This is a genomic window from Streptomyces thermocarboxydovorans, assembly GCF_039524635.1.
Lineage (GTDB): Bacteria > Actinomycetota > Actinomycetes > Streptomycetales > Streptomycetaceae > Streptomyces > Streptomyces thermocarboxydovorans.
In genome coordinates, this window is record NZ_BAAAGU010000015.1 from 1 (window position 1) to 57671 (window position 57671).

Annotated in this window: 44 protein-coding genes and 2 pseudogenes; 25 read left to right on the plus strand and 21 right to left on the minus strand. The window is 70.1% G+C overall.

The window, feature by feature from the left end:
• Both ABD198_RS09145 and ABD198_RS09150 read right to left on the minus strand, forming a co-directional pair.
• Positions 1-1212 (minus strand): DUF262 domain-containing protein (locus ABD198_RS09145; RefSeq protein WP_343999295.1); only part of this gene is annotated, 1212 nt, incomplete at its 3' end.
• A 42-nt stretch (positions 1213-1254) separates the two neighbouring features.
• The gene (locus ABD198_RS09150; protein ID WP_343999297.1) at positions 1255-2094 is read right to left on the minus strand and encodes a hypothetical protein; all 840 of its coding nucleotides are present in this window, start codon (positions 2092-2094) and stop codon (positions 1255-1257) included.
• Positions 2095-2448: 354 nt separating this feature from the next.
• Between ABD198_RS09150 and ABD198_RS09155 the strand changes: the two genes are divergently transcribed.
• Positions 2449-8376, plus strand: coding sequence for an AAA domain-containing protein (locus tag ABD198_RS09155; protein WP_343999299.1), 5928 nt, complete (start codon positions 2449-2451; stop codon positions 8374-8376).
• A 63-nt stretch (positions 8377-8439) separates the two neighbouring features.
• Here ABD198_RS09155 and ABD198_RS09160 read toward each other — a convergent pair whose 3' ends face one another.
• Complete coding sequence (locus ABD198_RS09160) at positions 8440-10611, minus strand: UvrD-helicase domain-containing protein (RefSeq protein ID WP_343999301.1); 2172 nt, start codon at positions 10609-10611, stop codon at positions 8440-8442.
• Positions 10612-10790: 179 nt separating this feature from the next.
• On the opposite strand from ABD198_RS09160, the gene drmA reads away from it, so the two are divergent.
• Genes drmA through drmC form a run of 3 tightly spaced genes read left to right on the plus strand, consistent with a single transcriptional unit; the run spans position 10791 to position 17301 of the window.
• Complete coding sequence (gene drmA, locus ABD198_RS09165) at positions 10791-14621, plus strand: DISARM system helicase DrmA (RefSeq protein WP_343999303.1); 3831 nt, start codon at positions 10791-10793, stop codon at positions 14619-14621.
• Positions 14618-16513: a DrmB family protein gene (gene drmB, locus ABD198_RS09170; protein ID WP_343999304.1), complete on the plus strand. Its 1896-nt coding sequence runs from the start codon at positions 14618-14620 to the stop codon at positions 16511-16513. The genes drmA and drmB overlap by 4 nt, the downstream gene beginning before the upstream one ends.
• Complete coding sequence (gene drmC / locus ABD198_RS09175; RefSeq protein ID WP_343999306.1) at positions 16510-17301, plus strand: DISARM system phospholipase D-like protein DrmC; 792 nt, start codon at positions 16510-16512, stop codon at positions 17299-17301. Before drmB ends, drmC begins: the two co-directional genes overlap by 4 nt.
• Before the next feature lie 91 nt (positions 17302-17392).
• Here drmC and ABD198_RS09180 read toward each other — a convergent pair whose 3' ends face one another.
• Positions 17393-19156 (minus strand): PucR family transcriptional regulator, encoded by a 1764-nt coding sequence (locus ABD198_RS09180; RefSeq protein WP_343999307.1) that lies wholly within the window; start codon positions 19154-19156, stop codon positions 17393-17395.
• A 451-nt stretch (positions 19157-19607) separates the two neighbouring features.
• Between ABD198_RS09180 and dnaK the strand changes: the two genes are divergently transcribed.
• From dnaK to ABD198_RS09240, 12 genes are all read left to right on the plus strand, one after another.
• The gene (gene dnaK / locus ABD198_RS09185; RefSeq protein WP_343999310.1) at positions 19608-21509 is read left to right on the plus strand and encodes a molecular chaperone DnaK; all 1902 of its coding nucleotides are present in this window, start codon (positions 19608-19610) and stop codon (positions 21507-21509) included.
• Between the two features lie 10 nt (positions 21510-21519).
• Positions 21520-22104: a nucleotide exchange factor GrpE gene (locus tag ABD198_RS09190; protein WP_343999312.1), complete on the plus strand. Its 585-nt coding sequence runs from the start codon at positions 21520-21522 to the stop codon at positions 22102-22104.
• Positions 22105-22110: 6 nt separating this feature from the next.
• Positions 22111-23046 (plus strand): DnaJ C-terminal domain-containing protein, encoded by a 936-nt coding sequence (locus tag ABD198_RS09195; protein ID WP_343999314.1) that lies wholly within the window; start codon positions 22111-22113, stop codon positions 23044-23046.
• Complete coding sequence (locus tag ABD198_RS09200) at positions 23043-23411, plus strand: chaperone modulator CbpM (protein WP_343999315.1); 369 nt, start codon at positions 23043-23045, stop codon at positions 23409-23411. The genes ABD198_RS09195 and ABD198_RS09200 overlap by 4 nt, the downstream gene beginning before the upstream one ends.
• The gene (gene clpB / locus ABD198_RS09205) at positions 23402-26041 is read left to right on the plus strand and encodes an ATP-dependent chaperone ClpB (RefSeq protein WP_343999316.1); all 2640 of its coding nucleotides are present in this window, start codon (positions 23402-23404) and stop codon (positions 26039-26041) included. Before ABD198_RS09200 ends, clpB begins: the two co-directional genes overlap by 10 nt.
• Positions 26038-26496, plus strand: coding sequence for a thioredoxin (gene trxA, locus ABD198_RS09210; RefSeq protein WP_343999317.1), 459 nt, complete (start codon positions 26038-26040; stop codon positions 26494-26496). The genes clpB and trxA overlap by 4 nt, the downstream gene beginning before the upstream one ends.
• A gap of 6 nt (positions 26497-26502) precedes the next feature.
• Positions 26503-26634: a hypothetical protein gene (locus tag ABD198_RS09215; RefSeq protein WP_343999318.1), complete on the plus strand. Its 132-nt coding sequence runs from the start codon at positions 26503-26505 to the stop codon at positions 26632-26634.
• Positions 26634-28415, plus strand: a complete 1782-nt coding sequence (locus ABD198_RS09220) for an FAD-dependent oxidoreductase (RefSeq protein WP_343999319.1) — start codon at positions 26634-26636, stop codon at positions 28413-28415. The genes ABD198_RS09215 and ABD198_RS09220 overlap by 1 nt, the downstream gene beginning before the upstream one ends.
• Positions 28416-28458: 43 nt before the next feature.
• Positions 28459-28956, plus strand: coding sequence for an Hsp20/alpha crystallin family protein (locus ABD198_RS09225; RefSeq protein WP_343999320.1), 498 nt, complete (start codon positions 28459-28461; stop codon positions 28954-28956).
• A gap of 465 nt (positions 28957-29421) precedes the next feature.
• The gene (locus ABD198_RS09230; RefSeq protein ID WP_343999321.1) at positions 29422-31353 is read left to right on the plus strand and encodes an MFS transporter; all 1932 of its coding nucleotides are present in this window, start codon (positions 29422-29424) and stop codon (positions 31351-31353) included.
• A gap of 20 nt (positions 31354-31373) precedes the next feature.
• Complete coding sequence (locus tag ABD198_RS09235) at positions 31374-31766, plus strand: DUF2267 domain-containing protein (RefSeq protein WP_343999322.1); 393 nt, start codon at positions 31374-31376, stop codon at positions 31764-31766.
• Positions 31767-31836: 70 nt separating this feature from the next.
• Entirely contained in the window at positions 31837-32232 is a 396-nt protein-coding gene (locus ABD198_RS09240) for a DUF2267 domain-containing protein (protein ID WP_343999323.1), read from the plus strand.
• Between the two features lie 133 nt (positions 32233-32365).
• On the opposite strand, the gene ABD198_RS09245 is transcribed toward ABD198_RS09240, so the two are convergent.
• From ABD198_RS09245 to ABD198_RS09285, 9 genes are all read right to left on the minus strand, one after another.
• On the minus strand, positions 32366-32815 hold the full coding sequence (locus ABD198_RS09245) for a DUF1931 family protein (protein WP_343999324.1): 450 nt from the start codon (positions 32813-32815) through the stop codon (positions 32366-32368).
• A 607-nt stretch (positions 32816-33422) separates the two neighbouring features.
• Positions 33423-33959, minus strand: coding sequence for a phosphate-starvation-inducible PsiE family protein (locus tag ABD198_RS09250; protein ID WP_343999325.1), 537 nt, complete (start codon positions 33957-33959; stop codon positions 33423-33425).
• 233 nt (positions 33960-34192) lie between these two features.
• Complete coding sequence (gene pcaDC, locus ABD198_RS09255; protein WP_343999326.1) at positions 34193-35311, minus strand: bifunctional 3-oxoadipate enol-lactonase/4-carboxymuconolactone decarboxylase PcaDC; 1119 nt, start codon at positions 35309-35311, stop codon at positions 34193-34195.
• Complete coding sequence (gene pcaB, locus ABD198_RS09260) at positions 35308-36654, minus strand: 3-carboxy-cis,cis-muconate cycloisomerase (protein ID WP_343999327.1); 1347 nt, start codon at positions 36652-36654, stop codon at positions 35308-35310. Before pcaB ends, pcaDC begins: the two co-directional genes overlap by 4 nt.
• A complete protein-coding gene (pcaG, locus tag ABD198_RS09265; RefSeq protein ID WP_343999328.1) occupies positions 36651-37256 on the minus strand; it encodes a protocatechuate 3,4-dioxygenase subunit alpha in 606 nt (201 codons plus the stop codon). Before pcaG ends, pcaB begins: the two co-directional genes overlap by 4 nt.
• A gap of 6 nt (positions 37257-37262) precedes the next feature.
• Complete coding sequence (gene pcaH / locus ABD198_RS09270) at positions 37263-38036, minus strand: protocatechuate 3,4-dioxygenase subunit beta (RefSeq protein ID WP_343999329.1); 774 nt, start codon at positions 38034-38036, stop codon at positions 37263-37265.
• Between the two features lie 19 nt (positions 38037-38055).
• The gene (locus ABD198_RS09275) at positions 38056-39258 is read right to left on the minus strand and encodes a thiolase family protein (RefSeq protein WP_343999370.1); all 1203 of its coding nucleotides are present in this window, start codon (positions 39256-39258) and stop codon (positions 38056-38058) included.
• Between the two features lie 2 nt (positions 39259-39260).
• Positions 39261-39929, minus strand: a complete 669-nt coding sequence (locus ABD198_RS09280; RefSeq protein ID WP_343999330.1) for a CoA transferase subunit B — start codon at positions 39927-39929, stop codon at positions 39261-39263.
• Positions 39929-40711 (minus strand): CoA transferase subunit A, encoded by a 783-nt coding sequence (locus ABD198_RS09285; protein WP_343999331.1) that lies wholly within the window; start codon positions 40709-40711, stop codon positions 39929-39931. Before ABD198_RS09285 ends, ABD198_RS09280 begins: the two co-directional genes overlap by 1 nt.
• Positions 40712-40961: 250 nt before the next feature.
• Here ABD198_RS09285 and ABD198_RS09290 point away from each other — a divergent pair, with 250 nt between their 5' ends.
• Positions 40962-41426, plus strand: coding sequence for a MarR family winged helix-turn-helix transcriptional regulator (locus ABD198_RS09290; protein ID WP_343999332.1), 465 nt, complete (start codon positions 40962-40964; stop codon positions 41424-41426).
• A 7-nt stretch (positions 41427-41433) separates the two neighbouring features.
• On the opposite strand, the pseudogene ABD198_RS09295 reads toward ABD198_RS09290, so the two are convergent.
• Positions 41434-42459, minus strand: a pseudogene (locus ABD198_RS09295) (MFS transporter); the annotation flags it as partial.
• Positions 42460-42875: 416 nt separating this feature from the next.
• On the opposite strand from ABD198_RS09295, the gene ABD198_RS09300 reads away from it, so the two are divergent.
• Together ABD198_RS09300 and ABD198_RS09305 are read left to right on the plus strand one after the other, a co-directional pair.
• Positions 42876-43238 carry a hypothetical protein gene (locus ABD198_RS09300; protein ID WP_343999333.1) on the plus strand — a complete coding sequence of 121 codons (363 nt, stop codon included), beginning with the start codon at positions 42876-42878 and terminating at the stop codon, positions 43236-43238.
• Positions 43235-43894, plus strand: coding sequence for a nucleotidyl transferase AbiEii/AbiGii toxin family protein (locus ABD198_RS09305; protein WP_343999334.1), 660 nt, complete (start codon positions 43235-43237; stop codon positions 43892-43894). Before ABD198_RS09300 ends, ABD198_RS09305 begins: the two co-directional genes overlap by 4 nt.
• 948 nt (positions 43895-44842) lie before the next feature.
• Here ABD198_RS09305 and ABD198_RS09310 read toward each other — a convergent pair.
• A pseudogene (locus ABD198_RS09310) lies at positions 44843-44974 on the minus strand (metallophosphoesterase); the annotation flags it as partial.
• A gap of 583 nt (positions 44975-45557) precedes the next feature.
• On the opposite strand from ABD198_RS09310, the gene ABD198_RS09315 reads away from it, so the two are divergent.
• Positions 45558-46670, plus strand: a complete 1113-nt coding sequence (locus ABD198_RS09315) for a tyrosine-type recombinase/integrase (protein WP_486388888.1) — start codon at positions 45558-45560, stop codon at positions 46668-46670.
• A 408-nt stretch (positions 46671-47078) separates the two neighbouring features.
• Here ABD198_RS09315 and ABD198_RS09320 read toward each other — a convergent pair whose 3' ends face one another.
• The gene (locus ABD198_RS09320) at positions 47079-47417 is read right to left on the minus strand and encodes a GNAT family N-acetyltransferase (protein WP_425580442.1); all 339 of its coding nucleotides are present in this window, start codon (positions 47415-47417) and stop codon (positions 47079-47081) included.
• Positions 47418-47591: 174 nt separating this feature from the next.
• On the opposite strand from ABD198_RS09320, the gene ABD198_RS09325 reads away from it, so the two are divergent.
• On the plus strand, positions 47592-49028 hold the full coding sequence (locus ABD198_RS09325) for an MFS transporter (RefSeq protein WP_343999336.1): 1437 nt from the start codon (positions 47592-47594) through the stop codon (positions 49026-49028).
• Between the two features lie 177 nt (positions 49029-49205).
• Here the strand turns inward: ABD198_RS09325 and ABD198_RS09330 are convergent, their stop codons facing one another.
• Entirely contained in the window at positions 49206-49787 is a 582-nt protein-coding gene (locus ABD198_RS09330; RefSeq protein WP_285511744.1) for a MarR family transcriptional regulator, read from the minus strand.
• Positions 49788-49811: 24 nt separating this feature from the next.
• Positions 49812-50660 carry a hypothetical protein gene (locus ABD198_RS09335; protein ID WP_285511745.1) on the minus strand — a complete coding sequence of 283 codons (849 nt, stop codon included), beginning with the start codon at positions 50658-50660 and terminating at the stop codon, positions 49812-49814.
• Positions 50661-50762: 102 nt separating this feature from the next.
• On the opposite strand from ABD198_RS09335, the gene ABD198_RS09340 reads away from it, so the two are divergent.
• The 3 genes from ABD198_RS09340 to ABD198_RS09350 are packed head-to-tail and all read left to right on the plus strand — an operon-like array spanning position 50763 to position 52619.
• Positions 50763-51065, plus strand: coding sequence for a multiubiquitin domain-containing protein (locus tag ABD198_RS09340; protein WP_285511746.1), 303 nt, complete (start codon positions 50763-50765; stop codon positions 51063-51065).
• Positions 51040-52221 carry a ThiF family adenylyltransferase gene (locus tag ABD198_RS09345; protein WP_285511747.1) on the plus strand — a complete coding sequence of 394 codons (1182 nt, stop codon included), beginning with the start codon at positions 51040-51042 and terminating at the stop codon, positions 52219-52221. Before ABD198_RS09340 ends, ABD198_RS09345 begins: the two co-directional genes overlap by 26 nt.
• Positions 52218-52619: a ubiquitination-like system serine protease family protein gene (locus tag ABD198_RS09350; protein WP_285511748.1), complete on the plus strand. Its 402-nt coding sequence runs from the start codon at positions 52218-52220 to the stop codon at positions 52617-52619. The genes ABD198_RS09345 and ABD198_RS09350 overlap by 4 nt, the downstream gene beginning before the upstream one ends.
• 45 nt (positions 52620-52664) lie before the next feature.
• Here ABD198_RS09350 and ABD198_RS09355 read toward each other — a convergent pair whose 3' ends face one another.
• The 3 genes from ABD198_RS09355 to ABD198_RS09365 all read right to left on the minus strand — a co-directional run bounded on the left by ABD198_RS09355 (position 52665) and on the right by ABD198_RS09365 (position 55596).
• Positions 52665-52961 carry a metal-sensitive transcriptional regulator gene (locus ABD198_RS09355; protein ID WP_453850233.1) on the minus strand — a complete coding sequence of 99 codons (297 nt, stop codon included), beginning with the start codon at positions 52959-52961 and terminating at the stop codon, positions 52665-52667.
• Between the two features lie 15 nt (positions 52962-52976).
• Positions 52977-55241, minus strand: coding sequence for a heavy metal translocating P-type ATPase (locus tag ABD198_RS09360; protein ID WP_285511750.1), 2265 nt, complete (start codon positions 55239-55241; stop codon positions 52977-52979).
• A gap of 82 nt (positions 55242-55323) precedes the next feature.
• Complete coding sequence (locus ABD198_RS09365; protein WP_285511751.1) at positions 55324-55596, minus strand: heavy-metal-associated domain-containing protein; 273 nt, start codon at positions 55594-55596, stop codon at positions 55324-55326.
• A gap of 178 nt (positions 55597-55774) precedes the next feature.
• On the opposite strand from ABD198_RS09365, the gene ABD198_RS09370 reads away from it, so the two are divergent.
• On the plus strand, positions 55775-56734 hold the full coding sequence (locus ABD198_RS09370) for a hypothetical protein (protein WP_285511752.1): 960 nt from the start codon (positions 55775-55777) through the stop codon (positions 56732-56734).
• Positions 56735-57671 lie beyond the last annotated feature (937 nt).

The window sequence follows — 57671 nt, forward strand, 5'->3', positions numbered from 1 at the left end:
TCTGGACGAAGACCGCCGACGAGATCCTCGACAAAGTCGCCGCCTACTGCCGACGAATCTCCGACTCAGGTCACTAGTCGGAGTCTGGCAGATCAGGCGCCGCACCAGATACGACTCGACATACCCCAGCGCCTCCGCCGCGTCCTCGGGCGTAGTCCTGCCGGCGGCGACGAGGTCGAGCAGATGCAGCGCGAGCGGATAGTGCGTCTGGCCACCCCAAGAGGCGAGGCGCTCCAGGGCAGTGCGAAGGGCGGGGCACTGCTCACGGGCCGGGTCGACGATGCGCAGGAACCTGCCGGCCCGTTCGGCCAGTTGCTCGATCTCGCGCTGCAGGGCGTCCTCGTCGCCGGCCAGCGGCTGCAGCCGCTTCTGCTGCTCGCGGTAGATCTCGCTCTGCTTGGTCTTGTAGTGGCCGCGCACCACCAGGTCCAGCCACACCAGCAGTTCGAGGTTCTTCGGACCAAGGCTCTGCTGCATGGGCAGCCACAGTTCCTGGTAGATCCGCTCGCCTCGCTTGGGCAGCAGCATGAACACGTAGTTGCGCAGGAGGTCGCTCTGACTGAGCCCCACCCCGGTGTTGTTGATGGACTCGAAGATCCGGTAGACGTTGTCGCCGGGCTCGGCCGTGATCTCCACGATCGACAGCAGATCCTTGAGCACCGTCTCGACCGCGGCCGGCCAGCGCTCGTCGCCCGCCTCATGGACTTCGGCGAGCACCCCGCGGAAGAACCGGTAGGCGGCGCCGATGTTGTCGCTGCCACCGGCGTCGGCGCGGGACTGGACGCAGGCGGTGAACGCCTCACGGTCCGCCTGGGTGGGCAGCAACCGGTAGTGGTCCGCGCCCTCGTGGAACTCATTGACCAGAATCTGGCGGTGCACCCGGTCCACGCCGCGCGTGTCACCCATCTCCTTCAGATGGTCACGAAGCGCTGCGAAGGCCAGCATCAGCGTGGTCAGCCGCTGCTGTCCGTCCACCACCAGCCACCTCTGCACACCGCCCGCCTGGAGCTGGCCCGGCGCGAGCACCACCGAACCGAGGAAGTGCGGGGCCGCCGTCTCGCCCGCCAGATGCTGTTCGACGAGTTCCCCGACGTCCTCCCACAGCCGCTGGAGCTGCTCCCGGCCCCAGCTGTACGTGCGCTGGTAGAGCGGCACCTGGAACTGTTTGTCCCCCTGGATCAGCTTGAGGAAGGTGATTTCCTGGGCGCGCATGCGCCTCCTTTCCTAGCAGCGGCAGTCTGAATCTAAGACTTTTCAGGCGGACTTGTGGGCAGATGTCGGGACCGGGCGGCGGGAGATGCGCGGCATCGTCTCGTTGGGGGAGCGGCGCAGCAGCTTGATGCTGCGGCCCTCGACCCAGGCGTTCCACGCCTTGAGGTAGTAGTGGAGGTGCTCGCGCGAGTCGTCGCGGCGACGATGTGCGTTGCCCAGGGCCAGGTTGAGCATGGTGTTGCGCAGGGTCAGACGCGGGTCGCCCGGCTCCAGGCGTGCGCCGGTGACGACCCCTTCCTCCCACGCCGACTGATCGACGTCGGGCCGGGCCGCGGTGGTGACGTACCAGCCGATCGTCGCAGCGGTGACGGTGATGCGGCACCCGCGGTTCATCGCGATGCCGTGGTGCAGGGCGTCGCGGATCCCGGGGTGCTCGGCGAGCAGGGCCAGCAGCTGGTCGTTGCTCGTGACCGAGGATCCGCCACTCCACGAGGAGTTGGGGGCGTTCAGGTACAGGTGCAGTCCTCGCAGGGCGGCCGCCAGATGGGTCGAGTTGCTCTCACCGGCGAGCGCGAGAGCGTCGCGACCGGTGCGTTTACGGCCCGTGTCCATCACGGTGAACGCCGAGCGCGGTACTCCGTGGGTGACGGTCATCGGCACGGTGACGCCGGCCTTGACGACGGCGGCCAGGCGGTGCTGCCCGTCGATGAGCGCACCGTCCTCGTCGAAGGCGATGCCCTGGTGGGTCAACTGCCACTCGCCACGCTGGATCTGGGCGGCCAGATGCTGGACCGTGCCTCGGCTCAGCGGCCGGTTCCTGGTGTTGTGCGTGAGCCACTCCGCCGCCAACTGGGGCGAGACGTCGACCACTTGCATCTGCATGGGCGCGATCACCTTCCTCCGGGAGCCGTGTCACGCCAGACGATGTGACACGGGAGGCATCCTGCCGTGTAAGTGTGAACTGAGTCAACGTGTTTCGTTCGCGATGGTCGTGCGTGACGGCGTCCGGAGTGTGGGGAAGATGCGGACGGATCGCTCATCGGTGGCGATAAGTGACAGTGAGTTTCGCGAGAGGAATGAAGTGTCGGGTCTGCTGCTAGGCTCGCCGCGTGTGCTCAGTTCACACTCAAGCTGTCGCGCGCTGGGGTGGGATGCCTTGTGGCCGGCTTGAGGCGGCCGGGCGCGATGAACGTGGACGGGCCACCGGATGGCCGTCAGCAGCAGTGGGGGTGGCGTGTGAGCCAGAACCAGTTCGGGCCGGTCGAGGATGTGCGGCCGGTCGGTTCGGTGTACCAGTACGACGACGGTCTGTACGTGCGGGTGGACGACGTCGTGCCCTACGAACTGGCCGATCCCGACGACTGCCACGGATACCGGCCGGGCGACGACGTGGTGCGCTGCACCCTGCACCTGAGCAACGGCACCGGCCGGCCCGTCGGCATGGAGGGCATCACCCTGCTGGTGCGCGGCGGGCCGTACGGCAAGACCGGCCGCCAGGTGCGCGAACACCGCGGCGACGTCCTCGACGGCGAGCTGGCGGGCACCTTGCGCCCGGGACGCAGGGCCTCCGCGACGTGGGCCTACAGCATTCCGGCGGGCACCGCCGGCGACCTCGACATCGAGGTCCGGTTCCCGGCCGAGCACGACCGGCCGAGTGTCGCCTTCACCACGGCGGCGGCCGCCCTCGGCGCGAATACGGTCGCTGGTGCCGCGTCCGGGCCGGCGGACGGGAGCTCAGAGACCGAGCGCTTGGGCGGCCTTGACGACACCACCGTCAGAAGGCTCGACGCCGTCCCCGCCCAGCCGGCCGCCCCCGTGCGGCGGGCCACGCCGCAACCCCAGCCGCAGCTGTCCGCGGACGAACTCGACGCCGCACGCGTGCGGCAGATCTTCCGCTTCCTCGCCGAGGCGGAGGAGTCCAAGACCCGCCCCGTGCGCACCCTCGACGGCGCGGCCGGCACCGTGTGGTTCGACGAACTGCCGGACGACGACGGCGTCGACGTGATGATCGACGGCGCACTCGACACCGACGAGCCGGCCTGGCTGACCGTCGCCCGCCCCGAACGCGAGGACGCGCCGCAGCCCGAACCCCTGCTCGCCCCCTGGGTGGACGGCACCCGCATCCGTGACTTCAAGCAGAGCCGCGCCCCGCTACTGCGCCGGCGCATCGAACCGGAGTTCCCCGACTGGTCGCAGGGCATCCCGCTCGACAAGACGTACGACCAGCTCGACGAGCACCCGCAGCGCGAGAAGATCGAGAAGCTGTACGCCGCATGGGAACAGCGATGGCTCGCCTGGGCCGAGCGGCGCCGCGCGATCGACCCCCTCGTGCGGCTGTACGACCGGCTGCACAAGATGCACGAGGACGCCGCCAACCTCGGCGAGGCCTATGAACTGGTCCTCGGTCTCGGCCGGCTGACCTGGCAGACGCCGTCGGGCCAGCGGGTGGAACGGCACCTGATCACCCACCGGGCCACCCTCCGGCTCGACCCGTCCACCGGCACGCTCACCGCCGCCCCGGACCCGACCGGGGCGGGCCTGGAACTCGAAGAGGGCATGCTCGACGGCGCCCAGCATGTTCCGGGCACGGTACGGGACGGGATCGTCGAGGTACTGGAAAGCGCCTCGGACGTGACAGACCCCGCACACCTCGACGCCGTCCACACCGCCCTGCGCAGCTGGGTGAACGCCGCACACAGCGCGGGCGGTTACTCACCGACCCTGGAGCGCGTCAGCCCGCGCAGCCTCGAAGTCCCCCAGGTGGGACTCACACCCGCACTCGTCCTGCGGGAGCGCAGCCGCCGCTCCACCATGGACGCCCTCAAGAACATCGCCCGGCAGATCGACGCGGGCACGCCGCCCACCGAACTGCTCAGCTACATCGCCGGCCGGGACGGCGCGCTCACCGCGGCCGACCTCGCGGCGGCGGAGGAGGACGGCGCGCCGCACAGCGACGAGCTGTACTTCGCGCTGCCCGCCAATGAGGAACAGCGCACCATCGCCGAACGCCTGCGCGCGAACCGGCTCGTCGTCGTACAGGGGCCGCCCGGCACCGGCAAGACCCACACCATCGCCAACCTGGTCACGGACCTGCTCGCGCAGGGCAAGCGGGTCCTCATCACCAGCCACACCTCGCGCGCCCTGCGTGTGCTGCGGGACAAGCTGCCGGAGTCCATTCGTGACCTGTGCGTGAGCCGCACCGAGGACGGCGCGGCCGCCCAGCGCGAGCTCGACGCGTCCGTGCACAGAATCCTCAGCGAGTACGCCGGCTACGACGAGAAGGCCTCCCGGAAGCAGATCCAGACGCTCCAGGCCCGCCTGGCCAAGGCACGTGCCGCCCAGCAGGCCATGCTGCGCGACCTCGCCGTACTGCGTGAGCAGGAGACCCACCGCTTCGACGCGGAGATCGGCGACTACAGCGGCAGCCTCCAGGAGATCGCCGAGCGCCTCACCGCGGAAGCGGAACAACACGGCTGGCTCGGCCCGGTCCCGCAGGAACAGCCGAACCTGAGCGCCGAGGAGGCGCTGCGGCTGCTGCACGCCGCCCGTGCCTACACACCGCACCATCAGGCCCTGGCCGCCGAGGTGCCCGGCCCCGCCGAACTGCTGGGCCCCGGTGAGTTCGAGGAAGCGGTGCGGATCGTGCGGTCGGCCGAGGAGGCGCACGCGGCCGCGCGGCAGGATCCCCTGTGCGCGCAGTACGACGACGCCGTACGGGGCCTCAGCGAGACCGAACAGCACCGGCTGTCCTCAGCCCTGGACGCCTTCTCCGCCGCCCGTGCCCGTGCCGCGTCCCTCGCCGCCGCGGCCGGCGCCTGGGCCACGGCACTCCTGAAGGAGGTGACCGAGGGCCAGGACTGGCAGGCACGCAGCCGCCGGTCCGCCGTGACCGAGACCCTCGCGGCGGCCGACGCCCTGCTGGCCACACTGGGCACGGCCATGGTCAGCGGCCTGGAGCAGTACGACCCCGCCACGGCACTGGCCCAGGCCACCGCCCTGCACGACGGGCTCAGCCAGGGCCAGAAACTGCGCGGCCCGCTCGGGATGCGGTCCAAACTGGCCAAGGCGGTCGGCCCGTTCGCCGAGAGTGTACGAGTGGACGGACGGGCCCCGGAGGACCCCGCCACCGCAGCCGTCGTTCTCGCCCGAGTCCAGCTCGAACTGCGCCTGGCCCAGGTCGAGACCGAGTGGGGCAGCACCCCCGTCGCCCCCTGGCACGGACACGGGCCGCGCCTGGCCCGGCTGCGCCAGGAGGCCGAGGTGCTCGACGCGCTGCTCGCCGTCGCCGCCACGCGCACCGACGTCCTGACCGCCGCGGCCACCTCACCGGCACTCGCCGTCGCCCCCTGGCACGAAGCATCCGTCGAGATTGCCGCGCGCACCCTGCTGCGCGCCGCGACCACCCTGCGCGCGGCCGAACAGTCCCGCAAGGCAGTCGCCGGCACCGAGGAACTGCTGCGGACCTGGAGCGACCGGCCGGGCGTCGCCCCCGCGGTGCTGCGCGCCCTGGAAGCCGTGCGCGAGCAGGACCCCGACGGCTACCGCTCCTTCAGTGACGAGATGGCCGAGGTAAGGGAAGCCGCCCGGCTGCGGGCCGAACACGACGCGGCGCTCACCCGTGTCCGCGAGGCCTTCCCGGCCCTCGCCGAGCGGATCACCAGCACGCACCAGGACACCGCCTGGGACACCCGGCTGCCCTCGCTCGCCCAGGCGTGGGCCTGGTCCGCATGGCGTGAGCGCATGGAGCGACTGACCGACCCGGAGGCCGAACGCCTGCTGCGCAGGCGGCTGACGGAGGCCGACGACGAGGCACGCATCGTGCTCGCGCGGCTCGCCGCCGCCAGGGCCTGGCACCGCTGCCTCGGTCTGCTCACCGGCGACCAGTCCCGGGCGCTCAGCGCCTACCAGCAGGCCGCCCGGCGTATCAAGGGCAAGTACCAGCACCGCTACCGGCGCGACGCGCAGGCCGCCCTCAGCAAGGCACAGACTGCGGTGCCGGCCTGGATCATGCCGCTGCACCAGGTGGCCGAGACGGTGCCCATGGACCGGCCCGGCATGTTCGACGTCGTCATCGTCGACGAGGCCAGCCAGTCCGGCCTCGAGGCCATGCTGCTGAGCTGGCTCGCCGACCGCATGGTGGTCGTGGGCGACAGCAAGCAGGTCAGCCCGTCCAACGTCGGACTCAAGCAGGACGCGTACTTCCACCTCAGGGACCGGCTGCTCACCGCGCTGGAACCGGACGTGCGCAGCCTGTTCGGCCCCGACTCGAGCTTCTTCGATCTCACCGAAGCGCTCTCGGCCGGCCGGGGCACCCTCATGCTCAAGGAGCACTTCCGGTGCATGCCGGAGATCATCTCCTTCTCCAACGACCTCTGCTACAACGGCCAGCTGCTGCCCCTTCGGCAGTACGGTGCCGACCGGCTGCCGCCCGTCCGCACCGTCCACGTCGAGCACGGCGAAGCTGTCGGCGCGAACTCCCGGCTGACCAACACCGCCGAGGCCGAGGCCCTCGTCGACGCGATCGTGCGCTGCTGCGCCGACCCCGCCTACGACGGGAAGACCATGGGCGTCATCAGCCTCCGCGCCAGCAAGGGGCATCTGACGGAGCTGGAGAACCTGCTCGCCGAGCGTCTCGACTACGAGCAGCGCGAGGAGCGGCGCATCCGGGTCGGCGACGCCGAGGACTTCCAGGGCGACGAGCGCCACGTCATGTTCATCTCCTGCGTCAACTCGCCGTCCACCGCCGCCGGAACCGTCCCGGGCGGCTTCAACGGCAAGACCTACGAGCAGCGGATCAACGTCGCGGCCTCCCGCGCCCAGGACCAGGTGTGGGTGTTCCACAGCGCACGCCCCGAGCAGTTCCATGAGAACGATCTGCGCCGACGGTGGCTCGACCACCTCACCAGACCCGCGGAGGAGGACACCGCCGCGGTCGAAGGCGACGTTCTGCCCGACGTCAGGCACGAAGCGTTCGACAATCTGTTCCAACAGCAGGTGTACCTGGAACTGACGGGGCGGGGCTATCGGGTCCGCCCGGGATACAAAGTGGGCCGTCACACCCTCGACCTGGTCGTGGAGGGCGGCACGCGCCGGCTCGCGGTCGCCTGCGACGGACATGACTTCGCCGAAGGTGAGGACGCCGCCACCGCGGCGGCCAGACAGCGCGACCTGGAGCGGGTCGACTGGACGTTCGTCCGGATCCGGGGCAGCCGCTTCCATCTCGACCGTGAGCAGGCGCTGGCCCCGCTCTGGGCGGAGCTGGACCGCCTGGGCATCGAACCGGTGCGGCAGGAGGCGGAGCCGCTCGGTGAGGGAGGCGCGGAAACAGAGACAGAAACAGACGGTGCGGAAGGGGCGACCGGTAGCGCCGTTCCCGGCCCGGCGCCCGTGCCCCCGCCCTCGGATCCGCGTGAGGCGCTCCGCGCTCCGGCTGAGGAACCGACGCCCGCGGCGGCGAAGCCGGCCACGGTACGCCCGGCTGAACGGGCCGTCACCGGAGCCGATGCGGAGACGACCGGGCCGTCGAAGCCCGAGCAGGCGCGCAAGCCGGAGCCTGCAGCGGCGCCCGAGCCGGACCCCAAGCCGGAGCGCAAGCCAGCGCCCGAGCCGAAGCCTGCGCCGGCGCCCAAGTCGGAGCGCAAGCCGGCGCCCACGCCAGCCCCCGAGCCGGAGCCCGAGCCAGCGCCCGCCCCGGTCGCCGGGCGCTCACTGCCGGTCCGGGAGATCCCCGCCGCGGCCTTCCAGCGGCTGGTCCGCGAGGTGCAGCAGCTGCAGGCTGCCCTGGACGCTCCGCAAGAGATCCCCGAGGGGACGGATCAGGCGCAGCTCATATTCCTGAGAAAAGCCCACGCGGACCAGCGCGACCGGCGCACGAAGCGTCTCGCCTACCTGCGGAGGTTCCTCGACGCGGTCAGTGTCGGGCGCGGACCGGGCGTCCCGGACGTCGTGGTGCCGGGCGCGTTGCTGGTCCTGGAGTTCGACGGTGTGCTCGACAAGGACACGCTGTACACCGTCGCCGAACTGCCCACCGAGGAGGCGGAGATCGTCTCCCCGTCGTCTCCCCTCGGTCATGCGCTGATGTGGCAGCCCGCCGGACGGGAGATCGCGTACGACACGTCGGAAGGCAAGGCGCGCTCGGTCGTCGTGCGGGAGATCCGGGTCTGATCCCTGCGGCCAACGGCTCTGTCACCCGTACCCGTGGGTCCGGGTGACAGAGCCCCGCGCGTCTCAGCCGACCACCGGGTCCAGCAGGCGGCTCCGTTCACCGCTCCAGGAGACCGCCAGCGCGTCGCGCGCCCGGGTGCACGCCACGAAGAGCAGACAGTGCTCGGCCAGCAGATCCGCTCGGTGCTGCACGGCGTCCTCGTCCTCCGGCGTCACCTGCGGAGCGAAGGGCAGCACGTTCGACGTCACGCCCACGACGGCGACGCAGCGGAACTCCAGACCCTTCATCCCGTGCATCGTCGCCACCCGCACACCCGACACCTCCGGCCCAGGGTCGTCCTTGACGGCCACGGCCGGGATGCCCTCCCGGCGCAGACGTGCGATGACGGCGTCGACCAGCGTGTTGAACCGGGCGCACACCGCCACTTCGGACGGTTTGACCCGGTCCTGCTCCACCCAGACCCGGACCTGTTCCACAAGCGCGCGCAGTTCGTCGTCCTGACTGGCATAGCCCCTGGCCACCGGCACGCGGCCGTGCAACTCGGACCGGTAGCCCCGCAGCGAGTCCTGGCCGCCGTCATCGTCGTCGTCCTCGCCGAGCCGCCCCACCGGCTGGCCGTCCAGCAGCGACGTCGACCAGCGCAGGATCTCCTCCGTGTTCCGGTAGTTGACGCGCAGCCGGAACGTGCGTCCGCGCACGTGGATACCCAGCGAGCGAAGGGAGACCCGGGAGTCGTAGATGCGCTGGTGCGGGTCACCGACGAGGAACATGTCGTCGGACTGCTCGGCGACGCAGGCGCGCAGCACCCGCCACTGGGCCGGGTGGAGATCCTGCGCCTCGTCCACCACGACATGACGGTAGCGCGGCCCCTGCTCCGCGAGGATCTGCGCGGCCTGGTCACAGAGCATGGTGTACGTCGCCTGGTCGCGCGAGGCGAGATCCCGCATGAACCGCTCCATGACCCGCCACAGCCGCGCCCGTTGCACCCTCCCGACCTGCGTGCCACGCCCCCTGCGCACACACCGCAGATACTCCTCGGGCGTCCGCAGCCCCTGGGCGAGGACGACGCCCCGGAACTCCTGCGCGAGAAAGCGCTCCGACCAGGGCAGGTCCTCGCGTGCGGCGGCGCGGGTCCAAGCGCTCTTCTCCGCTGCCGCCGACAACGGCTTGGGCGAGCTGCCCCGCGCCTCCTTTATGACCCGGGCGGCGAGCGAGTCCACCGTCGTGACGTCGACCCGGTCGAGCAGGTGGGCGTCGGCGTCACCGAGCAGCAGGGCCAGGTTGTCGCGCAGGGCGGCGGCCATCGCGTTGGTGAAGGTGGTGAGCAGGATCCGGTCGCCCTCACCTCCGGTACGCAGCAGATGCCGCACCCGGTGCAGGGCGACGACGGTCTTGCCCGTGCCGGGACCGCCCGTCACCTGAGCCGGCCCGTTGAAGCCCGGGTGGTAGGCGTACCGGCGCTGGGCGGGATGCAGGAAGACGCGCCAGCGGGAGAAGTCCTCGGTGAGGATCCGCTCCAGCTCACCCGGACCGGTGACCTCCACGATGCGGTCGGACGTGTTGAGGATCGCCTCGCTGAGGGTGAGGACAGGCCGGTCCTCGGCGGTGCGCACCGTCTGCCCGCGCGGGGCGATCAGCTGCTCCCAGACCTCCTCGGGCGAATAGCCGGCCGCCAGGTACTCCAGCACCTCGTACTGGTCGGCGGGCATCATGGGCGGCGCCATGACCGTCAGGTCGTCGGCCGTGACGCACACCCGTGCCAGCCGCAGGACCTGCTCGTCGATACCCAGATCCCGCAGGACGGTGTCGGAGTGCCCGGCGAAGAGCCGTGCCGGGGTCTCGACCGCCTTGGTCTCGAAGTAGGTCTCCATCTGCTCGAGGGCCTCGACATTGCGGACCTCCAGGCCACCGGTGGCACCGTTGACCGAGTAGGCGCGCTTGCAGGCCCAGTTGATCGCCTCGTCGTGCGGTGCGACCCGCAGCAGTGTGTACAGCTCGCTCCCGTCGTCCGGGGCGAGGAGAACCCCCCGGTAGGACCTGGTGATCCGGATCGTACGGATCCGGGGATCGCGCGCCCCTTCGAGCTTCTCCAGGTGCAACCCCTTGCTGGCATGCAGCTGATGCACGGTCAGGCCGCGGAACATCTGGATGGCGTCGTTGACCTCCTTCTGGACGGGTCTCTGCAGAGAGATCAGGTCCGCGACGAAGTCGTCGGAGAGGGCGAGACGGGGCATGGGCGTCCTCGGGTCGTGGGCGGGCGGTGGGCGAGCAACAGCCTAGAGACTGAGCGGGCCTCTGAGAGGCAGCTGCGCATAATCATTGTGTGAACTGAGTCAACGCTCTATATTTTTGTGCTGTCACCCCATCGGCGCATGACCGCGCTTCCACGGATCTGTCCGAAAGGACCCACCGCATGCCGGCCCAGCCTGCTCAGGCCGCTGTCCCGCACCCGCTCGACGAGGTTCCCCAGACCTTCCGCGCGGGGGACTCCTACGAGGTCCGGGACGCACTCGTCGCCTACATCCGCCGGGACTTGCTGGGCCCCTGGGACGGTGAGACGGAAACCCTGCCGAGCGCCTCCTCCGGGCCACGCGACCGCTATCTCGTCGGGATGCTCGGTCCGCGCCCCGAGACCGTCACCGCGGACCGGATCGCCCGCGCGGCGGCCCAGAGCGCGGACGGCGACTCGGGCGACGAGCAGGAAGGTGACGACAGCGACCTGCAGGACCGGCTCAGCCCGCAGGCCGCGGGGCACATCTGGGCCTCGTCGATGGGACTGGCCTTCACCGTCCCGGCGTCCGTCGGCACACTCAGCGCCACCGTGCGCTGGGGGCGCTACACGCAGTCCGAGGAAGCCACCGACCGGGGGACGACCCGCAGGGTCTGGACGCGTGAGCCCGTCGAACACCTGGTGGACATCGACGTGACCAGCGAGACCGACCAGGCGGTGGAACTCGACGGCGAAGCCGTGGTTCTGGACGTACAAGTGCGCAGGCACACCGGCCGCGCGAACGCCGAGGACCTCCGCATAGTCGAGCTGGCCCTCGTGAACCGGCAGCCGGACAGCCCGGACGCGCGCGACGCCCACTGGCTCTTCCAGACCGAGATCGACGTCACCGCCTTTCCCGACGACCAGGCCGCCGTCTTCCTGCCCGTAGACGACCCGCTCGACGCCACCAGCCACGGCAACGCGCCGGAGGACGCCGAGGAGCGGCGTCTGCGCCTCCTCTACCGGAACAGCCTCAGCCACGCCAAGGGCCGCAATGTCGCCGTCCACGCGCACGTCCGCGACGGCGAACGCAACGCGCACCGCCTCACCACCGTCTGGCTCCCCGAGTACGACGTGAGGGCCACCACCGCGCCGACGCTGGAGGAGCAGGAACTCCTCCAGGGCCTGGAACTGGGCATGGACGAGCTGGCCGAACTCGCCGTGCCCGCCCGTCGCGGCGAACTGAGCGCCGCCCTGGCTCCGCTGGCCGACGGGTACGGCACCTGGCTGGAACAGCAGCGCCGGGCCGTCCGCTCGCTCCCCGAGGACCTGCGTGAATCGGCCGAGGTGGCGATCGAGCAGGCGCTCGAAATCTGCGACCGCATCACGCTGGGCATCGACCGGCTCGTGGCCGACGACACGGCCCTCGCGGCCTTCCGTTTCGCCAACCGGGCCATGGCCCTGCAGCGGCGCAACACCGCCATTGCCGCCGCCCGCACCGGTCGTGAGAACGACCCCCTCTCCTACCGGGACGCCAAGGAAGAGGTGTACGGCAAGGGCAAGGCCGGGGCCAGCTGGCGTCCGTTCCAGCTCGCCTTCGTCCTGCTCAACATCGCCTCCCTCACCCAGCCCGGTCACCCGCACCGCGGTACAGGCCGCGAAGCCCTCGTCGACCTGCTGTTCTTCCCGACCGGCGGCGGCAAGACCGAGGCGTACCTGGGCCTCGCCGCCTACACCTTCGCGCTCAGGCGTCTGCAGGGGACGATCGGTTCGGGACCGGAGGCGCGCGGCGGCGAGGCCGGCGTGGGCGTGCTCATGCGCTACACCCTCCGCCTGCTGACCGCCCAGCAGTTCCAGCGCGCGGCCGCCCTGGTGAGCGCTTGCGAGGTGCTGCGCCGCGAGGAGTTCGCCCGGGACCGCAGGTGGGGCTCCACACCGTTCCGCATCGGACTCTGGGTGGGCACCTCCGTCTCGCCGAACTGGTTCGAGGAGGCCAAGGATCAGATCGCGGAGGCCAAGGAGAGCGCCAGCGACAAGCACGCCCGTGTCCTGCAGGTCCTCAGCTGCCCGTGGTGCGGCACCGGACTGACCGCCCGCTCGAACATGGAGTACGACGAAGGACGCCGCCGGATTCTGCTCTACTGCCCGCGCGGGGAGGGGGAGGACCGCTGCCCCTTCTCCCGCCGGGAAGCGCCCGGCGAGGGTATCCCCGTCCTCACGGTCGACGAGGAGATCTACCGGCTCGCGCCCTCGATGCTGATCGCCACCGTCGACAAGTTCGCTCAGCTGCCATGGAACGGCTACGCGGGCCTGCTCTTCGGCAGGGTCACCGAGCTGTGCCCCCGCCACGGCTACCGCCACGACGACCTGGACGCCAAGACCGGGTGCGGGGGACGGCACAACGCCAGAGGCGACCTGCCCGCCGTCACCGCGCAACCGGTCACCCGCCTGCGGCCCCCGGACCTGATCATCCAGGACGAGCTGCACCTGATCTCCGGCGCGCTCGGCACCACCGTGGGCCTCTTCGAGGCCGCCGTCGACCAGTTGTGCACATGGAGCTTCACCGACGCCGACGGACGGCGCCAGGAGACCGGCCCCAAGATCGTCGCGTCCACCGCGACCACCAAACGGGCCGCCGACCAGGTGCGCGGCGTCTTCGGCCGCAAGGTCGCCGTCTTCCCGCCTCAGGTGCTGGACGTGGGGGACACCTTCTTCTCCCGGCAGGTCGAGTTGAGCCGCGAGAACCCCGGCCGGCGCTACCTGGGCGTGTGCGCGCACGGCACCCGGCTGAAGGCCGCGGAGATCCGCGTCGCCGAGATCCTGCTGCTCGCGGGACAGCAGCTCTTCGACGACTACGGCAAGCCTGCGGACCCATACATGACACTCGTGGGCTACTTCAACGCCACCCGTGAACTGGCCGGTATGCGGCGGTACATGGACGACGACATCACCACCCGCGTGCGGGGCAACGGCAGCCGCAAGGGCCAGGACACACTCTCGGACCGCATCGTGAGCAAGGCCGGGATGCTCAACGTCCTGGAGCTGACCTCCCGTATCTCCTCGGCGGACATCGGCGCCGCGCTGAAACGGCTGGAGATCGAGTTCGACCCCGAGCGCGACACCTCGGTACGCCGGCGAGCCCTCCTGCGCGAGTACGCCGCCGCGATGAAGGAGAAGCGCGAACCCCGCGCCTCCATGACACCGACCGTCCGCCAGGCCGTGGACGTCGTCCTCGCCACCTCGATGCTGCAGGTCGGTGTCGACGTCTCCCGCTTTGGTCTGATGCTGGTCGTCGGCCAGCCCAAGAACACCGCCGAATACATCCAGGCGTCCTCCCGGGTGGGCCGTGACGCAAGGCGCCCCGGTCTGGTGGTGACCCTCTACAACTGGTCGCGCCCCCGCGACCTCGCGCATTACGAGGACTTCGAGCACTATCACGCGACGTTCTACCGCCAGGTGGAGGCTCTCTCCGTCACCCCCTACACCCGGCGCGCACTCGACCGGGGGGTCGCCGCCACCTACGTCGCCGCAGTGCGGCACGCGACCCACGAGACCTCCCGCAACCTCGACGCCCACGACGTCGACCTCGACGGCCCGATCGCGAGGGACGTCGAACGGCGGTTGCTGGAAAGGGCGGAACGAGTGGGGCGTGAACGATCCCGCCAGTACCTGAGCGAACGCCTGGACCGGCTCAAGGACGAATGGCGCCGCAAGCGGGACGAGAGCACATCAACACTCGGTTACCGCAAGGAGAAACACAAGACGACCGTCGTGGACGGGCTGCTCAGGCGGGCGGATGGATCCCGGTGGACCGAGCTCACCGTCGGCATGTCGATGCGTGAGACGGAGAACGAGATCAATCTGCTGCTGCCCGGCGGCGAGGCGTTCCTGGAAGAGTCCTCGGGCGCCGGTCCCGACTGGCACTTCGGCACACCCGCCACCGATTCCGATCCAGACCCCGAAACGGCGACCACCGTGGACAGCGACGAGTACGGGCCCCTTGCGGCCGACGCGGTCAGGAAGGCGCAGCGATGAGCACCCAACGCAGCAACCGCAGGGTCGGCGCCGTACGGCCGAGTCACCTCATGTTCACCGCCGGCGTCGGCGCCCTCGTCGACCTGCCGAACTTCTCGGTGCTCATCCGGGGCATCGACTCCTGGAGCTACTCCGGTGTCACCGACTACGACATCGACGAGCCCCGCCTCCGCGCCGCCGTCAACCGCTCACTCCAGCGCTATGGGCGCGGACAGGTCGAACAACTGCGAGCCGCACCCTGGCTCGAGGGCGCGGACGCCGACCCCAGAGGATGGGCGGCGCAGGGAATCGGTGTCCCCGTCACGCCCTTCCCGCAATGGCTGCGCTGCACCGCCTGCAACGTGCTGGCCGCCATCGACTCCGGTGAGTTCTCCTTCGTCAACTCCAACCCCCGGGCACCGCACGAGGCGAAGTTCGTACACGACTGCAAGCGCGGCAAGCCGCTCGCCGTGGCCGCCCGCTTCACCTTGGTCTGCACCGCCGGCCATCTGGACGAATTCCCCTACACCGCCTACGTCCACCACGGGCAGAGCTGCGCCAAGACGCCTCGCCCCAAGCTGCGCATGAAGGATCACGGCGGTAACCAGGCCGCCAACGTCACCATCGAGTGCGTCGCCTGCGGCGTGAAGCGGAACATCCGGGAAGCGATGGGCGAACGAGGCCGCCGGAACCTGCCCGCGTGCCGCGGACGACACCCGCACCTCGGCACCTACGAGCCGAACGGCTGTGCACAAGAGCCGGTCCTGATGGTGGCGGGCGCCTCCAACCAGTGGTTCCCGCTCACCCTCAGCGCGCTCGCCCTGCCGAAGGCACAGGGCGGAGACATCGACAAGCTCCTCGACGACCACTGGCCCGACCTCGAACTGATCGAGGACCGAGGGCAGTTCGACTTCATGGCGCGCATGCCCAAGTTCGCCTTCCTGAAGGAGTTCGACGCCGACGCGGTGGTTGCGGCGATCACAGCGCGCAAACAGGGAACAGCCGGTCCGGCTCCCTCCGCCCCCGACGTCCAAGCGGACCTGTTCGGACCGGAATGGGAGGCGCTCTCGGGGCCCGTTCCGCCCCCCAGCGACGACTTCGCGCTGCGGCAGGTCCCCGTGCCGGCTCCCCTCAGCGAGTTCTTCGGCGACATCAGGCAGGTCGAGCGGCTGCGCGAGGCCCGGGCACTGATCGGCTTCACCCGGCTCGATGCGCCGGACCCGGAGTCGCCGGAGATCGCCACACGCGTCGAACTGTCCCGCGGGGCCCGCAACTGGGTGCCCGCGAGTGAGGTGCGCGGCGAGGGCGTCTTCCTGCGGGTGAAGGACGATCTGATGGCCGACTGGGTCGCCCGCGTGGAGAAGTCCCCGCAGATGGAGGCACACAGAGAGGCGTACGCGCGGTTCCGTGCCAACCGCAAGTCGGACCGCATGACGAGCGCCTTCGACCCCTATTCCGGCTGGCCCGGACCCCGCTACATCGCCCTGCACACCCTCTCTCACCTCCTGATCCGCACCATCGCGCTGGAATGCGGCTACAACTCCGCCTCGCTCGCCGAACGGATCTACGCCGGAGACGAACACAACCCGAGAACCGGCATCCTCATCTACACGGCTGTACCGGACTCCGAGGGCACTCTGGGCGGTCTGGTCTCGCTCGCCGAGGAGCAGGAGTTCGGCCGGATCGTGCGCCGGGCGCTGACCGACGCCGGTCACTGCTCGGCCGACCCGCTGTGCGCCGAGCGCCTGCCGCACGACCCGGCCGACTTCCTGCACGGAGCCGCGTGCCATGTCTGCCTGTTCGTGTCCGAGACGACGTGCGAACGCGGCAATCGTTTCCTGGACCGTCGTTTCCTCGTCCCGCTGGCCGGGGACAAGGAGCCTGTGTTGACACCGGTGGGTCTGCTGCCGTGAGCCGCCCTGCGTTCGAGGCCGCCGTCGGGCCCGTGGTCGCCGCTCTCGGACTCTCCCGGAGCAAGGACCTCGCCGGCTTGCTGGCCCGGGCACGTTCCAGGGAACGAATACTGGCCGAGCTGTCGACCCCGGGAGCCGGCGAGGCCGTGGCGCGGCTCTGTGACGCGATGCGGTCGGAGTCGGTGACGCCCGCCGAGGCGGCTGCCTATCTGCGCGGCTACGTGGCCGCCCGACGGCAGACCCGGGACGCGGTCCGGGTCCGTACGGTATGGAGCGGCCCCTCGACACCGGCCGTACCGGTGCGAGCCACGGCCCAGGTGCTCATCGAGGTCATCAATGGGGCGCAGCACGAACTGCTGGCCATGACGTACGCGGCCCGTCCGTATCCGGCGCTGACCCGTGCGCTGAGGCAGGCCGCGGACAGAGGTGTGGAGATGCACGTCGTGGTCGAGACCCTCGCAGGCTCGGGCGGACTGCTCTCAGGAAAGGAACCGGCCGACGCGTTCGCCTCCGTGCCCGGACTGCTGCTGTGGGTATGGGCCCGGAACGCGGCCGAACACGCCGGCTCACGCCAGCACGCCAAGCTGGCGGTCGCCGACCGCCGCACTCTCTTCCTCGGCAGCGCCAACCTGACCGAGTCCGCGGTCCGGCGCAACATCGAGGCAGGGGTGCTGGTGACCGGCGGGGAAGCACCGCGGCGCGCGGCAGAGCACATCGTCGAGCTGCAGCGTCTCGGGGTACTGACGCCGTACCGGCCCGAACGAGCGGCTCAGCTTTCTCGCCGGTGAGGCAGCTGCCCGCGCGCGCCCCCAAAGCGCGGGAGCCTCGTCCGTTGCGCACACCGCGAGCGCCCGGCCTGCTTCGGCACCGTCCTGGCGCTCAGCGCCCCCGTCCGCCCAGGATGATCTTCCAGACGCGTGTTGCCACCTGCAGATTGAGCCGGGTCTCCACATCCGTCAGATCGAGGCCGCTGATCTCGCGGATGCGCTGCAGCCGGTAGCGCAGGGTGCTGCGGTGCACCGTCAGTGCGGCGGCCGCATCGTCGTAGTGGCCCCCGCAGTCGAAGTAGCAGGAGAGCGTCTCCACCAGATCCGTGTCGTGCTCCGCGTCGTAGTCGATCAGCTGACCGAGCCACTCCCGCACGAAGCCTTCGAGCTCCCGGAGATCGTTGCCGGGACCCAGGATCCGGTACAGCCCGAGGTCGTCGAAGAAGGTCGCCCCGCTCCGCTGGTGGGAGTTCTGCCGTACCTCCAGGGCTCGCAGTGCCTCCTGATAGCAGCGGGGAAACCCTTCCGGGGAGTCGCAGCGGGTGCTCACCCCGATCGCTCCGTCCGGCCTCCCCAGCTCATGGGCCAGCACCGCGTGCAGGGCATCGCCGTCGGGCCTTGCCCGGGTCAGCAGGACCACCCGGTCACCGCGACGGGTGATCAGCGGACGGGTCGCCGTGGTGACCATCGCCTTCTCGACGGCACGGGTGAGCGAGTCGTCAGCGGCGCTGTCCGGCCAGTGCACCACGACCACATAGTGGGGACGCCGCAGGTCGTGGCCGACGGCTTCGGCCCGGGCGTAGGCGCTCGCCTCGTCAGTGCCCTCCAGCAGGTCGTCGATCAGCTGACGGCGGAGCCGCAGTTCCACCTCGGTGAGTTCCCGCATGTGCAGGAGCTCCTGGGCGAGCGAACGCTGGGCGTGCTCCAGGGCGAACAGGGTGTGCTCATCGGCCGTCGCGTCGGGGTCCTCGAGGGCGAGTACGCCGAGGAGCTCGCCGCGCGGCCGGACCAGGGTGATGAGCCGGTCCTTGACCCTGACGGGGCCCTCCTCGCGCGCGACCCGCCGCAGCATCTCCTGCTGGTAGGCCGAGGACCGCACCGGATAGGGGTCGGGCCGGCCGGGACCGGCCCAGGACCTGAGGTTGCCGAACCGGTCCTCGATGAGCGCCGGCAGCCCGGTGAGCTCGTGCAGCGCCCGGGTGATGGCCTTCTCGCCGCCGCCCGAGGCAGCCACCCGGCCGAGGGTCTCGTGCACGGTCTTCTGCAGGTGCAGCTCGGAGCGCAGTGTGTCCAGCTGCCGCAGTGCGGTGTCCCGTTCGGCGCGGATCCGGCTCAGCTCGCCGGCGTTGTCGTGGTGCGGGGCGCGGGTTGCTGCCAGTGACAGGGCCGCCGAGGTGAGTTCCACGAGGGTTGAGAGGAGGAAGTACCCCTGCTCATCGGGCTCGGTGTGGGAGGAGACCACGATGTAGCCGAGAGGACCGCCTGCCCCGCGCAGGCCGAAGGCCCAGGTCCAGGACCGCTCCGGAAGGGATACGGAGCCGTCAGCCCCGCCCAGCTCCTTCACACGTGCGTCGACGACCGTCGGCGCTCCCGCGTCCTGGCCGGGGACGCGGGACACCCCGTCGCCCGTCGCGAGGTATCCGGCCTCGGCGGTGCAGGGACCGAGGGCACTGACATGCCGCATGGCCAGACGCACGATCTCGCTTGGCTCCGTGCAGCTGAACAGGGTGCGGGACAGCATCAGCAGCCCGTGCGGATCCACCACCGCGAGCGGACGGGGGGCGCGCCGTCCGGCGCCCGCGGTGCAGCGCGGGACGCGGGACACCTCCCGGTAGGAGACGTCCGGGAACAATCTCTGTGTCGGGCGGTAGGCCATAGATCACTCCGTTCTCCGATCATCGGAGGCGATCGAGTGAATCGTGGGATCCACGCCTGTGAGAGTCCCGCGTACCCAGCCTGGGCGAGGTATTCCGGCTCACCGGGCTTTGGTCTCGTGCTCATGGAGTGACCAGCTGCGCCGATTTCTGACCTGCCGGGTGCAGGCGGAGCGCGCCGCACTCTTGCGACTCTGAGCCTGTCAGGGATCGCCGGTACTTCGCCTCGGTGAGCTTCATGCAGCCCAGCCGGTACGACGCCGTCGCCGACGAGGCGGTCGCCGGCGAGGCGGTGCGGTTGCCGGCCGGGCTGCCCACCGGGATCGACACCAGCACAGGCGGCGGGGCCCGGAAGAGCCCGCCCGCGGAGCGGCCGCTCCGTCACCTGAGCCTCGGAGGACCGGGCGCGACTCCGAGGCGAACGGGGGCCGCCCGTCGTGGAAGGAGTTCCTCATGGCCAAGGCAGTAGGCATCGACCTGGGCACCACGAACTCGGTGATCGCCGTCTGGGAGGGCGGGGAGCCGACGGTCGTGCCCAACAGCGAGGGCAACCGCACCACACCGTCCGTGGTGGCCTTCACCGACACCGGCGAGCGCCTGGTGGGACAACTGGCTCGCCGCCAGGCGATCCTCAATCCCAATGGCACCGTCTACTCGGCCAAGAGGTTCATCGGCCGGCACTTCGACGAGATCTCCGAGGAGGCCAAGGCCGTCGCGTACGACGTGGTCGAGGGGGACGGCGGCGTCGCCCGCTTCAAGGTGCGCGACAAGCTCTACGCGCCCGAGGAGATCAGCGCGCAGGTGCTGCGGAAGCTCGCCGACGACGCCTCCAAGCAGCTGGGCGAGCGGGTCACGGAGGCGGTCATCACGGTTCCCGCCTACTTCAACGACGCCCAGCGCACCGCCACCAAGGACGCCAGACGGATCGCCGGCCTGGAGGTGCTGCGGATCATCAACGAGCCGACCGCGGCCGCCCTCGCCTACGGCATGGACAAGAAGCAGCACGAGACGGTGCTCGTCTTCGACCTGGGCGGCGGCACCTTCGACGTCAGCATCCTCGACGTCGGCGACGGCGTGGTGGAGGTGCGGGCCACGGCGGGCGACAGCCATCTGGGCGGCGACGACTTCGACCGCCGGCTGGTCGACCACCTCGCCGACGGCTTCCAGAAGGAGAACGGCATCGACCTGCGCCAGGACCCACAGGCGCTGCAACGCCTGTTCGAGGCCGCCGAGAAGGCCAAGACGGAGCTCAGCTCCGTGACCCAGACGCAGGTCAGCCTGCCGTTCATCACGGCCGACGCCTCCGGGCCCAAGCATCTGACCACGACGATCATGCGGTCCACGTTCGAGCAGATCACCGGCGACCTGGTCGAGCGCTGCCTGGGGCCGGTGCGGCAGGCCATGGAGGACGCCAAGATCAGCGAGAACGACATCGACGAGGTCATCCTCGTCGGCGGCTCCACCCGCATCCCCGCCGTCCAGGCCCTGGTGCGGAGGCTGACCGGCGGCAAGGAACCCAACATGAGCGTCAACCCCGACGAGGTCGTCGCGATGGGTGCCGCCATTCAGGCCGGGGTCCTCAAGGGCGAGGTCAAGGACGTCCTGCTGCTCGATGTCACCCCCTTGTCGCTCGGTGTGGAGACACGCGGCGGTGTGATGACGAAGATCATCGAGCGGAACACCACCATCCCGGTGCGTCGCTCCGAGACCTTCTCCACCGCCGAGGACAACCAGCCCGCCGTCGACGTCGTCGTCCTGCAGGGCGAGCGGGAGAGGGCCGCGGACAACCGGGTCCTGGGCCGTTTCCAGCTCACCGACATACGCCCCGCGCCACGCGGTGAGCCGCAGATCGAGGTCACCTTCGACATCGACGCCAACGGCATCCTCAACGTCACCGCGCGGGACAAGGACACCGGCAAGGAGCAGGGCATCACCATCAGCGAGAGCTCCAATCTCGACCGGAGCGAGGTCGAGCGGATGGTCCAGGAGGCCGAACGCAACCGCGCCCAGGACCAGGCCCTGCGCGAGGCGGTGGACGCCCGCAACGAACTCGACGCCGTCGCCTACCAGGTCGAGAAACGCCTCGGCGAGCTCGGCGACGCCGCGCCGGCCCATGAGAAGGCCCGTGCCGAGATGCTGGTGGCCGAGGCCCGCGAGGCGGTCAAGAACGAGGTCGGGGCGGACCAGGCCCGGCCGCTGACGTCCGAACTCCAGCAGATCCTCGCGGGGCTCGCGGCCCACCAGGCAGGAGCCGGCGCGGGCACCGGCTCACCGGAGGAATCCGGTCCCGGCGGAGCCGCGCGGGGCGGCTCCGGGGACGACGACGTGATCGACGCCGAGTTCGACAAGGGCTGAGGTGCCCGCCATGGCCATCCCACCCCAGGGCCCGGAACCCGATCGCCCACAGGAAGGCGCCGAGCAGCCTCCCCGCGAGGACCTGCCACAGCCCGGACCGCCGGGCGAGGAGACCGAGCCGGGACCCGACGCCGCATCCGGCACCGCTGCACCTGACGAGGAGCACGCGGCCGCGCTGCGAGAGGCCGAGGACCGCTGGCGACGCGCCCTGGCCGACCTCGACAACCTGCGCAAACGCCACGCCAGGGAGCTGGAGCGGGAGGCCGCGGCCGAACGCGCCCGTACGGCGGCGGCCTTCCTGCCCGTCATCGACAACCTGGACCTCGCCCTGAGCCACGCGGCCGCCGACCCCGGCGCGATCATCGAAGGCGTCCGGGCCGTGCGTGACCAGGCCGTGCACGTCCTGGAACGGCTCGGCTACCCGCGCCATGCGGAAAAGGGTGTGCCGTTCGACCCCGCCCGGCACGAGGTGGTCGGCGTGGTCGAGGATCCCGACGCCGATCCCAACACCGTGGTCCAGGTGCTGCGCCCCGGATACGGGGAGGGCCAGCGGCAGCTGCGGCCCGCCGCCGTGACCGTGGCCAAGCGGGAGTGACCGTCCATGGCACGCGACTACTACGAGGTGCTCGGCGTTCCGCGCACCGCCGACCGGGACGAGATCCAGCGGGCCTACCGCACCCTGGCCCGCAGGTACCACCCCGACATCAACAAGGACCCCGGGGCGGAGGAGCGGTTCAAGGAGATCAACGAGGCCTTCAGCGTCCTGTCCGATCCAAAGCAGCGAGCCCGCTACGACCGCTTCGGCGAGGACTTCCGGAAAGTCCCGGAGGACTGGGAGGAACGGGTCGCCGCCGGCGCGGGAGCCGGCAGCGGCTTCAGGTGGACCACCGCCGGCGGCCCTCGGGTCCGCTACGCCACCAGCGGCTTCGACACGGAGGGCATCGACATCGACGACCTGTTCGGCTCGTTCTTCGGCGGCGCCGGACGGATGCGTGTCCCCGGAGCCGACCAGGAGGCCGAGCTGCCGCTCACCGTCGAGGAGGCCTATCGCGGAGGCCGCCGCACCGTCACCCTCGCCGGGCCCTCGGGGCAGCGGCGCTACGAGGTGGACGTGCCGCCCGGCGTCACCGACGGCCAGCGCATCCGGCTGGCGGGCGAGGGCGGCCGCGGCAGCGGGGGCGCTCCCGCGGGCGATCTGTATCTGCGCGTGCGGATCAAGCCGCACCCCCGGTTCCGTCTCGACGGCCGGGACGTCCATGTGGAGCTCGAGGTCACTCCCTGGGAGGCCGCGCTGGGCGCGACGGTCCCGGTGCCCACGCCGAGCGGTGCCACGGCGAAGGTGACCGTGCCTGCCGGGTCCTCCAGCGGCCGGCGTCTGAGGCTGCGCGGCGAGGGCATGCCGGGCCCGCATGGCGCGAACGGGGACCTGTACGCGGAGCTGCGGATCATGGTGCCGCCCCGGCTGAGCGACCGCGAACGCGAGCTGTGGGAGGAACTGGCCGCTGTCTCCGCCTTCGACCCCAGGAGGACCCGATGAGCGACCGACAGGCCGAGGCCCGCCCGTCCTACGCACCCGCGGCCCAGGTGGGTGTGCAGTACGCGATCGTGCCCGTGCCCAGACTCTCCCTCGAGACGGTGGCCCGCCGCTCAGGCCTGCATCCCGACCTGATCCGCCGGTTCGTCGCCCTCGGACTGGTGGACGCCGACCGTGACGCCTCCGGGCAGCTGGTGTTTCCCCCCAGCGCCCCGGCGGCCCTGGCCCGCGTCCAGCGACTGCGCACCGGACTGTGCCTGAACTACGCATCCCTCGGTCTGGTGCTCGACCTGCTCGACCGCATCAGCTTGCTCGAAGCCGCGCTGCGGCGTGCAGGCGTGAGGAGTGATCTGCCGCCATGGACATGAACCGCCTGACCCAGAGGTCACAGGAAGCCCTGCAGGAGGCGCAGAGCGTCGCCGGCCGCCTGAGCCACACCGAGGTCGACGGCGAGCATCTGCTGCTCGCCCTCCTCGAACAGGAGGAGGGCCTGATCCCGCGGCTGCTGCAGCAGGCGGGCACCGAGCCCGAGGAGCTGCGCGCGGCCGTACGCGAGGAACTCTCCCGCCGGCCCAAGGTGACCGGCCCGGGGGCGGCGCCCGGCCAGGTCTTCGTCACCCAGCGTCTGGCCCGGCTGCTGGACGCGGCCGAGCGGGAGGCGAAACGCCTCAAGGACGAGTACGTCTCCGTGGAGCACCTGCTGCTGGCCCTGGCCGAGGAGGGCCCGTCGACCGCCGCCGGGCGCCTGCTGAAGGAGCACGGCGTCACCCGGGAGTCGTTCCTCGGGGCCCTCACCCAGGTCCGCGGTAACCAGCGCGTGACCTCGGCCAACCCGGAGACGGCCTACGAGGCCCTCGAGAAGTACGGCCGTGACCTGGTCGCCGAAGCCAGGACCGGGCGGCTCGACCCGGTGATCGGCCGGGACGCCGAGATCCGCCGCGTCACCCAGATCCTCAGCCGCAAGAGCAAGAACAACCCTGTCCTGATCGGTGACCCCGGCGTCGGCAAGACCGCCATCGTCGAGGGGCTCGCCCAGCGCATCGTGCGCGGTGACGTGCCCGAAGGGCTGCGCGACAAGACGATTTTCGCCCTCGATATGGGTTCGCTCGTGGCGGGCGCCAAGTACCGCGGCGAGTTCGAGGAACGCCTGAAGGCCGTGCTGAGCGAGGTCAAGGCCGCGGAGGGGCGGATCCTGCTCTTCGTCGACGAGTTGCACACGGTCGTCGGCGCGGGCGGCGCCGAAGGAGCCATGGACGCGGGCAACATGCTCAAGCCCATGCTGGCACGCGGCGAACTGCACATGATCGGCGCGACCACCCTGGACGAGTACCGCAAGCACATCGAGAAGGACGCCGCCCTCGAACGCCGCTTCCAGCAGGTCCTGGTGGACGAACCCAGCGTGGAGGACACCGTCTCCATCCTGCGCGGACTGCGCGAACGGCTGGAGGTCTTCCACGGCGTCAAGATCCAGGACACCGCGCTGGTCGCGGCGGCGACGCTCTCCCACCGCTACATCACTGACCGGTTCCTGCCCGACAAGGCGATCGACCTCGTCGACGAGGCCTGCGCCCGGCTGCGCACCGAGATCGACTCGATGCCCGCCGAACTCGACGAGATCACCCGCCGCGTCACCCGCCTGGAGATCGAGGAGGCCGCCCTGTCCAAGGAGACCGACCCCGCCAGCAAGGCACGCCTGGAGGAACTGCGCAAGGAACTCGCCGACCTGCGCGCCGAGGCCGACGCCAAACACGCCCAGTGGGAGGCCGAACGGCAGGCCATCCGCCGCGTGCAGGACCTGCGCCAGGAACTGGAGCAGGTCCGCCACGAGGCGGAAGAGGCCGAACGCGCCTACGACCTCAACCGCGCCGCCGAACTCCGCTACGGCCGCCTCCAGGACCTCGAACGCCGGCTGGCGGCCGAGGAGGAGCAACTGGCCGCCAAACAAGGGGAGAACCGGCTGCTGCGGGAGGTCGTCACCGAGGAGGAGATCGCCGACATCGTCGCCGCCTGGACCGGCATCCCCGTCGCCCGCCTGAAGGAGGGCGAACGCGAGAAGCTGCTGCGCCTGGACGAGATCCTGCGTGAGCGCGTCATCGGCCAGGACGAGGCCGTCAAGCTCGTCGCCGACGCCATCATCCGCGCCCGCTCCGGCATCCGCGACCCTCGCCGTCCCATCGGCTCGTTCATCTTCCTCGGGCCCACCGGCGTGGGGAAGACGGAGCTGGCCAAGACCCTCGCCCGGGCCCTGTTCGACGCCGAGGAGAACATGGTCCGCCTCGACATGAGCGAGTACCAGGAGCGGCACACCGTCAGCCGCCTCGTGGGAGCGCCGCCCGGATACGTCGGTTACGAGGAGGGCGGCCAGCTCACCGAGGCCGTGCGCCGCAAGCCGTACTCCGTGGTGCTGTTCGACGAGATCGAGAAGGCGCACACCGATGTCTTCAACACCCTGCTGCAGATCCTCGACGACGGCCGCGTCACCGATGCTCAGGGCCGCACCGTCGACTTCCGCAACACCGTGATCATCATGACGTCCAACATCGGCTCCGAGCACCTCCTCGAGGGCGCCACCGCCGAAGGGGAGATCAAGCCGGACGCCCGCGCCCTGGTGATGGGCGAGCTGCGTGGGCACTTCCGCCCGGAGTTCCTCAACCGGGTCGACGACATCGTGCTGTTCAAACCGCTCGGTGAGGCGCAGATCGAGCGGATCGTGGAGCTGCAGTTCGACGAACTGCGCCGCCGCCTCGCCGAACGCCGCATCACGGTCGAACTCACGGACAAGGCCCGCGAGCTGATCGCGCACCAGGGCTACGACCCGGTGTACGGGGCCCGGCCGCTGCGGCGCTACATCTCCCACGAGGTCGAGACACTCGTCGGGCGCGCCCTGCTGCGTGGCGATGTCCAGGACGGCGCGAAGGCCCGCGTCGACGCCGAGCACGGAGAGCTGGTGGTCACCTACGACCAGCCGGAGGACGCGCAGGGAGCGAGGGCGGCATGAGCACCGTGCGCGCCACCAACGTCACCTGCCCGCACTGCGGGCGCACCAACCGGGTGCCCGTGGCCGCCGAGGGCCGCCCCAGGTGCGGCAACTGCAAGCAGCCTCTGCCGTGGACGGCCGAAGCGGGCGACGACGACTTCGCCGAGGTCGCCGAGCAGGCGGCCGTCCCTGTCGTCGTCGACCTGTGGGCCACCTGGTGCGGCCCCTGCCGCATGGTGAGCCCGGCGCTGGAGAAGGTCGCCGCCGATCTCGCGGGAAAGATCAAGCTCGTCAAGGTCGACATCGACAAGAACCCGCGCCTGGCACAGCGCTTCGAGGTCCAGGCGGTACCGACGCTGCTGATCCTCGACAAAGGGCAGACCATCGCCCGGCAGGCGGGGGCCGCGCCTGCCGCTGCCCTGCGGCGCTGGGTGGAACAGTCGATCGCCGGCCACCAACCGGCCGGGAAAGGATGATCGGCCATGACCGTACGGACCGACCCCCGCCTCGCCCTCGTACACCCCGTCACCCCGCGCACCCCGGGCTGCGAGGAATGTCCGGCCGCGCATTCCGCCCGGGTCCGGTGGTGCCTCGTCCACGAGGCGTTCGAGTGATGCCCCGCGACGAGACGCAGCCGGGCGCGGCGCCTGTGCGGGACGAGGCGGACAAGAGCGTCCCCCTCGAGACGCCCGACATCTACGGCGCCTATCCCCGCCTGTCGGACGACCAGACGGCCCGCCTGGCACAGCACGGCCGGCGGCGCGCTGTCGACGCCGGTGACGTGCTGATCCGGGAGGGGGAGCGGTGCGAGACGTTCTACGTCATCCTCAGCGGCGCGGTGGCCGTCGTCGAGGGCTACGGCACACCCGACGAACACCTGCTCCGGGTGCACGGCCCTGGCCGCTTCATCGGCGAACTGGGCCTCGCGCACGGACAGATCGCCTTCTACACCGCCGTGGTCAGGAACCCGGGCGAAATCCTCGCCCTGTCCATCGACCAGCTGCGTGATCTGGTGACCCGGGACTCCCTCCTCGGCGATGTGGTGCTGCGCGCCTGTCTGGGCCGCCGTGCCCTGCTCGTCGGGCAGGGCGCCGGGTTCCGCATCATCGGCTCACGCTATTCGCCCGACACACGGCGGCTGCGTGAGTTCGCCGCCCGCAACCGGCTGCCGTACCGCTGGATCGATCTGGAGACGGACCAGGAGGCCGAGGCGCTGCTGCGCCGCTTCGCCGTCGGTCCGGAACAGACGCCGCTGGTGATCTGGCGGGACACGACCCTGCTGCGCAACCCGAGCAACGCCGAACTGGCCCGGCTGATCGGCCTGCCGCCCCTGCCGTCGGGCAACGGCCGCGGCGATCTCCTCATCGTCGGTTCCGGTCCGGCCGGCCTCGCCGCCGCGGTGGCCGCCGCTTCGGAGGGCCTCGGCACGACCGTGGTCGAGGCGCTGGCCACTGGCGGCCAGGCCGGGACGTCCTTCCGCATCGACAACTGCTTCGGCTTCCCCTCCGGCATCTCCGGTGCTGAACTCACCGAGCGCGCTGTGCTCCAGGCGGAGAAGTTCGGCGCCCGGATCAGCGTCCCGGCGGAGGCGGCCCGGCTCGAAGCACGGGACGACCACTTCGCCGTCGGCTTCACCGACGGCAGCGAGATCACGGCCCGTGCCGTCGTCCTGGCCACCGGCGCTCGCTACCGCCGCCTCGATGTGCCCGGCATCGAGCCGCTGGAGGGCTCGAGCGTGCACTACTCGGCCACGGTCCACGAAGCCCAGCAGTGCCGTTCCGACCCCGTGGCGGTGGTGGGCGGCGGCAACTCCGCGGGGCAGGCCGTGCTCTTTCTCGCGCAGTTCGCGCCGGAGGTGTATCTGCTGGTCCGCGGGCCGAGCCTCGAGGCGCACATGTCCCGCTACCTGATCGATCAGATCGAGCGCCACCCGCGGGTGCGCGTGCTGCTGCACACCCGGATCACCGAGGCGTCCGGCGAGAAGTCGCTCGAGTCGGTCACGGTGGTCGATCTCCGTACGGGCCGGCAGCGCGACCTCGGAGTGCGCGCCCTGTTCGTCTTCACCGGCGCCGACCCCCACACCGGATGGCTGTCCGGCGCGATCGCGCTCGACGCACGCGGCTATGTGCTCACCGGAGCGGAGGCACAGGCCTGCTCCGTTCCCGGACTGTGGCAGGGCCAGGGCCGCGACTGCCTGACCCTGGAGACCAGCCTTCCCGGCGTCTTCGCCGCCGGTGACGTCCGCAGCGGTTCGGTGAAACGCGTGGCCTCCGCAGTCGGCGAGGGCGCGATGAGCATCCACTTCGTGCACCGCTACCTCGACCGCACGGCCGTGCCCGGCGGCACCGACAGCTTCCCGCACCTGCGTCCGAAGGAGTCCGCTTGGCTCGCATGACACCCGGCGTGAGACGAGATCACAACAAGAGGAGGCGAGGGAAATGACGATGCCCGTACGGCGTAGCCCCGGTGGCGTGATCCGGGAGAGGCCCTTGGGCTGGGCGCGCAATCCGCTCATGGAGTTCGATCAGCTGCTCAACGAGATGAGCGGGCTGCTCGAATCCACCGTCGGGGGCACGGCGCCCGCACGCGCGTGGACACCCATGGCGGATGTCACGGAGTCCGACGACGCCTTCCACGTCGAGATCGAACTCCCCGGCGTCAAGAGCGAGGATGTCGACGTCGAGGCGAGCAGTCAGGAACTGGTCGTCAGCGGAGAGATCAAGGAGAAGGAACGCAAAGGCGTCCTGCGCCGGAGCACCCGCCGTTCCGGGGCCTTCGAGTACCGGTGGCGGCTGCCCGTGGAGGCCGACACGGAGAAGATCACAGCGCAGATGACGGACGGTGTGCTCACCATCACCGTCCCCAAGGCCGAGGTCGCCAGGCCCCGGCACATCGAGATCAGCGAAACGAGTGAAAGCACGGAGAGCAGCACCTGAGAGGCAGCCGCGGTTCCGGACGGCGTCCGGAACCGCGGCCGGGCCGGGGCTCGACCTCCGGGGGTGACTCATGAACGACGTCGTCCACCACAGCTCCTCAGCGCGATCGAGGCGCGGCATGCGGTCCGCCACCGGCCCCGTCACGGCGCCGGCGCCAGGCGCGCACCAGCCGAAGGGGGAGGAGCCCCAGCGGTGCTCGCCGTCCCATGTCCGCCCGGTCCTCGCGGTCGAACGCCCGTGCGTAAAGCTCCGCGTCCCGGGCCGTCGGGTAGCGCTTGCTCCCCTCTGCCCCGCATCCGCGCGCGCAGTGCCAGAGCATCGTGTCGCCCTCGTGGAAGAAGCGGAACCGGTGTCCCAGAAGGTGGCAGCGCAGCATGGGGGACCACGTTATCCGCACTGGCGTGTTCCGTCCTGTTCTGTCCCACCCCCGGCGTCAGCCTGCCGACCTGAACGAGGAGGCGTGGCATGACCGCCACCTCCGAGCTCGGCGTGGTCACCACCAAGGTTCCCGCCCGGCTGGACCGGCTGCCCTGGTCCCGCTTCCACTGGCGGATCGTCGTCGGCCTGGGAACCGTCTGGATTCTGGACGGCCTCGAGGTGACGATCGTCGGGGCGGTCGCCGCCCGTATGACCGAGGCGGACAGCGGCATCGACCTGACCAGCGCCGACATAGGCACCGCCGCCGCCATCTACGTGGCGGGCGCCTGCGTCGGCGCTCTGCTGTTCGGCAGGCTCACCGACCGCTTCGGGCGCAAGAAGCTGTTCATGCTCACGCTCGGCATCTATGTCCTCGCCACCGTCGCGACCGCGTTCGCCCATGACGCCTGGTACCTCTACCTCGCCCGCTTCATCACGGGTATGGGCATCGGCGGAGAGTACGCCGCGATCAACTCGGCCATCGACGAGCTGATCCCCGCGCGCAACCGGGGGCAAGTGGATCTGGCCATCAACGGCAGCTACTGGGTCGGTTCGGCGCTCGGCAGCCTGGTCGCCGTGCTGCTTCTCAACGAGAGCCTGCTGGCGGCCGACCTCGGCTGGCGGCTGGCCTTCGGCCTGGGCGGCGTTCTGGGCCTGGGAATCATGCTGGTACGCCGCCACGTTCCGGAGAGCCCGCGCTGGCTGTTCATTCACGGGCATGAGGACGAAGCCGAACGCATCGTCGACCGGATCGAGGCCGAGGTGCGCGAGGAGACCGGCCGGGAGCTGCCGGAACCCGGCGAGGCGGTCACCGTGCGGCAGCGCAAGGTCATCCCGTTCAGGGAGATCGCCGGCGTGGCCCTGCGGCGGTACCCGAGGCGCGCCCTTCTCGGCCTGGCGCTCTTCATCGGACAGGCGTTCCTGTACAACGCGATCGTCTTCGACCTGGGCACGATCCTGAGCGGATTCTTCGACATCGGCTCCGGCACGGTCCCCTACTTCCTCGCCGTCTTCGCGATCGTCAACTTCCTCGGGCCGCTCCTCCTCGGCCGGCTGTTCGACACCGTCGGCAGGAAACCGATGATCACGGGCACCTACGTCGCCTCGGCAGCCGTGGCCACCGTCCTCGCCGCCCTGATGATCACCGGCTCCCTGACCACAGCGTGGTTCTTCCTGCTGGTCTCGCTGACCTTCTTCGTGGCCTCCGCGGGAGCGAGTTCCGCCTACCTGACGGTGAGCGAGGTCTTCCCCATGGAGACCCGGGCCCTGTCCATCTCGCTGTTCTTCGCCGTCGGCACGGCAGTGGGCGGGATCACCGGACCGCTGCTGTTCGGCCACTTGATCCACACGGGCGACGCGGACCTGGTGGCCATAGGCTTCCTCGTCGGAGCGGCGGCCATGGCACTGGGCGGGCTCGCCGAGGTCGTCTTCGGTGTGCGGGCCGAACAGCAGTCCCTGGAGAACATCGCCCGGCCGCTCACCGCCGAGGAGGCGGAGGCGGACTGGCGCGGCGAGCCCGCGCCGCAGGACGAACGAGACCGTCTCCGGCCGGCAGAGGTCCAGCAGGCGGCGCACGAGCGGGACCGGCGGATCGCCGACCGCACTGCCCGCCGCCGGCAGCGGCACCGCGCCGGAGCCCGCCGCTATCGTCCGGGCACCGGGCAGGGCAGCAGGATGTACTCGCCGGGGATGGTCGGCACCGCGGGCCCGGCAAGCCGTACGTCCGCCATGTCGGAACAACGCCTCGACGACGAGATCGAGCAGATCACCCACGCGGTCCAGGAATCCGGTCCGACGAGCCGCCAAAGCCTCAAACAGGCCGTGGACGGGCGTTCCTGGGGCCCCCGGCGCTTCCGCCGTGCCCTGCGTGAGTCCGAGCGGGAGTCCAGGGTCAAGGCCGTCGGCAAGGACCGCTACGCGCCGGCGGACGGACGCGACCGGTCCGACAACGCACCGGACGACCCGCATGACCGGCGCTGACCGGTACAGAGGAGGCAGCGATGAAATATGACGAATTCCTTGCCCGGGTGCGCGAGCGAGGCGAGTACAACGACCGGGACGAAGCCGCGGACGTCACCAATGCCGTGCTGGAGGTGCTGGCCCATCGGATCAGCCCGGGAGAGGTCAGGGATCTCGCGTCCCAGCTGCCCGACCCGCTGGGAGACGTTCTGAACCGTGCCGCGCCGCAGCAGGCCGAGAGCTTCGGGATCGAAGAGTTCTACCGCCGGGTCGCCGAGCGCACCCGCGCCCGGCCCCGTACCGCGCAGTGGGACGCCGGCGCGGTGCTGACCACCGTCGCCGACGCCGTCACCGGGGGAGAGCTGAATCAGATCATCAGCCAGCTCCCCTCCAGTTACGCGGTCCTGTTCGGCAAGGCCGACCTCGCGGACTGAGCCCGTGAGGCACCCGGAAACGAAAGGCCAACGACAAATGGTTGAAACAGGTTTCTCATCGTTCGACACCATGGTGGACAAGGCCAATCGGCTCCTCAAAGACGTCGAGGAGGCCTTCGAGTGGCCCAAGGACCGGCGCAAGCAGTCGTATGCGGCGCTGCGGGCCGTGCTGCACCCGCTCCGGGATCGTCTCCCGGTCGAGACAGCCGTACAGTTCGGTGCCCAGCTGCCGACCATCGTCCGAGGCGTCTACTACGACGGCTGGAAACCGGCCGATACGCCCATGAGGATGAGCAACGAGGAGTTCTTCGCACGGGTCCGGAGCGAATTCCCCTACGCGGTCGAGGGCGGCAGCGAGAGGCTGGTGCGCACCGTACTGAAATCCCTGCAGCGCCATGTGAGCGCCGGCGAATGGCAGCACCTCAAATCCCGGGTGCCGCACTCGTTCGCCGCGCTCCTGCCGTGATCCGGTCCGAAATCCGGTCCGAAATCCGGTCCGGGATCCGGTCCGAAATCCGGTCCGGGGAGGTCCCGCTCCACCGCGGGACGACCGCTCAACCGCGGGACGAGCCCGACGGGGACGCGGCGCCGCGGCGGGCTCACAGCAGAAGGTCGAAGACGGCTCGAGCCTCGTCCCAGTGCTGGGTCTGGGGGTTCTTCAGGTCGGGGTGGAGGATCTTGAAGCTCTGGGCAAGGGCCAGGCTGAGCCCGCCGATGATCTCCGGATAGGCCGCCTCGGTCTCCTCGTCGGGCGTGCGGTCCAGAGTGGGGTGGGCGGCGAGCTGTTCCAGGATCGGCTTGAGCTCTATTTCATGGTCGATCTTCCGGAAGTTGTGAATGCTCTCCTGCAGGCCCTTCGTTATGGGCAGGTCGCACAGGCGGATGACGTCGCGCCCGTTGGCCTTGGCGGTGGCCTGGGCGACGGTCAGCAGACCGTAGAGCTTGGCGTCGACGAAGTCGCTGTAGCGCTTGAGGTCGTTCTTGTCGACGTCAAGCCCCCCGGCCACGCGGAAGAACCTTTCGAACCTGGCGATGGACATCACGGTCATGACGGCAACCTCCAGCTGCGGGCTCGCGAGGGCTCCCGCCCCCTGGGTCTGCCAGCCAGCCTGACCGAGAAAAGTGCGCGAACGCATGCGCATACCGGGCCCAATTAGCCTCCCTGTGTTGCCCTGCCAGGCCCAGGCGTCCGGCCGCCCGGGGAGTCGGACGGGCGTGCGGATCGACTGCGGATCGACGGCAGGGGAACATCGCGTCGCCGAGCGGCTACGTACGGGGTGCCCCCCGGCGGCGGAGGCGGCGTGTCATGCGGAATCGACGTTACTCGGTGGCGTCTGCGGGCACCTCGGATCGCGGGGCATCCGACGCCAGATGTTCGCCTCCGCGACACGGAAGCCACTGGACGCCGCGCAGTACCTGACGTTGTCCTGGTTCGTGGCTTCGGTCGCCACCGTGGGCGGCGCGCTGGGATCGGGCCTGGAGAGCGACGAGGCGATCCGGGCAGCCGCCTACTCCAAGCGCGAACAGGAACGCCGCGCACCCTCCAGGACTACCGCGATGACAAGCCCTCGGAGTGAACCCGCGGCACGAACGGCTTCCGGACACGTGTCGGCCCAGCTGCGGACGGGGCGGCCGTGGGGTGCGGAAGGCGACGGATCAGGACCCGGACACCGAGGTGGGTGAGGGCTCCGGCGGCGGGGAGCGACGCGCCTCCTGAAGCGGGAAGTAGTCTCCCGGCCGGGTCGAGCGCCGCCACACGTACACCGCTGCCGCCATCACGAGGATCAGCCCCGCCAGGACGAGCAGTTCGATCCCCTCGACCTTCCACCGGAAGGACTTCTCCGCCTCGGCCGTGACGATGAGCACCTTGCGGATGCCGGCGATCAGGCCGACGACGAGGAACGGCTCCGCGTCTAGGGTCCGGTTCCGGATGGTGAGGCGGACGGTGTGGAGCAGTTCGGCGACGATGAACAGCACAAGGCCGTTGTCCAGGGCGCTGAGAACGACCGTCTCCGCGCGGTACGGCCCCTGAAGCGCGTCGACGAGGTCGCGGACGACCTCGACCGTCAGGAGCCCCGCGAGCAGCACCAGGAGGCCGGCGATGACGAGGTGAATGCCGTCCTCGACGAGCTGCAGGACGCCCTGCAGCCGGTTGCCCTCGATCTTCGGGAGAATCGGTCGCACAGGCAACATGCTAGGAGTCCCCCGGCCCGCAGGCGCGGCGTGCGGCCGACGGGGGGTGTTTCCTCAGGTCAGGGCCCTGATGGCTGCCTCCAGGTCAGCAAGTGGCTCGACAGCTCGCCCGCGGGACGGGGTCGTCCTTCAAGGAGTGCGGTCCGCGCTGACAGAGCTTCGTGAGGCCGGGTGCGGAAGTGGGAGCGGAACGCAGATCCGGGTTCCGCTCCCACAGTGTGTGTCGGACCCGGCTACTCGGCCTCCTCCTCCAGCACTCGCTGGGCGACGGCGAACGCCGAGTTGGCCGCCGGGACCCCGCAGTACACCGCGGTCTGGAGCAGCACCGCGCCGATCTCCTCAGGGGTGAGTCCGTTGCGGCGGGCCGCGCGCACGTGCATGGCGAGTTCGTCATAGTGGCCGTGTGCGACCAGCGCCGTGAGGGTGATCATGCTGCGTTCGCGACGGGCGAGGGTCGGGTCGGTCCAGATCTCGCCCCAGGCGTAGCGGGAGATGAAGTCCTGGAAGCGGGCGGTGAACGGCGTCTGCCGCGCCTGCGCCCGGTCGACGTGCGCGTCGCCCAGCACCTCCCGGCGCACCTCCATGCCGCGCCGGGCGGGTTCACCGAAGTGCGTCCGCAACGCCGTCAGCACCGCCTCCGGGCGCTGGGCGGGCGCCAGGTGCGAGGCCCCGGCGAGTTCCACCAGCGCGGCACCGGGCACGGCGTCCGCGATCTCCCGCAGATGCGCCGGCGGTGTGGCCGGGTCCTCCCGCCCGGCGATGGCCAGCGTGGGAACAGTGATCTCCGCCAGCCGGTCGCGCAGGTCGAACGCGGCCAGCGCGTCGCAACAGGCGGCGTACGCGTGCGGGTCGGCCTCCCGGTGGTCCCGGACCAGCCGCGGCACGGTGAACCCGGACGTGAACCAGCGGGCGTCGGCGCTCTCGGCGAGCCCGGCCAGCCCTTCACGGCGCACCAGCGCGGCCCGTTCCTCCCACGGCCCGGCCCCGTTGAAGTGCGCCGAGGAACAGATCACGGCCAAGGAGGAGAGCCGGTCCGGCCGGTGCACGGCCAGGTGCAGTCCCACCGCCCCGCCCAGTGAGACACCGGCGTAGGAGAAGCGCTCGATGCCGAGCGAGTCGGCCAGCGCGAGCACCAGCCCGGCGAGATCGCCCACGCTCGCACCGGGACCGATCAGCCCTGCCGGCGAACCGCCGTGCCCCGGCAGGTCCCACCGGACCACCCGGTGCGTGGCCGACAGTTCGGGCGCCACCTGGTCCCAGAGGGCGTACGAGGTGCCGAGCGAGGGGCCCAGCAGCAGTGGGGGAGCCGAAGGGGGGCCTTCGACGCGGTGGTTGAGCAGCTCACTTGTCAACGTCGCTCCAGGGCACGGTCGGTGAGGTGTCCGGCGGAACCGGTGTAACGGGAGGCGTCGATGAGCGCGGAGACATCGACCTCCTGCAGTTCGACCTCCTTCAGTTCGGGCTCCGCGGTGAGCAGTTCCGCCAGGTCGCGGCCCTCCTCGTACGCCCTTCGCGCCAGTGACGTCAGGAGGTCCTTGGCCCGGGCACGGCCGAGAACCGGGGCCAGCTCGGCGGAAAGCCGTTCGGAGACGATCAGTCCGCGGGTGAGGCCGAGGTGTTCGCGCATCGCGTCCGGGTGCACCCGCAGCCCCTCGGTCAGCTCGGCGGCGTCCCGGGCGGCACCGCCGACGAGGCGGAGCAGGTCCCTGAGCGGTTCCCACTCGGCGTGCCAGGCCCCGGCCGGCCGTTCGTCCTCGGCCACCAGCGAGCCGTACAGCGTGGCCGCGAGCTGCGGCGCTCGCCGGGCCGCCGCCGCGATCAGCGTCGAGCGGACCGGGTTCGCCTTGTGCGGCATGGCCGACGAGCCGCCACCGCTGCCCTCGGACACCTCCGCGATCTCGGTACGGGACAGGGTGAGGACGTCCGCCGCGAGCTTGCCCAGCGCGCCGGCGGCGAAGGCGAGGCAGCCGGCGAGATCGGCCACCGGCGTCCGCAGCGTGTGCCAGGGCAACACCGGTTCCGCGAGGCCCAGTTCGCGGGCGTACGCACCCGGGAGCGCCGTGGCGTCCTCGGCTCCGTACGCCGTGAACGCCGCCAGCGTCCCCGCCGCTCCGCCGAGCTGTGCGGGCAGCGAGTCGCGGACCCGCCTCACCCGGTCCCGTGCGTCCAGCACCAGCGCCCGCCACCCGGCCGCCTTCAGCCCGAACGTCGTCGGTACGGCGTGCTGGGTCAGCGTCCGGCCGGCCATCGGCGTGTCACGGTGCTCGGCGGCCAGTCCGGCCAACGCCCGCGCGCAGCGCTCCAGATCGGTGAGGACCACCGCGAGTACGCGGCGGGCGATCAGCATCGTCGCCGTGTCCATGATGTCCTGGCTGGTCGCCCCGCGGTGCACGTACGGGCCGTGCTCCTCGCCCACGGCCCGGGTGAGCGCCGCGACCACGGGGATCACCGGGTTCCCGCCGCCGCGGGCCTGTAGAGCGAGGGACGCGACGTCGAAGCGGGCCGGGTCTACGGCCTCCGTCACCGCCCTCGCCGCCTCCGCCGGGGCGAGCCCCGCGGTGGACTGGACCCGGGTGAGGGCGGCCTCCGCGTCGAGCAGCGCCCGCAGGAACGCCGTGTCCGTCGTCTCGGCGGCTGCCGCGGTGCCGGCCCATCCGGGGGCGAGGAGCCCGGTGCCGGAATCGGCCGCTGTCACTGGAACTCCAGGAAGACCGTCTCGCCCTCGCCCTGAAGGCGGATGTCGAAACGGTACGTGCCGTTGCCCTGTCCCCTGGCGATGAGCGTGCCGCGTCGCTCCTCGTCCAGCTGGGACAGCAGCGGGTCCGCGGACAGCGCCGCCTCGTCGTCCGGCAGATAGATCCGGGTGAACAGGTGGACGAGCAGACCGCGGGCGAAGACGCACACGCTCAGGTGCGGCGCGCCGCGGCCGCGCGCTCCGGGCCGGAGCGTGCGCGCGGACCAGTGACCGTTCGCGTCGGTCTGGATCCGCCCGAATCCGGTGAACTCCACGCCGTTGCGCCCGAGGAAGCCGCCCGTCGCCGGGTCGCGCCGCATCGAGCCGTCGACCTGGGGCACGTCGCCGTCCGGGTCCGGTCCCCACAGCTCCACGAGGGCGTCCGGCACCGGGTCGCCGTTGCCGTCGTACACGTAGCCCTGGAGGGCGATGGTGTCCGGGTGGCCGACGGGCGCGATGTCGCCGCCGCCGGGGAAGGGCAGGGCGTGGCCGTAGAAGGGGCCGACCGTGTGCGACGGGGTGGGCAGCACGGTCTCCGGACGGGTGGTGTCGATCTTCGTCATGGCGGGTCAGCGCCCCTCTTCCATCCAGGTGGCCCGGGGTCCGTCGAGCACGATGTCCCAGCGGTACCCCATCGAGAACTCCGGCACCGACAGGTCGTGGTCGTATGTCGCGATCAGCCGCTGCCGTGCGGCGTCGTCCGTCACCGACTGGATGATCGGGTCGTACGGGATCAGGGGATCGCCGGGGAAGTACATCTGCGTCACCAGCCGCTGGGTGAACGACGTGCCGAAGACCGAGAAGTGGATATGGGCGGGCCGCCAGGCGTTGAGGTGCTGGCGCCAGGGGTAGGGGCCCGGCTGGATGGTGGTGAAGTGGTAGCGGCCCTCGTCGTCGGTGAGGGTGCGGCCCACGCCGGTGAAGTTCGGGTCCAGCGGGGCGTCGTGCTGCTCACGCTGGTGCGCGTAGCGGCCCGCCGAGTTGGCCTGCCATATCTCGATGAGCTGGCCGCGGACCGGACGCCCGTCGCGGTCAAGCAGCCGGCCGGAGACGGTGATGCGCTCGCCGATCGGCTCCCCGGTGTGCTGCCGGGTGAGGTCGTTGTCGGTCTCGGTGATGTCCCGCTCGCCGAAGGCGGGGGAGTGCAGCTCCACCGACTCCGGGTCCTTGCCGACGTCGATGGCGACCGGCGTCCGCTTCGGGTGGCGCAGCAGCGAGGAGCGGTACGGCGCGTAGTCGCGGCGCGGATGGTGCACGACCGGGGCGCCGTCGGCGACACGCTTCTCGTACGCGGCGTGCTCGGCCGCGATCTCCCGGTCGATGTCCTGCTGGGTGAGAGTCATGGGGATACCTGTGCGCTTCCTAACGTTCGAGGACGAGAGCGAGGCCCTGGCCGACGCCGATGCAGAGGGTGGCGACGCCGGTGCCGCCGCCCTTGCGCGCCAGCTGGTGGGCGACGGTGCCGGCCAGGCGGGCACCGGAGGCGCCCAGGGGATGACCGAGAGCGATGGCGCCGCCCTGCGGGTTGAGGACCGACGGGTCGAACTCCGGCCATTCGGCCACACAGCCGAGGACCTGGGCGGCGAACGCCTCGTTCAGCTCCAGCACGTCCAGATCGGCGAAGGACCTGCCCGCCTTCGCCAGCGCCCGGTTGACGGCCTCGACGGGTGCGAGCCCGAAGAGGTGGGGGTCGACGGCGTTCACGCCGGTCGCGGAGATCCGGGCCAGTGGTTCGCGGCCGGTCGCCTTCAGCCCTTCCTCGTCGGCCAGGAGCAGGGCCGCGGCGCCGTCGTTGAGCGGCGAGGCGTTGCCCGCCGTCACCGTGCCGTTCTCCTTGCGGAAGGACGGCCTGAGCCCGGCCATCTTCTCGAGGGAGGCGTCGGGGCGGACGCACTCGTCGACCGCGTGGAGCACCGGGTCGCCCTTGCGCTGCGGCACGGGCACGGGAACGAGTTCCGCATCGAACAGATCCTCCGCCTGCGCCGCGGCCGCCTTCCGGTGGGAGTTCAGGGCGAACTCGTCCTGCTGCTCGCGGCCGATCCGGTGCTTGCCGGCGATGAGTTCGGCCGACTCGCCCAGCGGGATCGTCCACTGCGGCGCCATCGCGGGGTTGACCATCCGCCAGCCCAGGGTGGTGGAGTACAGCTCGGTGTGCCCGGCCGGGAACGGCCTGTCGTTCTTGGGCAGGACGTACGGGGCGCGCGTCATCGACTCCACGCCGCCGGCGAGGGCGATGCGGGCGTCGCCGCAGGCGATGGTGCGGGCGGCCTGGATCACGGCCTCCAGGCCGGAGGCGCACAGCCGGTTCACGGTCACACCGGGCACGGAGGTGGGCAGGCCGGCCAGCAGGGCGGCCATGCGGGCGACGTTGCGGTTCTCCTCGCCGGCGCCGTTGGCGTTGCCGAAGCAGACGTCCTCGACGCGCGAGGGGTCGAGGCCGGGCGTACGGGCGAGGAGTTCGCGGATGACGTGGGCGGCCAGGTCGTCCGGGCGGACCGCGGCCAGGGCGCCGTTGTAGCGGCCGATGGGGGTGCGGACGGCATCGACGATGTAGACGTCGCGCAGACTCATGACGCGATCTCCTCGGTGAGCTGCTCGAGTTCTTCCGCGACGCGGATCCGGGCGGCGGTCTTCGCGGCGATCTCCTCGACGGTGACGCCCGGTGCCGTCTCGACGAGTGCCAGCCCGTCGGGGGTCACGTCCAGCACACCGAGATCGGTGATGATCCGGTCCACGCACGCCTTGCCCGTCAGCGGCAGCGTGCACTCGGACAGGATCTTCGGCGAGCCGTCCTTCGCGGTGTGCGTCATGACGACGATGACGGTGCGGGCGCCGTGCACCAGGTCCATCGCGCCTCCGATGCCGGTGATCATCTTGCCGGGGACGGCCCAGTTCGCCAGGTCCCCCTTCTCGGAGACCTGCATGGCGCCGAGCACGGCGACGTCGATGTGCCCGCCGCGGATCATCGCGAACGACAGGGACGAGTCGAAGAAGGACGCGCCCGGCAGGACCGTGACGGTCTCCTTGCCCGCGTTGATCAGGTCCGGGTCGACCTGGTCCTCCGTCGGGTACGGACCGGTGCCCAGAATGCCGTTCTCCGACTCGAGGATCACCTCGACGCCCGCCGGGAGATGGTTGGGGATCAGCGTCGGCAGGCCGATGCCGAGGTTGACGTACTGACCGTCCTTCAGCTCGCGCGCCGCGCGGGCGGCCATCTCCTCACGTGTCCAGGCCATCAGCCGTTCACCGTCCCTCGTGCCGCAGGCGCCGTGACCGTGCGCCGCTCGATCTGCTTGTCCGCCGCCTGCTCCGGGGTGAGCGCGACCACCCGCTGCACGAAGATGCCCGGCAGATGCACCGCGTCCGGATCGATGGCGCCGGGTTCGACGAGCTCCTCGACCTCGGCGATCGTCACGCGCCCGGCCATCGCGGCCAGCGGGTTGAAGTTGCGCGAGGACTTGCCGAACACGAGGTTGCCGTGCCGGTCGCCCTTCGCGGCCCGTACGAGGGCGAAGTCCGTGCGGATGCCGCGCTCCAGCACGTACTCGGTCCCGTCGAACTCGCGGACCTCCTTCGGCGGCGAGGCCAGCGCCACGCCGCCGCTGCCGTCGTAGCGCCACGGCAGCCCGCCGTCGGCGACCTGGGTGCCCACGCCGGCCGGGGTGTAGAAGGCGGGGATCCCCGCCCCGCCGGCGCGGAGCCGCTCGGCCAGCGTGCCCTGCGGGATCATCTCGACCTCCAGCTCGCCGGCCAGGTACTGCCGTGCGAACTCTTTGTTGGCCCCGATGTAGGACCCGGTCACGCGGGCGATCCGGCCGGCCGCCAGCAGCACCGCGAGCCCCGAGTCCAGCGCCCCGCAGTTGTTGGAGACCACGCCCAGTCCGCCGACGCCGCGCTCGTACAGTGCCTGGATCAGCACGTTCGGTACGCCGCTCAGCCCGAATCCGCCGACCGCCAGCGTCGCACCGTCCGGCACGTCCGCCACCGCCTCGGCGGCTGTCGGCACCACCTTGTTCATCGGTACAGCCTCATCTCTTGTCGCAGCAATAGTCAGTGCGCTGAGCATCTGGGAATTGGTCAGTGCACTGACTGTCCGGGTGAGGTTTTCGTACGCTCCCACTTCTCGATGAGGCCGTCAAGGCCTCCGATGAGGGCCGGTCGGGAAGGGGGGAGCGGTCGAAGGGGGCGGGGTTGAGGTGCCGGTCGGCTGGTATCGTTCAGTGCACGGAGTGGATCGCAGGGAATGGCGCGGATACCGAGGAGTACAGATGGCAGCGGTGGACCTGAACTCCCACCCGGGGCACCTCGCCCGGCGGCTCCAGCAGGCGCACCACCTGCTGTGGAACACGATGGTCTCCGAGGAGATCACCTCGCCGCAGTTCGCCGTCCTCAACACGCTCGTCGCCGAACCCGGCCTCGACCAGCGAACGGTGGGGGAGCGGGTCGGACTCGACCGCTCGACCATCGCGGAGGTCGTCAGCCGGCTCATCCGGCGCGGGTTCCTCGACAAGGTCCGCGATCCGCAGGACGGCCGGCGCTGTCTGTTGCGTCTGACCGACGACGGTCTGCGGGCCCATCGCAAGCTGACGGTGCGCACCGCGCGGATGAACCAGGTCTTCCTGGCGCCGCTCTCCGCCGAGGAGCGGACACTGTTCTTCTCCCTCATCCAGCGCGTGACCGACGCCGCCGACGAACTTCGCGCGCCGGCGGACGATCTCGTCGCGCACCCCTGATCGTCGGTCATGTCCAGCCGGGCGGCGATGCCCCGGCGGCCGGAGCGCGACGCTCCTCACGATGGACACGGCGTCCGGCGAACGCCACTCCCGCCGCCACGGCGTTGGCAGCGAGCACACCGGACCAGGCGGGGCCGTAGGAGCCGGCGGCGTCGGCGAGCAGGCCGAAACACACCGGGCCCAGGGCGAAACCGAGATAGAGGCCGACGGCCAGGACCCCGGACGCCGAGCCCACCACGCTCAGGGGCATCGTCCGGACAAGGGCGAGCATGATCACCACGTTGGCGGCGATGCCGCTCGCGCCGAACACCGCGGCGCCGGCCCACAACAGTGCGGGCGCGTCCATGGTGTCGGCCACCATGAGACCGCCGATGGCGAGTGCGCAGACGGCAGCCAGGACGGACAGCAAAGGGTACGGATTGCGTACGCGGTCCGCCGAGCGCCCCCAGGCGATGCGGGCCACCAGTCCCACCCCGCCGGCCACGGCGACGGTCAGACCGGCCGCCCGCACGGGCATCTCCAGCCGCTCGAAACCGTAGAGAGGCAGATAGACGTTGGTGGCCTGGAGCGCGGCACCGGACGCGAGGGCGTAGCCGGTGAGCCACCACACCCCGACCGGAAGGTCCGCGAGCCGGTGTCCCGGACCCCGGGCGGGGGCCGGCGGCACGGCCGGCACCGCGCTCCGCACCATGACCAGCCCCGCCACGGCGACCACCGCGGCGGCCAGGGCGGCGCCGCGCCATCCCCACCACAGTGCGAGGCTCGGCAGGAGAAGGCCGGCCCCGAACTGGCTCATCTGAACCCCCGACTGCTTGACGCCCATCAGCCCGCCCCGCTGCCCCTGGGACACGTGTGCCGCGATGAGCTGGTTGGTCACGGGGTTGGACAAGGCCTGCGTCGCCCCGCTGAGGGCCACGGCGACCAGCAGCCAGCCGTACGAGGGAGCCGCCGCGACACCGAGGAGGGCCAGGCCGGCGCCCGCGAACAGGACGGCGAGCACCACCCTCCCGCTCAGGCGGTCCGTGTACCGTCCCGCGACGGGGGACGAGTGGGGTCGAAGCGGCGTGCCTCATGGATGCCGCCTGCCCCCTCCGGCCGCAACCGCGACCTCGGTCGCCCCGGTGTCCTTTCGTCCCCTACGTCGGCGCCACGGGCCTCGGCTTCGGCACCGTCGTCATTTCCGAGACCGAAGCCGCAGCCGACTCCACCGCGGTGGCCCCCGTGTGACCTGCTGCGTCATGATCACCCGCGCCCGCGAGGGGGACCGGTCCCAGGCCGGCAGGGCAGCCGGTTGCCGAGCCACCTGGTAGCTGCACGGGTGGACCATGATGCGCTGGGCGCCCGCTGGGGGAGATGTCCGAGGGAAGGGGGGCAGCCCCGACCCGTACGTACGACAGGGGGACCCCCGTATCCGCCATGCCGCCGCCTCCCAGCAGCGATACTGGATGCATGGACACGACGATCCCCGCCCCCCGAGCCGAGGTGCTGCGGGACCGCTACCGCAGCCGACTGCCCGAGCGCTTGCAGGAGCTGGCCGGTCCCGTTGAGGGCGAAGTGGACCTGCCGCTCCACATCGCCTGGTCCGGGCGGACCAGCTACAGCCTGGACCGTCCGAAGTCCCGCATGACGCTCTACCGGACCGTCCTCGCCGAAGGACTGAGTGAGGACCTGGTGGCCCTCTTGCACCACCGGTTGCTCACCGAGCAGTGGCCCGTGTTGCGGCGCTTGATCAGTCCCTACATCCGCGAGGTCTGGGAGGACGCCTTCCCTGAGCTGCTCCGCACCGCTCTCGCCGATCCGACCCCCGCGTGAAGCTCACTCCGCTCCACGAGCGTCTCCTCGCCGACATCCTCGACCTCGGCTCCCCCTACCCTCTGGTCCTCACCGGCGGATACGCCGTGCAGGCCCACGGCCTGGTCGAACGCTTCAGCCGTGACCTCGACGTCGCCACCGAGAACCCCGCTCCGATGCAGGAGATCGTCGCCTCACTCACAGCAGACCTCAGCGCGCGCGGATGGCGGACCACGCACGTCCAGACCGATCCGCTCAGTGGCCGGTTCCTCGTCACCGATCCGGACACCGGCGAGGAGTGCGAGGTCGACATTCTCAAGGAGGCATTCTGGGCTCCGCCTGCCCAGACCCCATACGGGCCCGTTCTCTCCCTCGACGACGTGATCGGCACCAAGGTCCGTGCCCTCGCCGACCGCGGCACCGTCCGCGACCTTATCGACGTCCAGGCTGCCTCCCGCCACCGCTCAACCGCCGACCTCGAATCACTGGGCCGCCGTCGCGCTCACGACGAGTTCAGCCTCGAGGACCTCCGGGACCGGCTGATCGGCGCGGACTGGTACGAGGATGAGGACTACACCGCGTACGGGCTCACCTCCCGGCAGATCGAAGAACTCAAGGCGTGGGCGCTGGAGTGGGCGGAGGATCTGGGTGCGCGGATCCATGACGAGAACGCCTGAGAGGCAGTCACCGCGTCCATCCCCTCTACCGCCATTGCAACAAGAGGATGCGCTGTAGCCAGCAGGTTCCAATCCGGAGCCGTTCACGGTGGGTGGCTGCCCTGCACGGCGGATGTGCATGGCAGCCGAGCGATACCCCGCAGTGGACTCATGGCGAAACCGGGCTGCGGTAACGATCAAACACCGCATCCCGCTCCCACTCTCAGGTCCAGTCCGGGTCCCGACGGTCGAACTCGGTAACAGCCAGCTCGAAGAATTGGTCGGAAGGCTTCCCGCTGGATCCATTTACTACCAGTGCTGACAGCATCGGCTCGGGACCGGTGCTGTCCCTGCAGCAGACGTCTGCCAGCAGAAGCGAACATCATCCGGCTGTGGTAGTTCGCGCGAGTCCTCGGTGTCCGCGCCCGAGATGTCCCTCGGCGCGGGCCATGTGCGCGTGCCCGCGCCTGGGTTGAGAAGGGCTGAACCCCGTCAGAACCGGCCGGCTGTCGCAGCCTTGACGGTCAGCCCGCCGCCCTGCGCGTACCTCGCAGTCACCGCAGCCGACAGGCCGGCGTCAGGCAAGCGTCCCCGACGTCACCCAATCAAGTTCATCAGCTTCAACGCCCCCGTCATGCTGTTCGGCCGGGCGTTCCCGGCCAGTCCAACGGTGCCTCACCCCGGCACAGCAACAGGTGATACAGATGGCGAGGGGATCGCACTGATCCAGCTGATCGCCAGCGGGGCACCGATGGCGGAGGACCTCGCCGAAGGACGCCTGCGCTACCGGATGGCGCGGTGGCACGTTGGTCTCGTCCTGTGGATCGATGATCCGCAGCAGGCCGACGCCCTGGACAAGGCGATCGCCGTCGTGCGCTCCGCCTCCGGGGGGCGGAGCGCCCTGGTGGCGCGCGCCAGCGCCACGTCGCGGTGGATCTGGCTCTCGGGGGAGGCCGTCCCGGACCTTCGCACCCAGCAAGGCGCGGCCCACAGCAGGACGGGGGCGATCAGGGGGATGCAGCGCATCAGGCGGTGCAGTCGGCTCGGCCGCGGGGCCTGCGCTCCATCCTTGGCAGACCGGATGCTGCTGGTGTCGGTCACGCTTCCCCTCCCCGACCGGGCTGCCGTCTCGCGCACTGTATCCGGTCGACTTCGGGCCGGCCGGCCCGGCGTTCATGGGCGCGGCCCCTTTGGGCAGTGACCCGCCCCATGCCCTCAGGCTTCTGATATGCCGTCAGGTATGTCAGCGTTTTGTCAGAATCGATCTTGGCACGTTTCGCGAAGGCCGCTCGCGTAGGTGCATCTTCGACGAGCCACAACAGCCGAGTTCGCGCGGAAGCCCAGGCAGGAGCCTGCTCACCGGAGTGAAGCGATGTTCCTCACAATCTTCGAGTCGGGCTCGTGCCAGTTGTAGAGTGATACCGCCCTTGACCTGCAAAAAGCAGGCAGGGAGCCGACTTCCAGGAGTCCAACGTGCTGCGCACCATGTTCAAGTCCAAGATCTAGCATTTGGACGTCTGCGCAGGTCAGGGGCATGATGGGGGCCCCTCAGGTCAGCAAAAGGTCAGCATGCGTCGCAGCCCTGTCTCCGCTTGCTGACCTTCCGCCTCTGTGCAGCGCCTGTGCATGATCGCTTGCTCCCGCTCGGAAGGTTCGACACGTGGCCCGACAGCTCGCCCGCGGCATGGGGTCCTTCTTCAAGGACTGCGACTGCGCCAAGCCGACCCGTTGCCCACACCCGTACACGATTCGGTTCCGGGACGCGCTGGGCAAGCAGCGCGAGGAGGCCGGTTATGGCACGCAGGACGACGCGATCGAGCGCCTCACGCAGATCTACGCTGAGAAGAGAAACACTGCGCCATCCGTCGCCCAGGCCCGTCGTGAGCTGGGCCAGCAGACGGTCGAGGAATACGCGAAGCAGTGGCGCCCTAGACAGCGCAAAATGACGGAGTACTCCACGGGCGAGCACGTCGACAGTTCGATCAATGTGCACATCGTTCCTCGGCTCGGTTCGCGAAAACTGAACTCAGTTACGCCGATCGTGGTCGAGCGCTTCCTGGAGGAACTGGAGACCGACGGGGTGGGGCGCGGAAATCAGGTGAACATATTCCGCACCCTCAAGGCCATCTTGCGAGACGCTTATATCAAGGGGGCCATGGCAGATGACCCTGTGAAAGGCGTCCAGGAGCCCGAGTACGTCCGTGAGAAGGTGGTCATACCCTCCCTCGCCTACGTTAAGAAGGCTCTGACTGTCGCCGACGACGACCTCGCGCTTGAGATTGTCATGATGGTGGGCTGCGGCCTGCGCAACGGCGAGGCCCGCGCCGTGAACGTCAACAACGTCGTGGCGGACGACGTCTATAGGGTTCACGAGCAGATCCACTCCAACACGCACAAGCCGGCCAAGCTGAAGCACCGCAAGGCGGGTGAGTTCAGGGAAGTTCCGCTGCCTCGCTCAGTGCGGGAGGCGATGGAGCGCTACGAGGAGAAGCACGGAGCCACGAAGGAGGGTTACCTGCTGCGCGGCCCAAGCGGCTACTACACGGAGCCGATGGAACGTCGGCGTGTCCAAAAGCTGTTCAAGGAACTCCCTGCAGCGGAGGGTGTGGGGATGTACAGCTTCCGGCACTACTTCGCCTCGAACGCCCTCGGAAGCGGAATACCGATCACCGACGTGGCGGAGTGGATGGGCCACAAGTCGATCGAGGAGACGTACCGCACGTACCGGCATTTGATGCCAGGAAGTATTACAAAGGCAGCGCGCATCCTGGATGCAGGGCTGTGGGAGGCTGCGTGATGCGCCCACTACGAACGGCAGGCTCTTGGTCTGCTGGTGGCACAGCAATGCCTCGCTGACCTGTGAACAGGTCGACTACGGTTACCCCCGGAGCTGTTGGCCTGGGAATGGCCGGATCTTCGCAGCGCCGGGCCCGTCGTCTGCGGTCTCTGGTTCTGTCCGTGCCGGAGGGCGCGTTGAACTGGCGCAGAAACCTGCGCTTGAAGGGCATGTTGCCATTGCGGCGAGGTGCCGTGGGGGCCTCGTACCTGCCCGCGGGTTGGCAGGGCGGCGTTCCACGTGGTGGGCCTGGCCACTGCTGCCGGGACGCCATTGCCGATGACCAGCGGGCGGCGGCTATCACCAATCTGACGTCGCGGCGGAGGGCTACTCGTTCGGCTCTCCTGTGTGCTGCCCGCGGGGTGAGGTTCAGGCGGTGCCCAGGAAGCGGGCCATGCCAATGGAGTCAGGTGCTCTGTCGGTGAAGTCGAACTCTCGGTAGAGGTGACGGGCGTCGCCGTCCGCGATGAGCGAGATGTAGGAGCGCGCCGGGGCGCGGCGCTCCAACTCGTCGGTAAGCGCCTGCAAGACAGCCCGCCCGAGCCCCTTGCCCTGGTGTTCGGGCAGCACGCAGATGTCGACGATCTGGAAGAAGCAGCCCCCGTCCCCGATGATCCGCCCCATGCCGACGGGTCGGCCATCGTGCCGCACCACGACGCCTGAGGGGCGAGTCGTCGGCGGGTTCGCCGCACAGCGGCGCGGCGTCATGCGGGGCCGTAACTCCGCCTCGCGCAAGCGCACTTGATCTGACCGCGTCGGCTCCTACGGTGGGGCGCCGCCCGATCGCCGGTCGAAGCTTCTCTCTTCCTAGTCACATACCCAGAGGGGGTATGTTACGGTGCCCAACACAGGTACCCCCTGGGGGTATGAGAGGAGTGCGTGATGTCAACTGTCAATCCGCGACGCTGGTGGGCGCTGGTCGTGCTCGCCGCGGCACAGTTCATGGTCATCATGGACACGTCGATCATCGGGGTGGCGCTTCCCGAGATGCAGAAGGACCTCGGCTTCTCGCAGGGCGAGTTGCAGTGGGTCTTCAACGCGTACGTCATCGCCTTCGGCGGGCTGCTGCTCCTCGGCGGGCGACTGTCCGACCTGCTGGGCGCCCGGAAGGTCTTCAACACCGGCTGGGTCGTGTTGATCGCCGGCTCGGTCGTCGCAGCCGCCGCCCAGACGGCGTGGGTCGAGGTCGTCGGCCGGGCGGTGCAGGGCGTCGGCGGTGCGCTGATCGCGCCCTCTGCCATGACGTTGCTGATGATGCTCTTCATGCACGACCCGAAGGAGCTCGGGAAGGCCATGGCGCTCTACGGCGCCGCCGCGCCCGCCGGCGGCACTGCCGGTGTGTTCCTCGGCGGTGTGTTCACCGAGTGGCTGAGCTGGCCGTGGGTCTTCATCATCTACATCCCGATCGGCGCCGCCACCCTTGCGGCCACGAAGCTGCTGCCCGCGGTCGGCGGCCGACGCGGCTCCGTGGACGTGCTCGGTGCCGCCGCGGTCACCGCGGGCCTCGCACTCGCCGTCTTCGCTATCGTCCGTGCACCGGAGAGCGGCTGGACCTCCACCGGCACCGTGCTCCAGCTGGCCGGCGCCGCCGGGCTGCTCGTGCTCTTCTTCGTGATCCAGAAGTCGGTGCGCGAGCCGCTGATGCCGCTCGGCATCTGGCGTGTGCCTCGGCTGGGTTCGGCGAACCTCGCGATGGCGCTGCTGGGCGCCGCGTGGATTCCGATGTGGTACTTCCTGAACCTGTACCTGCAGCAGGTGCTCGGTTACGGGGCCTTCGCCTCCGGTGCCGCGCTGCTGCCGATGACCGGCCTGCTGATGATCTTCATGACGGCGATCACGGCGAAGCTGCTGGCGAAGTTCGGGGCCAAGCCGCTGATCGGCGGTGGTCTGCTGGTCCTCGCGGCCGGGCTGCTGTGGCTGTCCGCCGTGGAGCCGACCGGTACCTTCGCCGTCGATGTCCTGCCCGCCTCACTGGTCGCGGCGCTCGGCATGTCGCTGGCCTACATCCCGGCGATGATGGCCGCGATGTCGGACGCTCCGCAGGAGCAGGCGGGTCTGGCGTCCGGCATCGTCAACACCACCTACCAGGTGGGGTCGGCCCTGGGCCTCGCGGCCCTGACCGCGGTGGCCACCTCGCAGGGCGCCGGACAGCTGGGCAACCTGCCCGCACTGACGGACGGCTTCAGCGCCGCGTTCGTCTGGGCCGCCGCGATCGCCGCGGTGGGCGGCCTGATCACCCTGCTGGTGATGCGGGGCGAGAAGGCTGCCACCGGATCCGACGCTGACCCGGTCGGGCAGGGCGAGAGGGTCCGCGCATAGCTGCCCACCCGGTCCGCGGACTGCGGCACAACGCTGAGAGATCACGAAGAAGCCATCCGCTGCACGGTCCCAGACCGGCAGCGGATGGCTCTGTCCACAAGCGGCGCCGCCGGTGACAGCGGTCCCACGCGGCGCACCAGATCAGCGCAGAACCACTCGAAAGGGCGCCCGGGCCGACTACATGCCCCCTCGCCCGTCTCCGGCCGTGGCCAGACGGTAGGTGAACTCCTTCCCGCCCCGCTCGGGTCCGGCAGAACGCTCCCGGTACAGGGCCCCGGCCTCGACCAGGCGTTTGAGCCGGTTGTTGGCATTGGGCAAGGAGATACCGAGCGCCTCAGCCAGCTCGGCGGCCCGGAAGTCACCCAGCCGACGTGCTTCTTCATAAGTGCCGGCGAGAATAGATGCGTCACCCAGCAGCTCATGGGTGTCGCCGTCGACAGCGACCTGCTTACGTCGCTCCAGGCAGACAGTGACACCCTCGCGGGTCTCTTCGTCCAGGCCGACCAGCCGGACGCCGTCTGCGCTGACGTCTCCGGCAGCCAGCAGGAGATAGAACTTGCCGAGGAATTCGTCCACGAAGCTGTTGGTCATCGCTTCCACGCCGCCGAAGTCGATGGTCAGCAGGGCGACGGGAGCAGCGGCCGTGAGTTGCTCTTCCAGGGCTCGGCGTGCGTCGGCACCCTTCACCCTGGTGGCGAGAAACGTGCCGTGCTCTTTCACGGGGTAAGTGAGCAGCGTCTCGCGTTTCTGCGGTTTCATTTCATTCATTGAAGCACAGGTCGGTCATGGACGATACGAGACTCTCAGCCAGGACCACGTTCCCTGTACGGGGGCTCGTGTGGAGAGGCTGCGGGTGACCGCCGCGCGGCGGAGTCGACCGGCGCGCAGCAGGCCGTCGCCGCTCCGCAGGACGAGGCGGGTGGCGGCGGTGTCGCTCGTGCCGGCCAGCAGGTCGGGGAGGCCGTTGCCGCGTGTGTCGCGGGTGCCGCTGACGCCGGGCCGCACAGCGTGCTCAAGGGCTTCGGCGCTGGTCGTGACGTGGGCGTGTTCCGGGTTGCGGCGCAGGTGGGTGAGGACTCCGATGCCGGTGTCGCACACGGCTATCTCCAGGCGCCGGTAGCCGGTGGTTTTGCCGCTGTAAGCCTGCGCGGCGATGAAGGCGCCGCAGGTGCTGGCGCCGTGGCTGATGGCGTTGTCGATCAGTTCACCGATGCCTTTGAAGACGCGGCGTCCGTCGCGTGGGCCGAGATGCTGGGTGGCCACTCGTCCGAGTCCTTCGCTGATGGCGTCGGCGGTGTCGGGCCGCAGGGCCGCGACTTCGAGCAGGGTGGCCGAGCGGTCGCTACGAATCTCCTCGGGGACCTTCCCTTCGACATGTGTGCCTGACGGCAGGGCCTTGAGCAGGTCCATCCGCTGCACGTAAGCGGTGACGTCCTTTGAATCGGGGAGCAACAGGGTCGCTTGTGCGCCCACGGCTGCGTGGGCGTGCGCGATGGCGGCCGTAGCTGTCAGGTCGAGCGGGCTGGCGAACAGCAAGCGCCGTGCGTCCAGGACGATTCGGCTGTCGTCGGTGCTTTGGATGGCGAGGCTGTCGCGCAACAGCGGATGACGTCCGGCGAGTTCCAGTAGCACGGCTGAACAGCATGCCAGCCGCGAGGATCTGGCGCGAGGTCACCTGTGTGGACGAGTCCACGCACCCTCAGCCCCTCCTGTGCTACGCTTTCACTGTCGTCAATGAAAACGAAGAAGAAGGAGCTGGCCGTGAGCCGTCCCGACACCCCGAGCGAGTCTGGGCACCCCCGCGACTACAAGATCATCGTCAACGGGCAGGAGCGAACCGTGTCCACGGACGCACTCTCCTTCGAGGAGGTCGTCTCTCTCGCCTTCGACCCGGTGCCCACCGGCCCCTACGTCCTCATCACGGTCAGCTTCCGGCATGCCGACCAGAAGCCGGCCGAGGGCACGCTCACCGCAGGCGCCAGCGTGAAGATCAAGAACAGGACGGTGTTCAGTGTCACCGCAACTGACAAGTCGTAGCCCGGACCTGCGCCGCCTGCAGGACGAGGGATACGAGATCGAAGTCCGGTCCGGGTTGCTGCTGATGCACCACGTGCCTTACGTGGATGCCCAGCGCCAGGTCCGCTACGGAGTTCTCGTCTCGGAGCTGTCTCTGGCCGGTGACGTGACAGTGGTCCCGAGCACGCACGTCGTCATGTTCAGTGGCGCCGAGCCCTGCGACCACCTGGGGCAGCCGCTCGAAGCCCTCATCAACAGCCGCGGGCGGCAGACCCCGGCGCCCGGGGTGGAAGTCGACTTCACCTTCTCCAGCAAGCCGGCAGCCGGCTACCCGGACTACTACGCCAAGATGGCGACCTACGCCGCCATCTTGGTCTCCCAGGCCCAGCAACTGGACCCCGAGGCCACAGCGGTGACGTTTCCCGTCCTTGACGACCATGCCGAGGATCCGGTCTTCCGGTACGCGGACACCGCCTCCAGCAGGGCCGGCATCGCAACCGTCTCACGCCGTCTTCAGGGCCTGCGTGTTGCCATCGTGGGGCTGGGAGGAACCGGAAGCTACATCCTCGACCTCGTCGCGAAGACTCCCGTGGCGGAGATCCATCTCTACGACGGTGACAAGTTCCTGCAGCACAACGCCTTCCGCTCGCCTGGCGCGGTCTCACGCGAAGAACTTGAGGCGACCCCGAACAAGGCCGAGCACTTCGCTGCGGTCTACAGCCGGATGCACCCCGGCGTCATCGCCCACCCCGTCTACGTGGACGAGACCAACATCGACACGCTGGGCACTGCGGATTTCGTCTTCTTGTCCCTGGACGACAACAACGCTCGACGCCGGATCGTCGAGGGACTTGAGCGGCACCAGGTGGCGTTCATCGACGTGGGGATGGGCGTATACGAGACCGACGGACAACTGTCCGGCCTGGTAAGGGTCACCACCAGCACTCCGGCCAGGCGTCAGCACGTGCACGGCCACCAGCGCATCCCCGTGGCAGACGGTGCCGGCCCCAACGACTACCAGCGCAACATCCAGATCGCCGATCTCAACGCGCTCAACGCAACGCTGGCCGTCATCAGGTGGAAGAAGCTGTGCGGGTTCTACCTGGACCTCGAGCAGGAGTTCCACAGTGTGTACCAGATCGATGGCAACGTCCTGACCAACGAGGACACCCCGTGAGAGCGGTGCGGCTCACCCACGAGTTCGTCCACTACGTCCCCGAACAGCTCGAACCCGGCGTCCTCTACGTGTCCCTGCCCTTCACGACGGTGGTCCACCTGTGCTGCTGCGGGTGCGGCAACAAGGTCGTCACGCCGCTCAGCCCGACCGACTGGAGCCTCACGTTCGACGGCGCATCCATCAGCCTCAGCCCCTCCATCGGGAACTGGAGCTACCCCTGCCGATCCCACTACTGGATCCGCGGTAACACCGCCCAGTGGGCCGAACGGTGGACGCCGAGACAGATCGAAGCTGCACGCACCGGCACCGGCCAGTCCGGCCAAGGACATTCCGAACCAAGGCGCCGGTCCCTCGCCGCTCGCTTCCGGCAGCGCGTGCGGCGGTGGCTACGGCAATAATCCGGGCGCCGGCGGTTGATCCGCCGGCGCCCGGTCCCTCGGTGGTCAGGCCCGTACGAGCCGGGCGATGGCCTGGGACGCCTCGCTGACCTTTGCCTGGGCTTGCTCGCCGCCCTCCACGATCGCCTCTGTGACGCAGCCGTTGAGGTGTTCCTCGAGGAGGGCCAGAGCGCAGGACTGGAGCGCGGCGTTGACGGCGGCGACCTGGGTGAGGACGTTGATGCAGTAGGCGTCCTCCTCGACCATGCGCTGAAGCCCTCGCACCTGGCCCTCGATCCGGCGCAACCGTCGGACGATGTCTTCCTTCTGGCCTGCGTATCCAGCCACGGTGGTCTCCCTCACTCCGTCGGTGGCGGGTCAGCGGTCGGCGGGCTGGAAGCCCCGCAGGCGCAGGCTGTTGCCGACCACGAAGACCGAGGAGAAGGCCATCGCCGCGCCCGCGATCATAGGGTTGAGCAGGCCGGCGGCCGCGAGCGGGAGAGCGGCGACGTTGTAGGCGAACGCCCAGAACAGGTTCGACCTGATGGTGCCCAGCGTCTTGCGGGAAAGGCGGATGGCGTCCGCCGCCACCCTCAAGTCGCCCCGCACCAGCGTCAGGTCGCCCGCCTCGATCGCGGCGTCCGTCCCCGTTCCCATCGCCAGCCCCAGGTCCGCCTGAGCCAGCGCAGCCGCGTCGTTGACGCCGTCGCCGACCATGGCGACCGACCGGCCCTCGCTCTGCAGGCGCTTGACGACGTCGACCTTGTCCTGCGGCATGACCTCGGCGATCACGTGCTCGGGAGCGATGCCGACCTCCGCGGCGACGGCTTCGGCGACCGCCTTGTTGTCGCCGGTCAGCAGGATGGGCGTCAGGCCCAGGGCGCGCATCCGCTTGATCGCCTCCGGGCTGGTCTGCTTGATCGCATCGGCGACCTCAAGGACCGCGCGGGCCTCGCCGTCCCACGCGACCGCGATCGCCGTGCGACCGGCAGCCTCGGCCTCCGCCTTGGCGCGCTCCAACTCCACCGGCAGGCTCATCGCCCACTCGGCCAGCAACTTCTCGCGGCCGACGAGGACCGCGTGACCCTCCACGATGCCCTGGACGCCGAGCCCGGCGATGTTCGCGAAGTCCTCCGGGGCGGGCAGCGTGCCGACACGGGCGGCGGCGCCGGAAGCGACGGCCTGGGCGATGGGGTGCTCGGAGGAGTGCTCCAAGGCTCCCGCTAGGCGCAGGACCTGGTCCTCGTCGGTGCCGTCGGCGGTGTGCACGGCGAGCAGGGTCATCTTGCCGGTGGTGACGGTGCCGGTCTTGTCCAGGACGATGGTGTCGACCTTGCGGGTGGTCTCCAGGACCTCGGGGCCCTTGATGAGGATGCCGAGCTGGGCGCCGCGTCCGGTGCCGACCATCAGCGCGGTCGGGGTGGCCAGTCCGAGGGCACAGGGGCAGGCGATGATCAGGACGGCGACGGCGGCGGTGAAGGCGGCGGTCAGGCCCGCGCCGTTGCCGAGCCAGAACCCGAGCGTGCCGAAGGCCAGGGCGATCACGACCGGGACGAAGACGGCGGAGATCTTGTCGGCGAGCCGCTGGGCGGCGGCCTTGCCGTTCTGCGCGTCCTCCACCAGCTTGGCCATCCGGGCGAGCTGGGTGTCGGCGCCAACCCGCGTGGCCTGCACCACCAGGCGCCCGCCGGCGTTCAGCGTGGCACCGGTGACCGCGTCGCCGACGCCGACCTCGACCGGTACGGACTCGCCGGTGAGCATGGAGGCGTCCACGGCGGACGAGCCCTCCACGACCACACCGTCGGTGGCGATCTTCTCGCCGGGCCGCACCAGGAACCGGTCGCCGACCCTCAACTCGCCGACGGGGACAAGTTCCTCCCGGTCGCCGCGCAGGACAGTGACCTCCTTGGCGCCCAGCTCCAGCAATGCCTTGAGCGCCGCCCCCGCCTTCCGCTTGGAGCGGGCCTCGAAGTACCGGCCGGCCAGGATGAACGCCGTCACACCGGCCGCGGCCTCCAGGTAGATGTTCCCGGCGCCGTCAGAGCGGGCGATGGTCAGCTCGAAGGGGTGAGTCATGCCGGGCATGCCGGCAGTGCCGAAGAACAGCGCCCACAGCGACCACAGGAACGCCGCCGAAGTGCCGACGGAGATGAGCGTGTCCATGGTCGCCGCGCCGTGCTTGGCGTTGGTCCAAGCGGCCTTGTGGAAAGGCCAGGCGGCGTACGTCACCACCGGCGCCGCCAGCGTCAGCGAAAGCCACTGCCAGTAATCGAACTGAAGTGCCGGGACCATGGCCATCGCTATCACGGGGACGGCGAGGACCACGGCTGCCGTCAACCGCTGACGCAGCGGCCGCAGTTCATCGCCCTCGGCCGAGGTGGTGCCGCTGCCGGCCTCTGGTTCGGTGCGCGCGGGCTCGGGCTCTCGGGCCGTGTAGCCGGTGGCCTCCACCGTGGCGATCAGGTCCCCGACGGTGATGTCCTCGCGGAAGGTGACCTTGGCCTTCTCCGTGGCGTAGTTGACGGTGGCCTCGACCCCGTCCATGCGGTTGAGCTTCTTCTCGATCCGGGCAGCGCACGAGGCGCAGGTCATGCCGCCGATGGCGAGTTCGACCTCGGCGGCGCCGGGCGTGGTGGTGGTCATGTCTGCTCCTCGCAGCTCACGGACGCGATCTTGGATGGGGGCGGGGCCGGCCGGGCATGCCGGCCCCGCCGAGGTCGGTGGATCAGGCGGCCACGCGGCCGGCGAAGTCGTATCCGGCCTCGTCGACGGTCTTGGCGATCAGCGCGTCGAGCGACTCGTCAGGCTCGGCGGCGGTCGTCACCGTGACCAGGCCGGTACCGATCTCGACCTCGACCGCGGCGACCTCCTCCAGGGCACCCACCGCCCTGGCGACAACGCCCTGGCAGTGGGCACTGCCGACACCGTCGACCTTGTAAGTGGTCTTGATCTCCGAGCTGGTGTGGCAGCTTCCGTCGGGGGTGCAGCAGTTCGACATGGGATCGTCCTCTTCAGATGGTGGCGGTGATACCCCCCAGGGGTACCGGCGACGGCTCCATGTATACCCCCCACCCGTATCGAGCGCAAGAGTCGATGTCTGCTTGACTTTATACCCCCTAGGGGTATCTTGAGGTGCGGTCGCACCTATGAGCGGCCAGGGAGATGAGGAGTGGGTCATGAACACCGGACTGCGGATCACTGTCTTCGCTGCCGCGCTCGCCGCGACCTTCGGCACCGCCTACGGCGTGGGAGGGTCCGTCGGCGAGCTCTCGCCCGCGCCAAGAAGCGCTGCCCACGACGGCCACGAGACTGCCGGCCACGAGCAGACGGGCGGCGGGCACGAAGCGGCGGCGTCGCCAGGAGGGCTGCAGGTCTCACAGGCTGGCTACACGCTCGACCTCAAGACCCCGCTCGTGAAGGCCGGCGAGAAATCCGAGCTGCGCTTCGCCGTCGTACACGACGGGACCGGCCACAACCTCACGGCGTACCAGCTGGAACACGGCAAGGAACTGCATCTGATCCTGGCCTCGCGCGACCTGACCGTTTACCGCCACCTGCATCCCACCCGTGCATCGGACGGCACTTGGTCCACGCCGGTGGAGCTGCCCAAGGCCGGCAGCTACCGCGTCTTCGCCGATTTCAAGCCCGAGGGCGGCGCGACCGTCACACTCGGTACCGACCTCGCGGCAGCCGGGACGTACAAGCCCGCTGCCCTGCCGGAGCACAACGCGACCGCCCACGTCGACGGCTACGAGGTGAAGCTCAAAGGCGACCTGATTCCCGGCAAGGCCCGCGAGCTGACGCTCACGGTGACGAAGGACGGCAAGGCGGTCCAAGACCTTCAGCCGTACCTGGGCGCCTACGGTCACTTGGTCGCCCTGCGCTCCGGTGACCTCGCCTACCTGCACGTCCACCCCAACGGTGAGCCCGGCGACGGCAAGACCCAGCCCGGCCCCGAGGTCTCCTTCACGGCCACGGCGCCCAGCGCCGGCGCGTACCGCCTCTTCCTGGACTTCCAGCACCAGGGCAAGGTGCGAACGGCAGCCTTCACGGTGCATGCGGGCGGCGCGGTGGGCGAGTCCGGCAAGCCTTCGCATGCCCAGTCCGACTCGGTAGAGGCCGGGCACGCGCACTGAGGCGTGCGGTCCTCACCGACCACCGGCTGACGTCGCGCCGCCATCCGCGCCCGGGCGCACACTCGCCGGTGCAAACGAGCCATTCCCCGGCGAGTTAACCCTGAGTTTCAGGAGTGGTGGTGGATCACTGGCGGCAAGCCGCTAGGATCACGGCATGGTTACGGCTTGGTCGCCCCAGCGTATGCTCCGGGCCCGCTCCGATGCGGGTCCGCTGCTGCGCGTGCTGGCCGTGGCAGTACTTCTGTTCGGCGTCCTCCTGACCCATGGCGTGCACGTCGAGACCGTCGCGGGACACCTCTCCACCAGCGCAACGACCTCGCCGGTGCCGCCGGCCGATGACATTCGCCATGTAGCCGCAGAGTCTTCTCCGCTGTTCGCAGGGGTGTCTGGTGATCACCGTGGTGGTCACGAGCCGTCGCATCCCGGGCAGGAGTGTGTGTCAGGGCAGCCGCAGCAGGGTTCTGTCTTGGCCTCGCCGTGCTTTGCAGCGTCGGTTCGCGAATCAACCGGCGCCGAGGACGCCTCGGCCCTTCGCGTGTCTGCCGCTGATCTGCGTGCGGGTGGGATGTCTCCTATGGCTCCAAGAGCCGCCTCCTTGGTTCAGCAGGTCTAGAAGTACAGAGTCCGCCAACCGGCCTGCCGGTCGTCACCGGTTCGGCTGAGAGCGCGCGACGAGCTACGCGCCCTGTGCTCATGATGGGTCGTCACGTTCGTCGATGCCGTCCTGCCCCCCCCACCCATGTCTGTGTCTTCCTGCGTACTCGTAGGAGGGGTCGCAGCAGCGCGGAGGACCTGTGCCGACACACTCCCGTACGCCCGGGCGTGCCTTGTGGACCCCAAGCGGCTTGTCGTGGTGGCGCCCGCTCGTCTCGGTGATCTTCGGCGTCGTGGTGATGGCACTGATGTTGTGCGCCGTTGTCCATGGAATGCCTGAGGA

Coding starts and splice junctions, on each gene's coding strand:
- ABD198_RS09315 (WP_486388888.1), top strand. CDS start 45,558: ATGGGGTCCTTCTTCAAGGACTGCGACTGCGCCAAGCCGACCCGTTGC.
- ABD198_RS09250 (WP_343999325.1), bottom strand. CDS start 33,959: ATGTTGCCTGTGCGACCGATTCTCCCGAAGATCGAGGGCAACCGGCTG.
- ABD198_RS09290 (WP_343999332.1), top strand. CDS start 40,962: ATGGCAGCGGTGGACCTGAACTCCCACCCGGGGCACCTCGCCCGGCGG.
- ABD198_RS09220 (WP_343999319.1), top strand. CDS start 26,634: ATGCCCCGCGACGAGACGCAGCCGGGCGCGGCGCCTGTGCGGGACGAG.
- ABD198_RS09280 (WP_343999330.1), bottom strand. CDS start 39,929: ATGGCCTGGACACGTGAGGAGATGGCCGCCCGCGCGGCGCGCGAGCTG.
- ABD198_RS09190 (WP_343999312.1), top strand. CDS start 21,520: ATGGCCATCCCACCCCAGGGCCCGGAACCCGATCGCCCACAGGAAGGC.
- drmB (WP_343999304.1), top strand. CDS start 14,618: ATGAGCACCCAACGCAGCAACCGCAGGGTCGGCGCCGTACGGCCGAGT.
- ABD198_RS09200 (WP_343999315.1), top strand. CDS start 23,043: ATGAGCGACCGACAGGCCGAGGCCCGCCCGTCCTACGCACCCGCGGCC.
- ABD198_RS09320 (WP_425580442.1), bottom strand. CDS start 47,417: ATGACGCCGCGCCGCTGTGCGGCGAACCCGCCGACGACTCGCCCCTCA.
- ABD198_RS09225 (WP_343999320.1), top strand. CDS start 28,459: ATGACGATGCCCGTACGGCGTAGCCCCGGTGGCGTGATCCGGGAGAGG.
- dnaK (WP_343999310.1), top strand. CDS start 19,608: ATGGCCAAGGCAGTAGGCATCGACCTGGGCACCACGAACTCGGTGATC.
- ABD198_RS09235 (WP_343999322.1), top strand. CDS start 31,374: ATGAAATATGACGAATTCCTTGCCCGGGTGCGCGAGCGAGGCGAGTAC.
- ABD198_RS09180 (WP_343999307.1), bottom strand. CDS start 19,156: ATGGCCTACCGCCCGACACAGAGATTGTTCCCGGACGTCTCCTACCGG.
- ABD198_RS09365 (WP_285511751.1), bottom strand. CDS start 55,596: ATGTCGAACTGCTGCACCCCCGACGGAAGCTGCCACACCAGCTCGGAG.
- ABD198_RS09285 (WP_343999331.1), bottom strand. CDS start 40,711: ATGAACAAGGTGGTGCCGACAGCCGCCGAGGCGGTGGCGGACGTGCCG.
- ABD198_RS09340 (WP_285511746.1), top strand. CDS start 50,763: ATGAAAACGAAGAAGAAGGAGCTGGCCGTGAGCCGTCCCGACACCCCG.
- ABD198_RS09370 (WP_285511752.1), top strand. CDS start 55,775: ATGAACACCGGACTGCGGATCACTGTCTTCGCTGCCGCGCTCGCCGCG.
- pcaH (WP_343999329.1), bottom strand. CDS start 38,036: ATGACTCTCACCCAGCAGGACATCGACCGGGAGATCGCGGCCGAGCAC.
- ABD198_RS09160 (WP_343999301.1), bottom strand. CDS start 10,611: ATGCCCCGTCTCGCCCTCTCCGACGACTTCGTCGCGGACCTGATCTCT.
- ABD198_RS09150 (WP_343999297.1), bottom strand. CDS start 2,094: ATGCAGATGCAAGTGGTCGACGTCTCGCCCCAGTTGGCGGCGGAGTGG.
- ABD198_RS09360 (WP_285511750.1), bottom strand. CDS start 55,241: ATGACCACCACCACGCCCGGCGCCGCCGAGGTCGAACTCGCCATCGGC.
- ABD198_RS09230 (WP_343999321.1), top strand. CDS start 29,422: ATGACCGCCACCTCCGAGCTCGGCGTGGTCACCACCAAGGTTCCCGCC.
- ABD198_RS09325 (WP_343999336.1), top strand. CDS start 47,592: ATGTCAACTGTCAATCCGCGACGCTGGTGGGCGCTGGTCGTGCTCGCC.
- trxA (WP_343999317.1), top strand. CDS start 26,038: ATGAGCACCGTGCGCGCCACCAACGTCACCTGCCCGCACTGCGGGCGC.
- ABD198_RS09330 (WP_285511744.1), bottom strand. CDS start 49,787: ATGAAACCGCAGAAACGCGAGACGCTGCTCACTTACCCCGTGAAAGAG.
- drmA (WP_343999303.1), top strand. CDS start 10,791: ATGCCGGCCCAGCCTGCTCAGGCCGCTGTCCCGCACCCGCTCGACGAG.
- ABD198_RS09245 (WP_343999324.1), bottom strand. CDS start 32,815: ATGACCGTGATGTCCATCGCCAGGTTCGAAAGGTTCTTCCGCGTGGCC.
- ABD198_RS09240 (WP_343999323.1), top strand. CDS start 31,837: ATGGTGGACAAGGCCAATCGGCTCCTCAAAGACGTCGAGGAGGCCTTC.
- clpB (WP_343999316.1), top strand. CDS start 23,402: ATGGACATGAACCGCCTGACCCAGAGGTCACAGGAAGCCCTGCAGGAG.
- ABD198_RS09300 (WP_343999333.1), top strand. CDS start 42,876: ATGGACACGACGATCCCCGCCCCCCGAGCCGAGGTGCTGCGGGACCGC.
- ABD198_RS09195 (WP_343999314.1), top strand. CDS start 22,111: ATGGCACGCGACTACTACGAGGTGCTCGGCGTTCCGCGCACCGCCGAC.
- pcaG (WP_343999328.1), bottom strand. CDS start 37,256: ATGACGAAGATCGACACCACCCGTCCGGAGACCGTGCTGCCCACCCCG.
- ABD198_RS09215 (WP_343999318.1), top strand. CDS start 26,503: ATGACCGTACGGACCGACCCCCGCCTCGCCCTCGTACACCCCGTCACC.